Annotated in this window: 43 protein-coding genes (1 of these 43 running past the window's edge); 14 read left to right on the top strand and 29 right to left on the bottom strand. The window is 44.4% G+C overall.

Annotated features, from left to right (window positions below):
* On the bottom strand, positions 1–811 hold the 5' portion of the coding sequence (locus NK638_RS01895) for a transcription antitermination factor NusB (protein ID WP_274631712.1). It extends 764 nt beyond the left edge of the window; only the first 811 of its 1,575 coding nucleotides appear in the window; the start codon lies at positions 809–811; its stop codon lies beyond the left edge, outside the window.
* Positions 812–896: 85 nt separating this feature from the next.
* On the bottom strand, positions 897–1,982 hold the full coding sequence (gene fmt / locus NK638_RS01890) for a methionyl-tRNA formyltransferase (RefSeq protein ID WP_274631711.1): 1,086 nt from the start codon (positions 1,980–1,982) through the stop codon (positions 897–899).
* A gap of 252 nt (positions 1,983–2,234) precedes the next feature.
* On the opposite strand from fmt, the gene NK638_RS01885 reads away from it, so the two are divergent.
* Positions 2,235–5,111 (top strand): response regulator, encoded by a 2,877-nt coding sequence (locus NK638_RS01885; protein WP_274631710.1) that lies wholly within the window; start codon positions 2,235–2,237, stop codon positions 5,109–5,111.
* Between the two features lie 245 nt (positions 5,112–5,356).
* On the opposite strand, the gene NK638_RS01880 is transcribed toward NK638_RS01885, so the two are convergent.
* The 8 genes from NK638_RS01880 to rpmH form a co-directional block, all read right to left on the bottom strand.
* Positions 5,357–6,031, bottom strand: coding sequence for a riboflavin synthase (locus NK638_RS01880; RefSeq protein ID WP_105244450.1), 675 nt, complete (start codon positions 6,029–6,031; stop codon positions 5,357–5,359).
* Positions 6,032–6,545: 514 nt separating this feature from the next.
* Positions 6,546–7,601 carry a bifunctional diaminohydroxyphosphoribosylaminopyrimidine deaminase/5-amino-6-(5-phosphoribosylamino)uracil reductase RibD gene (gene ribD, locus NK638_RS01875; protein ID WP_274631709.1) on the bottom strand — a complete coding sequence of 352 codons (1,056 nt, stop codon included), beginning with the start codon at positions 7,599–7,601 and terminating at the stop codon, positions 6,546–6,548.
* A 67-nt stretch (positions 7,602–7,668) separates the two neighbouring features.
* The gene (gene nrdR / locus NK638_RS01870) at positions 7,669–8,127 is read right to left on the bottom strand and encodes a transcriptional regulator NrdR (RefSeq protein ID WP_058369796.1); all 459 of its coding nucleotides are present in this window, start codon (positions 8,125–8,127) and stop codon (positions 7,669–7,671) included.
* 113 nt (positions 8,128–8,240) lie between these two features.
* Positions 8,241–9,698: a tRNA uridine-5-carboxymethylaminomethyl(34) synthesis GTPase MnmE gene (mnmE, locus tag NK638_RS01865; protein WP_446739795.1), complete on the bottom strand. Its 1,458-nt coding sequence runs from the start codon at positions 9,696–9,698 to the stop codon at positions 8,241–8,243.
* Positions 9,699–9,873: 175 nt separating this feature from the next.
* Entirely contained in the window at positions 9,874–11,529 is a 1,656-nt protein-coding gene (gene yidC, locus NK638_RS01860) for a membrane protein insertase YidC (RefSeq protein WP_274631707.1), read from the bottom strand.
* Between the two features lie 215 nt (positions 11,530–11,744).
* A complete protein-coding gene (gene yidD, locus NK638_RS01855; protein WP_274631706.1) occupies positions 11,745–12,110 on the bottom strand; it encodes a membrane protein insertion efficiency factor YidD in 366 nt (121 codons plus the stop codon).
* Position 12,111: 1 nt separating this feature from the next.
* On the bottom strand, positions 12,112–12,483 hold the full coding sequence (gene rnpA / locus NK638_RS01850; RefSeq protein WP_274631705.1) for a ribonuclease P protein component: 372 nt from the start codon (positions 12,481–12,483) through the stop codon (positions 12,112–12,114).
* A gap of 199 nt (positions 12,484–12,682) precedes the next feature.
* Positions 12,683–12,817, bottom strand: a complete 135-nt coding sequence (rpmH, locus tag NK638_RS01845) for a 50S ribosomal protein L34 (protein ID WP_007394757.1) — start codon at positions 12,815–12,817, stop codon at positions 12,683–12,685.
* Positions 12,818–13,435: 618 nt separating this feature from the next.
* On the opposite strand from rpmH, the gene dnaA reads away from it, so the two are divergent.
* The 5 genes from dnaA to NK638_RS01820 all read left to right on the top strand — a co-directional run bounded on the left by dnaA (position 13,436) and on the right by NK638_RS01820 (position 21,845).
* Positions 13,436–14,881 (top strand): chromosomal replication initiator protein DnaA, encoded by a 1,446-nt coding sequence (dnaA, locus tag NK638_RS01840; RefSeq protein ID WP_274631704.1) that lies wholly within the window; start codon positions 13,436–13,438, stop codon positions 14,879–14,881.
* Positions 14,882–15,327: 446 nt separating this feature from the next.
* Positions 15,328–16,503, top strand: a complete 1,176-nt coding sequence (gene dnaN, locus NK638_RS01835; protein ID WP_075101301.1) for a DNA polymerase III subunit beta — start codon at positions 15,328–15,330, stop codon at positions 16,501–16,503.
* 194 nt (positions 16,504–16,697) lie between these two features.
* Complete coding sequence (gene recF / locus NK638_RS01830; protein WP_274631703.1) at positions 16,698–17,927, top strand: DNA replication/repair protein RecF; 1,230 nt, start codon at positions 16,698–16,700, stop codon at positions 17,925–17,927.
* Between the two features lie 574 nt (positions 17,928–18,501).
* Positions 18,502–21,108, top strand: coding sequence for a DNA topoisomerase (ATP-hydrolyzing) subunit B (gene gyrB / locus NK638_RS01825; protein ID WP_274631702.1), 2,607 nt, complete (start codon positions 18,502–18,504; stop codon positions 21,106–21,108).
* Between the two features lie 128 nt (positions 21,109–21,236).
* Positions 21,237–21,845 (top strand): manganese efflux pump MntP, encoded by a 609-nt coding sequence (locus NK638_RS01820; protein WP_274631701.1) that lies wholly within the window; start codon positions 21,237–21,239, stop codon positions 21,843–21,845.
* 114 nt (positions 21,846–21,959) lie between these two features.
* Here NK638_RS01820 and rlmF read toward each other — a convergent pair whose 3' ends face one another.
* The gene (gene rlmF, locus NK638_RS01815; RefSeq protein WP_274631700.1) at positions 21,960–22,994 is read right to left on the bottom strand and encodes a 23S rRNA (adenine(1618)-N(6))-methyltransferase RlmF; all 1,035 of its coding nucleotides are present in this window, start codon (positions 22,992–22,994) and stop codon (positions 21,960–21,962) included.
* A 65-nt stretch (positions 22,995–23,059) separates the two neighbouring features.
* Positions 23,060–23,722 (bottom strand): LysE family translocator, encoded by a 663-nt coding sequence (locus NK638_RS01810; RefSeq protein WP_274631699.1) that lies wholly within the window; start codon positions 23,720–23,722, stop codon positions 23,060–23,062.
* 166 nt (positions 23,723–23,888) lie between these two features.
* Between NK638_RS01810 and NK638_RS01805 the strand changes: the two genes are divergently transcribed.
* From NK638_RS01805 to NK638_RS01795, 3 genes are all read left to right on the top strand, one after another.
* Positions 23,889–24,686: a crotonase/enoyl-CoA hydratase family protein gene (locus tag NK638_RS01805; protein WP_274631698.1), complete on the top strand. Its 798-nt coding sequence runs from the start codon at positions 23,889–23,891 to the stop codon at positions 24,684–24,686.
* Positions 24,687–24,753: 67 nt separating this feature from the next.
* Complete coding sequence (locus NK638_RS01800; RefSeq protein WP_274631697.1) at positions 24,754–25,914, top strand: MalY/PatB family protein; 1,161 nt, start codon at positions 24,754–24,756, stop codon at positions 25,912–25,914.
* Between the two features lie 282 nt (positions 25,915–26,196).
* A complete protein-coding gene (locus NK638_RS01795; RefSeq protein WP_274631696.1) occupies positions 26,197–27,984 on the top strand; it encodes an NACHT domain-containing protein in 1,788 nt (595 codons plus the stop codon).
* A gap of 135 nt (positions 27,985–28,119) precedes the next feature.
* Here NK638_RS01795 and NK638_RS01790 read toward each other — a convergent pair whose 3' ends face one another.
* The 4 genes from NK638_RS01790 to NK638_RS01775 all read right to left on the bottom strand — a co-directional run bounded on the left by NK638_RS01790 (position 28,120) and on the right by NK638_RS01775 (position 34,076).
* Positions 28,120–29,685 (bottom strand): FGGY-family carbohydrate kinase, encoded by a 1,566-nt coding sequence (locus tag NK638_RS01790; protein ID WP_274631695.1) that lies wholly within the window; start codon positions 29,683–29,685, stop codon positions 28,120–28,122.
* A 158-nt stretch (positions 29,686–29,843) separates the two neighbouring features.
* Positions 29,844–31,397: a glycerol-3-phosphate dehydrogenase/oxidase gene (locus NK638_RS01785; protein WP_274631694.1), complete on the bottom strand. Its 1,554-nt coding sequence runs from the start codon at positions 31,395–31,397 to the stop codon at positions 29,844–29,846.
* 246 nt (positions 31,398–31,643) lie between these two features.
* Complete coding sequence (locus NK638_RS01780; RefSeq protein ID WP_274631693.1) at positions 31,644–33,395, bottom strand: FAD-binding oxidoreductase; 1,752 nt, start codon at positions 33,393–33,395, stop codon at positions 31,644–31,646.
* 186 nt (positions 33,396–33,581) lie between these two features.
* Positions 33,582–34,076, bottom strand: a complete 495-nt coding sequence (locus NK638_RS01775) for a cupin domain-containing protein (protein WP_105244465.1) — start codon at positions 34,074–34,076, stop codon at positions 33,582–33,584.
* Positions 34,077–34,443: 367 nt separating this feature from the next.
* Here NK638_RS01775 and guaA point away from each other — a divergent pair, with 367 nt between their 5' ends.
* The gene (gene guaA / locus NK638_RS01770) at positions 34,444–36,054 is read left to right on the top strand and encodes a glutamine-hydrolyzing GMP synthase (RefSeq protein WP_274631692.1); all 1,611 of its coding nucleotides are present in this window, start codon (positions 34,444–34,446) and stop codon (positions 36,052–36,054) included.
* Positions 36,055–36,683: 629 nt separating this feature from the next.
* Positions 36,684–38,723 (top strand): hypothetical protein, encoded by a 2,040-nt coding sequence (locus tag NK638_RS01765; RefSeq protein ID WP_274631691.1) that lies wholly within the window; start codon positions 36,684–36,686, stop codon positions 38,721–38,723.
* Positions 38,724–38,824: 101 nt separating this feature from the next.
* Here NK638_RS01765 and NK638_RS01760 read toward each other — a convergent pair whose 3' ends face one another.
* From NK638_RS01760 to NK638_RS01730, 7 genes are all read right to left on the bottom strand, one after another.
* Positions 38,825–39,901: an oxidoreductase gene (locus tag NK638_RS01760; protein WP_274631690.1), complete on the bottom strand. Its 1,077-nt coding sequence runs from the start codon at positions 39,899–39,901 to the stop codon at positions 38,825–38,827.
* A 42-nt stretch (positions 39,902–39,943) separates the two neighbouring features.
* Positions 39,944–40,924, bottom strand: coding sequence for a zinc-binding dehydrogenase (locus tag NK638_RS01755; protein WP_274631689.1), 981 nt, complete (start codon positions 40,922–40,924; stop codon positions 39,944–39,946).
* A gap of 340 nt (positions 40,925–41,264) precedes the next feature.
* Complete coding sequence (locus NK638_RS01750; RefSeq protein WP_274631688.1) at positions 41,265–42,242, bottom strand: zinc-binding dehydrogenase; 978 nt, start codon at positions 42,240–42,242, stop codon at positions 41,265–41,267.
* Positions 42,243–42,586: 344 nt separating this feature from the next.
* On the bottom strand, positions 42,587–43,216 hold the full coding sequence (locus NK638_RS01745) for a GDYXXLXY domain-containing protein (protein WP_274631687.1): 630 nt from the start codon (positions 43,214–43,216) through the stop codon (positions 42,587–42,589).
* Positions 43,213–44,361: a DUF4401 domain-containing protein gene (locus NK638_RS01740; protein ID WP_274631686.1), complete on the bottom strand. Its 1,149-nt coding sequence runs from the start codon at positions 44,359–44,361 to the stop codon at positions 43,213–43,215. The genes NK638_RS01745 and NK638_RS01740 overlap by 4 nt, the downstream gene beginning before the upstream one ends.
* Positions 44,354–45,517, bottom strand: coding sequence for a DUF2157 domain-containing protein (locus NK638_RS01735; protein ID WP_274631685.1), 1,164 nt, complete (start codon positions 45,515–45,517; stop codon positions 44,354–44,356). The genes NK638_RS01740 and NK638_RS01735 overlap by 8 nt, the downstream gene beginning before the upstream one ends.
* 123 nt (positions 45,518–45,640) lie before the next feature.
* Positions 45,641–45,865 carry a DUF2798 domain-containing protein gene (locus tag NK638_RS01730; protein WP_274631684.1) on the bottom strand — a complete coding sequence of 75 codons (225 nt, stop codon included), beginning with the start codon at positions 45,863–45,865 and terminating at the stop codon, positions 45,641–45,643.
* A gap of 175 nt (positions 45,866–46,040) precedes the next feature.
* Here NK638_RS01730 and NK638_RS01725 point away from each other — a divergent pair, with 175 nt between their 5' ends.
* A complete protein-coding gene (locus tag NK638_RS01725; RefSeq protein ID WP_274631683.1) occupies positions 46,041–46,769 on the top strand; it encodes an aspartate/glutamate racemase family protein in 729 nt (242 codons plus the stop codon).
* 57 nt (positions 46,770–46,826) lie between these two features.
* Here the strand turns inward: NK638_RS01725 and NK638_RS01720 are convergent, their stop codons facing one another.
* Positions 46,827–46,985, bottom strand: a complete 159-nt coding sequence (locus NK638_RS01720; RefSeq protein ID WP_274631682.1) for a hypothetical protein — start codon at positions 46,983–46,985, stop codon at positions 46,827–46,829.
* A gap of 306 nt (positions 46,986–47,291) precedes the next feature.
* Here NK638_RS01720 and NK638_RS01715 point away from each other — a divergent pair, with 306 nt between their 5' ends.
* Positions 47,292–48,242 carry an alpha/beta hydrolase gene (locus tag NK638_RS01715; protein ID WP_274631681.1) on the top strand — a complete coding sequence of 317 codons (951 nt, stop codon included), beginning with the start codon at positions 47,292–47,294 and terminating at the stop codon, positions 48,240–48,242.
* A gap of 1 nt (position 48,243) precedes the next feature.
* Here the strand turns inward: NK638_RS01715 and NK638_RS01710 are convergent, their stop codons facing one another.
* The 5 genes from NK638_RS01710 to NK638_RS01690 all read right to left on the bottom strand — a co-directional run bounded on the left by NK638_RS01710 (position 48,244) and on the right by NK638_RS01690 (position 56,521).
* On the bottom strand, positions 48,244–49,290 hold the full coding sequence (locus tag NK638_RS01710) for an NAD(P)H-dependent flavin oxidoreductase (protein ID WP_274631680.1): 1,047 nt from the start codon (positions 49,288–49,290) through the stop codon (positions 48,244–48,246).
* A gap of 150 nt (positions 49,291–49,440) precedes the next feature.
* The gene (locus NK638_RS01705) at positions 49,441–53,481 is read right to left on the bottom strand and encodes an NACHT domain-containing protein (RefSeq protein ID WP_274631679.1); all 4,041 of its coding nucleotides are present in this window, start codon (positions 53,479–53,481) and stop codon (positions 49,441–49,443) included.
* Between the two features lie 525 nt (positions 53,482–54,006).
* The gene (locus tag NK638_RS01700) at positions 54,007–54,549 is read right to left on the bottom strand and encodes an acyl-CoA thioesterase (RefSeq protein WP_192994485.1); all 543 of its coding nucleotides are present in this window, start codon (positions 54,547–54,549) and stop codon (positions 54,007–54,009) included.
* A 94-nt stretch (positions 54,550–54,643) separates the two neighbouring features.
* Entirely contained in the window at positions 54,644–55,672 is a 1,029-nt protein-coding gene (locus NK638_RS01695) for a YheT family hydrolase (protein ID WP_274631678.1), read from the bottom strand.
* A 249-nt stretch (positions 55,673–55,921) separates the two neighbouring features.
* A complete protein-coding gene (locus NK638_RS01690) occupies positions 55,922–56,521 on the bottom strand; it encodes a YigZ family protein (RefSeq protein ID WP_274631677.1) in 600 nt (199 codons plus the stop codon).
* A 91-nt stretch (positions 56,522–56,612) separates the two neighbouring features.
* Between NK638_RS01690 and NK638_RS01685 the strand changes: the two genes are divergently transcribed.
* Positions 56,613–57,317, top strand: a complete 705-nt coding sequence (locus NK638_RS01685) for a pseudouridine synthase (protein WP_274631676.1) — start codon at positions 56,613–56,615, stop codon at positions 57,315–57,317.
* Positions 57,318–57,671 lie beyond the last annotated feature (354 nt).

Below are 57,671 nucleotides of genomic sequence, written 5' to 3'. Positions count from 1 at the left end.
GATGGATAATCGGTGCCGCAAGCTGCGCGTGCATGTCCTGTACACTCACGATGCCGTCAGCGAAGTCAGGCAAGGCGCTGACAGCAGTGCTTTGGCGTAGCCGCAGACCTATAGTCGCTAGGGTAACGGGCGCAACGTTAGAGGCACTGGGTAGACAAAAACCTGTGGTCATCTCGGTCAGCTCTGTCTCAATCTCTGCCCCGTTTAGCACTTCTTGATACTCTGTAACTGAGCTGGCCGCCGCGTTTATTCGTAAAAACATCGGGGCCGACTGCCGCAGTCCTTGTGTCAGCGCATCATACTGATCGCTCCAGTCTTGCTTGAGCTGATAAGCAAGCCAGTTGGGCAGGCTGTGGTTTTTATTGCATTTTTTGCGAAACTTATTGGGGTTTTTGGCAACCTTACGCAGGATGGCATTGATAAGACCAGTCGCATGAGCAAAGCCGACCTCTTTTGCCGCCTCCACCGTTTCGTGTATCGCGGCGTGGTCAGCGACTTCTAAATACAGTAGCTGCACCAGACCGACCTGAATGGTGGTACGAACCTCGACTTCATCGATAGGGTTGTCCGCCAAACTATCCAGCAGCCGCGCCAGTGCATGCCACTGGCGTAAGGTCGTCAAAAGTAGCGCATGGGCAAACCCTTTATCACCATCGTGCAAGCTGTTAAGCAAAGGGTCAAGAACGCTTGCCAACGACTGCCCATTTTGAATGGCCAACAAGGTACGTATGACTCGTACGCGGACACTGCCATTCATAATCAGGTTGCTTGAGGGTTTATGGTTTTTAGACGCGGGGCTGGGATGTCTCATTGAGTTGCTGTTCCTTGACGTATGCGCGATAGCGTCTGATAAAGGTTAGATAACTTATAACTAAAGTACATTAAGCTTAATTGAATTAGTTTGACTCTTTGGTGAACTGGTCGCCATCATTTAATTGGTTGCCATGGCAGACTTGCTCTGCTGTCATCGGCTTGCCACCTGCAAACTGCAGATGAGTAATGGCCAATGTCCCATTCGCCTGCTCAGTATGACTGGCCGCCAAGCTATCGTCTTTGCCACAAGCGACCAATATTGCTTTGCGTCCAACACTGATGATGGTACCAGCGGGCAGTTCGGTTTGCTGCGAGGGGTTGACAGGAAGGCTGGCCAAAATCTTGACACGCTGACAATTGAAAAAAGTATAAGCGCCTGGCCACGGTGTCAGACCACGAATTTGACGCTCAATCATCGTCGCCGATTGTGCCCAGTCAATCTCGCCTTCGGTTTTGACAAGCTTTTCGGCGTAATTGGCTTGACTGTCATCTTGCGCGGCGGCTTGGGCTTGGTAATACGCCAAATCCTTTAACACAGTACCGATGGCGTCCGCACCCAATGTTGCCATTTTGTCGTGTAGGCTGGCTGCCGTGTCATCAGCAGTGATAGGCGCACTGACTTTGTAGAGCATATCACCGGTGTCTAGTCCCTGATCCATCTGCATAATGGTAATGCCAGTCTCACTATCGCCTGCCAAGAGCGCACGATGGATGGGCGCTGCACCACGCCAGCGCGGCAGTAGCGAAGCATGAATATTAAGACAGCCGTAAGTGGGTATCGTCAGTACGCCCGCAGGTAGTATCAGCCCATAAGCGGCGACAATCATCACATCGGGCTGATAGCTACGCAGCGTCTGGCGGGCTGCCATGCCTTCGGTGCTCGATTTTTTAAAGGTCGGTGGCTGCTCTACCACGATATCATGGGCGAGCGCCACTTGCTTGACCGCTGAGGCGGCCAGTTTTTGCCCGCGGCCCGCTTTGCGATCAGGCTGGGTATAAACCGCCACAATCTCTATATTGAGTGCTTGTTGCTGGGCAATGAGCGACTCGAGGCTGACCGCCGCAAACTCAGGCGTCCCAGCAAACACCACACGTAATGGCGTGCTAGAAGTCGTGTCGGCAAGGCTAGATGAGGAGGATAACTTAGAAGCAGGAGCAATTGTCGTCATAATCATGCATTATATAGGGTTCGGTGCTTCATTATAGGTGAGTTTGGCGTATTGTGCCATGATTGTAACCTCGCCTACTCAGCGTTACTTACGAGGTCTTTTCGCTTTATAATAGGCGCTATAGACAATAAAATAGCGATTGTTTTGCTATAGATAACCGTCATTGGTTATATTAAAGACATTGACTGCTTTATCATGGTAGTTGTCATGCCACATTTATCCTGCTAAGTGACGATATAGGACCTCGCTTTCATGCAACAGTTTCAGTCCTTACAGCGCTTATTGTTATTTTATGTCCTAACGTTGCTGGTGATGCTAGTACTGTATTATGTTATGTTGTTTGATGGTATGAGGCAGTATCAACAGCAGCACAGCGTCGATACTTTTTTTACCTTACAACACGAGCTCACTGAGCATGCTGTGCTACGAAACGATGAGCTAAAGGGAGTTTTGGCGCATCCGGCACTTAACGGCATCAGCTATCAGCTTATCTTTATGCTACCCTCCGGACAGACATACATTCATCGTGATACCCGTCCGAACGAGCCTGCGTTTTCGACAGTGACGTTCCCGACTGTCACAGCCTCTGCTCAGAATAATGGCGCTTATACGCTCAATGCGCGCAATCTGGCGGGCACCATTGAGCTAGATAGTGGCCAACGGATATATATGATATTGCGTCATAAGCCGCTTGATATCGACTGGACCTCTTATAAATACTGGTTGCCACTGATGGCAGCCATTGCGTTGTTTATCACTGCACTGCTATACATGCTCAAGCGCCGCACCAACTGGGAGCAGCTATTACGTTATACGGATAATTTGAGTGATAATGCAAAAGAAGCCTATACCCCACCGCCATTTTTAGAAAGCCAATCGACTGGGGAGTTTTTACGCTTAGGTCATGCGCTTGGCCGTATCAATTATCAGCTACACAACGACTATCGCCGCATCAAAACTCTCAAGCACCGTCTTGAGCGCCTGATTGAGCAAGCACCATTACCGATGGCAATGATCATGCGCCACGGTCAAATCAGTTTTTTTAACCAGCGTTTTGAACAAGTCTTTATCAGACCTGCGCACAGCAGTGGCAGCGAGCAGCTGACAGACTTTGTCGCTGGCAAAGACGACCCCTCCCAACAACTGCTACAAAGGCTGGTTAATCTGCGCGTCACGCGTACGCTAACGGTGCTAGGAATAAAAGACCAACAAACCTATCAGCTGCATGTGACGCCATGGTTTGGTGAGCACGGACAGGTGCATGGCTTTACCGTTTTGCTCAATAATATCAATGAGTTGGCTAGCCAAACAGAGCAGCTACGGCTAAAAAACCAACAATTACAACAAAAAATCGATGAGTTTAGCGAGCTGCGCTCCATCATGGGGCGTAAACTGCGCCTACCGCTGGAGTCTTTGATAGACACACTCGAGCCTATCGACCCTAACACCTTGACCGATAAGCAAAACCACACGCTTGAGACACTGATAAAAACCAGTCACTATATGCTCACCACGCTCGACAACATGCTAGATATCGGCGATATAGAGGTTCGAAAAACCCGCCTGAGCATAGCGCCTGTCGATATTTATAAGCTTGGACAAGAAGTGGGTGACGCGGCCGTAGATCATGCGCGCCAGCAGGGGCTAGAGCTTATTTATTTCTTTGATCCAGAGTGTCCTCGTGTGATCGATACAGATCATACACGCCTGCGCCAGATACTCTTAAATCTACTTCATAATGCGATCAAGTTTACTCCCTCAGGCTACGTCGCCTTGGCGATCGATGCTATCAGTCCTGAGCAAGTATCTCAAATCAATAAAGGCAGCCTACTACCGATCAATGAACAGGTAAAAGCGCAGCAGCCGCATTACTGGGTACGTTTTAGTATCAAAGACTCAGGCACAGGTATCGATATCGCCAAACAGCATCAGTTATTGAGTTATTTTAATAAACAAAGCCCGTCCCTTCAGCAACACAACAACCTCGCTTATCACCATGGTATAGAAGCGGGTTTGGGCTTAAATAACGTCAATAGTTTTGCCCGTTTGCTTGGCGGTTTTATTGAGCTAAAAAGCGCGGTCAATAAAGGCAGCACCTTTAACCTCTATCTGCCTTGTCGGCAGCCAAGTTATCAGCCAATTTATCACCCACACCAGCACTTACAGCATATTCATCTTATCGCCGTGGTCAACCAGACCTTGCTGGCCGATTACTTGCGCCGCTTGTGCCACTGTTTATCGATTCCAGCGACGATCTATACCGATGTTGATAGTGCCACCATCGAGCACTTGGCCGAGCGGCTTGGCAAAGACGCCCAGAGCCTAGCGCCCATCTTGTTATTGGATTATGAATACTACACTGACCACACCGCCATAAACCTCTCTGACCCAGTGGTAGAGCAAAGCGACAAACTGTCCGCCGAGACCTCTATCAACGAATCAAAGACCGCACCAAAGAGCCCTGCATCAAAGACACAGGCAACCAAAGAGCGCCTGATACTGGCCAGCAACGATAGACGCCAAGCACTACATGACTTATTGTCTAAAAAATCACTGCCTAAGATTTTGTGTAGCATGAAGCCTGAGCGCCGTATTCCCTCTGCCCTGCTGGATCAATGCGATGGTTTTTTATTAAAACCCCTAGATAGTGCCCTCCTGCTCTCTGAGCTGACACGACTGACACTACCTGTTCGGCAAACCTTGACCACCCAAACGCCAAAAAACGACATGACGATGGCCGCGCCCCTACACAAGGATGACGTAGAGCCGCTGATACTGGTGGTAGAAGACAGCCCAACCAATCAAAAAATCGCCTGTAAAATCTTAAGTAAACTGGGTTATCGCAGTATCGTAGCAGAAGACGGCCAACAAGCGCTTGAGCAGCTAAAGGCGCAGCGGGAGGATATCTCGCTTATTTTGATGGATTGTCGTATGCCAGTCATGGACGGGCTACAAGCCACGCAAGCGATTCGCGCGCAAGGGGATGATATTGCAATCGTCGCCCTAACCGCGAACAGCTCAGACGAGGATCGCGACGCTTGTATACAAGTGGGTATGGACGAGTTTTTATCCAAACCTATCAACAAGAAAAAGCTCGAGGCTGTGCTAAAACATCTGATAAAACACTAAAATCCCGCTTACTACATCTATATATGTATCTATATCCAAAAAAATAGCGGGTTAATATCAAAGTATTAACCCGCTACCTGACTGGCCTTTGTGCGCATCGTATAGTAAAAGCAAGGCTAATAAAAGTTTTTGCAGCCTCTGTCAGCAACGGAACAGCATGCCAGAAAACGTTTATCAGCCTTGCTGGTTAGTCAATGCCTGACTCTTTTATTTAGAATCGACGATACCTACGCTTTAGCTTATCACTACTTCATAAAACCATTATCGGCTAAGAATGCCTCGGTGATTTGGCTTTGCGGACTTGGTGCGTTTATGTCACCAGCTTGCGACTTATTTAACAAACGTTCCAAATAGCGGGCGACGATATCTACCTCGATATTTACCTTACTGCCGACCAGCCAGTGTTTGGCGATATTGGTCACTTGCGCCGTATGCGGGATGATATTGAGACAAACCACATTGTCACGTACCAGGTTGGTGGTTAGACTGATGCCATCAACAGTGATAGAGCCTTTGGTCGCGGTATAATGCGCCAGCTCTTTTGGGATCTCAATCTCGATATAGATAGAGCGCGCGTCTTGTTGCAGTTTACTAACGCGGCCGACCCCATCGACATGACCTGCGACGATATGACCACCAAAGCGCGTGGTGGGTAGCATCGCTTTTTCCAAATTGACGATATCCCCAGGCTTTAGGGTTTCCAATGCAGTACGAGCAATCGTTTCACGTGAAACATCGACAGAGTAAGATTTATCGCCAATCTCTACCACAGTGAGGCAGATACCATTTGAGGCAATAGAGTCGCCCAATTTGACATCACTAAAGTCTAGCTCGCTTGACTCTATCGTCAAGCGTATGTCACCGCCGGTAGGCTGCATGGACGTGACTTTTCCAACACTTTCTATAATTCCAGTAAACATAGAGACCTCGTATCCTAATTTTTTGCTGTTATAAGCGTTTAGTAATAGTGACGATTATTACAATGGTATCCAATAGATGATAAATGCTAAATGATGACTACTTATCAATAGACAATAAATGAGCATTGCTTTTATCTAAATATTCCCTAAAAGTACTGTCTTTTAAGCGTGTAAGGGGATAAGTTGTGGATAAGTAACAGTAAATCAAGCCCGTCTGCGATAAATCCTTATTTTATACAGAGTTATCCACAAACCTTTGCATTTTTACTATTACACTATTAACAGCATAACATCAACGTAAGTATATGATTTTTATGAATTACTTATAAAACAAACAGTAAATCAGGGCCTTTTTAGTTTCACATGAAACAGAGTTATACACAGTTTCATGTGAAACAGGTGCGCCCTTCAGGCAATGCCACTATCTAGATAACTATTTGACCCTTTATCTATAGGGCAGGTATCTTGACCCTAGTGTTCAAGGCTTGTGGATAAGGTGTTTATAACTTATGGTCTATAAAGGATACAACGTCAGCTTAAGATCAGGGCCGAGTTGCTCATGGCCGCTCATTTTAAAACGTAATTGTTCAGATAAAGACAGCGGATGAAAATTCACCATCGGCCGCGCCGCTGCACCCAACAGACAAGGGGCTTGATAGACAATCAGCTCGTCTACCAGCTGTTGGCATAAAAAACTACCTGCGACGCTAGCACCTGCCTCTACCAATACATCGTAGCATTGATGCTCACTGACCAGACGCCTTAATAGCTCGGCTAAATCGTCCTTATGCCAATACAGCGTATCCGCGCGGCGGCATAGTTGGTATTCTGATTGCGCGCTGTGCGCTAAGCGCTGACGTCTATCGAGTACGACTACCTTAGGCGTAGGAACTTGCTCAGCCGGCACACCCAACTGAGTAGAGCGCACGTTGAGCTGTGGATCATCAGTAACGATGGTCTCACTGCCAGTGATAATGGCGCCACTTAGGGCGCGAAGCTTTTGTACGTCCTCACGGGCCGCTACCGAGGTAATCCATTTTGACTCGCCTGTCGCCATCGCAGTACGGCCATCGAGACTGGTGGCAATCTTAAGCCGAACGTAGGGCATCTGGGTGCGCATCGCCTTTAAAAACCCATGGTTTAATGCTTCTGCTTGCTCTGTCAGGACGCCCACTGTCACATCGATGCCGGCCTGCTCTAACAGCTGTACGCCGCGCCCCGCTACTTGCGGATTGGGGTCGAGACCAGCTATCACCACCCTCTGTACGCCTGCCTCTATCAAACCTAAAGCACAAGGCGGCGTACGTCCTGTATGGCTACAAGGCTCTAAAGTCACATAGGCGGTGGCACCAACCGCTTGCGCACCAGCATCTTTGAGGGCAAACACCTCTGCATGAGGCTGGCCTGCCTTAGGATGAAACCCTTGCCCGACCACCATTCCTGCCTGAACAACCACGCAGCCTACCGCTGGATTGGGTCTTGTGGTATATAATCCTTGCTTGGCTTGCTCAATCGCCAGCATCATAAAATAGCGGTCTTGTGTAGCTTGCGCATGGTTAGAATTCGACATAAGAGTTGGCTTCATTTATAAAGAATATGTAGGTGTGTTGAACATTCAACCATGGCACTGACAGAGACTATTTTTCATTGGGGCGAATATTGGCAATCTCTTGATGAAACGCATCGATATCCTGAAAATCGCGATAGACACTGGCAAAGCGTACATAAGCGACATCGTCCAGTGTCTTTAGCTCACTCATGATGATCTCGCCCAGCACCTTACTACTAATCTCGCGCTCCCCCATTTGCCTGACGCGCTTTTCGATTCGGCTAATCATTGCCTCTTGCTCATCAATGGTGATGGGGCGCTTTTGTAGCGGCAATAAAATAGAGCGGCGCAGCTTTTCGTTGTCATATGGCTCAATCTTGCCGCTAGATTTGATGATACGCGGCATCACAACCTCCACCATCTCAAAGGTGGTAAAGCGCTCTTGGCAGCTATTGCACGAGCGGCGGCGACGCACCTGCGCACCCTCTGCCGCCAGACGCGAGTCAATCACTTTGGTATCTGACGCGTTACAGTAAGGGCAATGCATAGCGTTTCCTTATTTTGATATTAAGAATACATAGCGTCATTTATGAGGCTGAGTTTGATGGCTGACGTAATTTTAAAAGTTGATACGCGAACTTAAATAGCCCATCAGTAGCATTATTTGCCAATACAAAAACTACCAAATATCTTACCTAGTAAGTCATCAGCACTAAACTCTCCGGTGATCTCACCGAGGCTTAGTTGTGCTTGACGCAGGCTCTCAGCCACCAGCTCCCCGGCTTGAAAGACCGTCAGCTGCTCATGCGCTTCTGTTAAGTGCCCAGCTGTCCGTCTAAGCGCATCTATATGACGTGTACGGGCGATGAGGCTATTCTCTGGTGGATGAAAACCAACCTTAGCACACAATGTCTCGATCAATGTCTCGATACCAGCGCCTGTTTCACATGAAACATTGACTTGCTCATAACCACGCTGAGTAATTTCGTTTTGTGAGCTCGCCATTTGCGCTTTATCGTGGGCATCAGTGAGTAAGTCGCGTTTATTGGCGATAATCAGTAGTTTTTTGGCTTCTGGGAGCTTACCAAATAGCTGCTCTGCCAGCTGTAGCGGTGTGCTGTCTTCTGCAAGGTCGCGGCTGACATCGTAGACCATCAGTAGCATATCGGCTTGTGTGATGGCGGTACGCGCGCGCTCAATTCCGATGCGCTCGACAGTGTCGTCGGTATCGCGCAGACCTGCAGTGTCGGTGAGGTGAAGGGTCAGGCCGTTAAGGACGACGGTCTCTTGTAGCGTATCTCGCGTGGTGCCTGCCACATTGGTCACGATGGCTCGCTCTTGCCCTGCCAGACGATTAAGCAAGCTTGATTTGCCCGCATTAGGCCGCCCTGCCAACACCACATGAATCCCATCGCGTAACAGCTGGCCTTGTTTTGCCGTTTCCAGCACTTGCCGGATTTTATCTTGCGTTTGCTCAAGCTTGTCTTGAATCACGCCATCCGATAAAAAATCAACGTCCTCTTCATCAGGGAAGTCGATAGCAGCCTCGACGTGCAAACGCAAATGAATAAGTTGCTCTAATAGCTGATTGATCGTTTGCGAAAACTCGCCGCTGAGCGAGCGGATGGCACTACTGGCAGCAGCGGCACTGGTTGCATCAATGGCATCAGCGATTGCTTCTGCTTGCACCAGATCCAATTTATCATTATCAAAAGCACGATAAGAGAACTCCCCTGCACCCGCTTGCTTGGCACCCAACTCAAATACGCGGGCGAGCAGCTGATTTTGCAAAATCATGCCACCATGTCCTTGCAGCTCGATCACATCTTCACCTGTAAACGAGTGCGGGCCTTTGAAGTACAACACCAAGCCTTCATCAACGATGGTACCATCCGCTTGATAAAATCGGCAAAAACTGGCCATGCGCGGTGTAAATGCTGTCTTGCCCGTCAGCTGACACGCAATATCATAGGCACGCGCACCTGATAACCTTATCACGCCGACACCGCCGCGCCCAAGCGGCGTCGCAATAGCAGCAATCGTAGCCAATCCTGATGGATGAGGCGTATTAGATGTAGCAGGTACGGCTTGCGCCAGCTCAAAAGAATCCACAATCATTCTCATTAGTTAAAAGTCCCATTATAGACGGCTAAAGAGCGACTGACAAAGCCAAACTTAATATAGCAAATCTTGCGTTTACCGGTGTATGACAAAGCGATTGTAAAATACTAACAAATAAAAAAACCACCGCCGCTGCGATGGTTTTTAATGATAACTAAAAATGTGAAGTGATTTAATCAAGTACCTTAGCGGTACGACGTTTTTGTTCTTCTTCAACTTTTCTGTTGACGATATATTGCTGCGTCATACTAAACAAGTTGTTCACCGTCCAATAAAGCACCAAACCTGCTGGGAAGAACAGCATAAATGCGGTAAAGATAATTGGTAAAAACTTCATTACCTTCGCTTGCATCGGATCAGCTGGCTGCGGGTTTAGCTGTTGCTGTACAAACATCGATGCACCCATCAGCAATGGTAAAATAAACCAAGGATCCATCGCCGAGAGATCTTGAATCCACAAAATCCAAGGCGCGTGACGCAGCTCCACACTCTCAACCAATACCCAGTACAAGGCTAAGAAAATCGGCATTTGCAGCAAGATAGGCAAACAACCCGCCATCGGATTGACTTTTTCTTCTTTATATATTGCCATCATCTCTTGCGACATTTTCATGCGATCGTCGCCGTACTCTTCTTTTAGTGCCTGCAGTCTTGGGGCGATAGCACGCATCTTCGCCATCGAATAGTAACTTTTATTCGAAAACCACATAAGAGCGATCTTCACCAAAATCGTCAGAACAATAATGGACCAACCCCAGTTGCCAATGACTTTATGAATGCCATCAAGAATCGCAAATAAAATCTTAGATATTGGCCACAATAACCCATAATCAACGGTCTGATTGAGCCCTACGGCGACTTCTTTAAGCTCAGACTGTACCTTTGGTCCTGCGTACAAGGTTGCATTGAGCGTCACTTGCTTGTTTGGCGCGACATTGACAGGCTGGCTATTAAAGCCGATAAAGTAGTCGTTACCTGTCTCGCGGCTAAAGAACTTACCCGTGAAGTTGCCAGGCGTCCAAGCAGAAACAAAGTAATGCTGCACGATACCCACCCAGCCTTTGTCACTGGTAGTATTCAGCTCACCGTCGTTGAACTTACCAAACTTTAGCTTATTATAAGGGTCGTCAGGCGTACCCCAAGCACCGCCTAGATAAGTCGCCATGCTGAGCGCGCCTTTATCAGACATACCAGGATCTTTGCTGTCATCACGCTTGAGCTGCGCAAACATTTGCCCTTGCCACGCATTGTTAGAAGCGTTTTGGATTTGATAACTGATATCGATCGGATATTTATCTTGGGTAAAGGTAAAGGTCTTAGTGATCGTTACGCCATCTTTTTTGTAAGTGAGCGGTACCGATAGCGTCTGCTGGCCTGCTTCCATCATATAGTTATTGGCAGTGTGGCTATAAACCGCGCGACCCTCTGCGGTGTCGATACCATCTTGGCCAATCAGACCCGACTGCGCCACATATACCCGATTGTTATTATTCTCTAATAACACAAAAGGCTTATCACTATCGAGCGTCGCATCATACTGTTTGAGCGCAGCATAGACGATATCGCCGCCTTCTGGATTGATTTTTATATCATAGCGATCTGTGGTGACTGTGATTAGAACGCCGCTCGCATCTACAGGCATCGTCTGTACTGGAATGTCACCTGCTGCACCAGTGGTAGACGGGATGTCAGCACCCACTGAGGTGATAGTTTCTGGCACCGTATCTACATCTGGCGCATCGGCATAATCATCTCGCCATGCCAAAATCAGCAGATAAGCGGTGATTAGCATCGCAATGATGATCATCACCCGAAATATCTTTTGCATAAATCTTTCCTAGATTGAAAAATTAGGGAATGAAAAATCAGGCATGTATCATGACCACCGCACAGTATTCACCCGTGTTTGGAGCGGCAATATCAGTAGTCAATCACATAAAATGTTCATTATTTTACTAAAAAACCGCTCTAAATGATACAAGAGTGTGGATAACTTGTGGGTAACTAAAGCGTTATCCTCAGCCAGTCCAAGCACAGATTTGCTCAGAGCACGCTCATTAGATGATTTAAACGTGAAACATAGCTTGTGGTGTCTCTAAATACATACAAACCTTGAGCAGTATGCCGAACAGGGGATAAGTATTGATAATGATAACTAGACAACGGTAACGGCACAAAATCAATGCCATGTCCGCCCAAAGGATGACAGCGACTCAAGCGCTTTAATAGCAGCCAGCTACCCGACCCCCCCCCATGCCATGCCAACGCCTGCTTGCCATAGTTAGAGCACGTTGGATAATAACGACAACGCGCCGGTATGATAGGGCTTATTACCTTTTGATAAAAAATAATAAAATAATAAATAAAATTATAAAAAACACTATTTACTATTTTTATTAAAAAATACATTTTATTTTTTTTCTATTTTTATTAAAATATTGTTTATTTGATTTTTTAAATCTTTACTACTTATACCTTTTAAAGGCTTTTTTATTATAAAAACAATATCTTTTTTTTCTAGATTAGAATACTTAATACGAAACTGCTCACGTATTTGGCGTTTGATTAGATTGCGCATCACGGCCGTGGGTACTTTACGCTTGGTGATCGCCATACCTACGCGTGCACCTCCATGCGTGTTAGTACGTACAAACGCCATCAAATGGCTTTGATGAAGTTTACGCTCTGGCGCATCAAACACCTCTTTGAACGCTGTAGGCGTGAGCAGGCGCTGCGCTTTGGTAAAGCGAGCATTGGGGGTCACTAAAGCAGTATGGGGCATAATCAACCTAGTTTTAGAGCTTACGATGGTAGCAAGAATAATAGCGTAAATATCAAAGCAAAGTATAGAGACAAAAAAAGCGCCAATATAGGCGCTTTTAATATATGACGATGTGTTAGTTGTGAAGACTGACTATCGCAATCTATAATTAATAGAAACACAACAAGCACATATGGCCATGCTTATCGCTATCTACTGATTATACAGTAAGGCGATGACGTCCTTTAGCGCGGCGACGGGCTAAGACCTGACGGCCTTTTTTAGTTGCCATACGTGCACGGAAACCGTGAGTACGTTTACGCTTGATCACGCTTGGTTGGAATGTACGTTTCATAACTCACCTATCAAAATAATGGGACTAAATTCGTAATAGCGGAGGATTATACCATTCCCTATTATTTTGGTCAATAAACTAATTTTCTTTATGACATTATCATTGAATCCGATAAAGACCTCTGTGCGTCTCAAATAATTTAGATACTTAAACATAATTTATCTAATAGTAACTGTCATCCAACCAGGTATTCAATGATCTCAAAATCGTTTAGTTATCCACAGTTTTCTGCCAACTCCATAATAATTAATTATTAATATATATAGATATTGTTGTTATTGGGGACGGTTTTTTCTGTGGTTAACTTGTGATTTATCTTTTATATCAGTTATTTGTGCTATGGGTAATGTTGTGGATAACTTGTGTATTGATTATGGATAACTGAGTGTTTTTACTTATCCCCAAAAGTATCCACAGTCTTATCCCCAAAATAGAGGATGTTATCCACAGGTGATTTGTGGTAGATTATCACCTTGTTTGGCGGACAAGAGACAGCATGTGGCTGTCTTTTTATTTGATTATCAAAAGCGAGCAAAAATATCGATGCTGGTAGTAGCGAAAGGCTTGCCTCTGGTGTCAGTTTGCTAGGAATTTGATATTAACGAGGTGATGGGTTTCATGATAGATACAGCCACTATTTGGGATAAGTGCCTAAATGACTTGCGTTACAGCGTCAAGGACAACGTATTTACCATGTGGTTACGGCCACTGTCAGCGCATCAAGAAGCCAGTAGTTTAATTATTCTTGCGCCCAATGATTATTTTGTAACTTACATCAAAAAAAATCATTTACAAGATATTCAGCAGCTGGTAGCTAAGCACAGCCAAGGCAGTATCGAAGAAGTGGTGGTGCGTGTAGACAATGCTGGTCGTCAGGTAGAAGATAATCCACAAGCGCAGTCAGGCTCTCTGTTTGTAGAGGATATCCCCTCCCCTACCCTTACTGACCAAAATTTTCAGACCGCGCATCATCATATGGCAAAGGCTGACATCGATACCAATACGCGTCAGGCAGAATTAATTGGCTCTGCTGATGCAAAATCGCTTAGCTATCTCAACCCTGACTTCACCTTTGAGACCTTTGTCACTGGTAAGTCTAACAATTTGGCTTACAAAGCCTGTTATGAGCTTGGTAAGCGCCAATCAAAAAACCGGCACAATCCTTTATTTATATACGGGCCTTCTGGGTTGGGAAAAACGCATTTGATGCATTCCGTTGCACATCGCTATTTAAAAAATAATCAAAGTTTTTATTATTTCACTTCCGAAAAATTTATTAATCAATTAGTTTATTCATTAAGAAATAATAAAATAGAAGATTTTAAGAAAAAAATAAAAAAAGTAGATTTGTTGATTGTAGATGATATTCATGTATTGGCTGGAAAGACAAAAAGTAGTAATGAGTTTTTGACGTTATTTGCTGACTTCACAAGTGGAGATAAACAGCTGATTTTGGCATCTGATAGACACCCCTCACAGATGACAGAGTTTGATGAGCGCTTTAGGTCGCGCTTTTCTTGGGGGCTGACGGTGGCTGTTGATCCACCTGAGATTGATACACGTGTACAGATTTTGCAGAAAAAAGCGGCTTCTTATGGGATGACGTTGCCTAAAGAATGTGCGCTGTTTATCGCGCAAAACGTCGTCTCTAATGTTAGGCGTTTAGAGGGCGCCCTAAACCAAGTATTTGCCAATGCCAACTTAACTGGCGCGCAAATCACACTAGAGATGGTGCAATATGCCCTAAAAGATATCGTTGCCATGCGTGTACAAGCAGTCAATATGGACAACATCCGCAAAATCGTCGCTGAATATTATGATGTGACAGTAAAAGACATCATGGGGCGCAAGCGTACCCGCAGTATCGCAAGACCGAGGCAGGTGGCCATGGCTTTGTCACGTGAGCTGACGGGTGATAGTTTTCCAGAGATTGGTCAGTCGTTTGGCGGCCGTGACCATACGACAGTGATGCATGCTTGTGATAAGGTCAATGAGCTGCGTGCAGCAGACCCAGCGTTTGATAAGGATTACAAGACGCTAGCCCTTATGTTACAAGCAGGTTAGCAGCTCTCAGTCTTACTATGTTTTAGCGCCATGATATGGTTTATACTATAGTCAAACCGACATAACATTGGCATATTTTATGTCATAGGCTACTGGTATTTATTTTGTGCAGCCTCTGTCTGCTTCGGTACAGAACGCAAGAAAAATGGATACCAGTAGGACAGTCCCTAAAATAGTTTAATTCTATCAATGTCTAGGCAGGCGTATACTTTATAGATTATCGTCAGTAGACAGGGTATGATTAAGCCACTATTTGTATAGTCGATTCACTGTAAAAGCGATACAGTGCAGCTGGTATAATTTTGCCCAGCATCTGTCAGCGTAGACACAGCAAGCAAGGAAAGTTTGTACCAGTTGACGTTCATATGAGCGTATCGATTTTATTTCGAACTGACTGTAGTTTATTTTTGTAAAAAAAAGAATCCTTTAAATAAGAGTAACTAAGCATGCAATTATCGATTAATCGAGAGTCGTTACTAAAAGCTATTAATTTGATCGCCAAAGCTGCTGATAAGCGCCACAATATGGTCATTTTAGGCAATATTAAGTTGCAGCTATCTGAGTCGCAGCTGATCTTGACGGCGTCTGACCTAGAGGTCGAGCTGACATCGACGTTGAAATTGCCTGCCGGTGCTTGTGTTGCTGCAGGGACGACCACGTTACCTGCCACTAAGTTAAAAGATATTTGTAAATCGCTGCCAGCTCAAGCTCAGATCAATTTGACCACGCAAGAAAACGAGCGCTGTTTGCTGACCAGCGGCAAGAGCCGTTTTACTTTGGGCACCTTGCCAAGTGAAGACTATCCAAGTCTAGGCAATCCAGAGAACATCACGCCGCTTATCATCAGTCGTAGCCGTCTGACGGATCTGATTCACAAGACTCAGTTTGCGATGGCTATCCAAGATGTGCGTTACTATCTGACTGGTATGTTGTTCGATGTCTCTCAGCAGCAGCTGACCACGGTGGCCACCGATGGGCACAGATTGGCATTGGCGCGTAGTGTGATCGATGTTAGCAGCGACCTAAATATGCAAGCTATTTTGCCTCGTAAAGCGGTCATTGAGCTTGAGCGCTTGGCCTCTGAGCTGGGTAAAATGCTGGGTGATAAAGACAATCCTGTCACCCTAAGCTTTGGCCGTGAGTTTTTGCAAGTCAGCTTGCCATTTGGTGAGGTGGATAGTGCAGGGCAGGTCAGTGATGATCTGGTAGTGACTTTTACTGCGCGCCTGATCGATGGTAAGTTTCCTGATTACCGCCGAGTCATGCCGAGCAATACGGATAAGTTGGCGCTGTTTAATCAAGAAAAAATGACAGAAGTACTGCGCCGTGTGGCAATTTTGAGTAATGAAAAATCTCGCGGTGTGGTTTTTAATTTTGCTACCGACGGTATGGTCGAAGTACGCGCTAACAACGCTGAGCAAGACGAAGCGGTCGAGGTGATTCAGGCGAAATATCAAGGTGAGCCGATGGAGCTGTCGTTTAATGCCGCGTATTTACAAGACGTATTGGGCGTCATCCAAGGCGATGTACAAATGCATATGAGTCAATCCAATGCCTCGGTGTTGGTCAATCAGCTAGGTGATGAGTTTCATCAGTATGTGATTATGCCAATGCGTATTTAGTGTTCGCGGTTTATCTACACTAAAAAAAAGTGTACGTGATTTTAACAGTATTACTAAGGCTGTTTTTTGCCAATTTAGATCAAAAACAGGCCTTAGTAAACTCTAAACTTTCGACTCAAATCAATTCTCAAACCCTTCTTTACCAAACGTTTATCTGCTAAATTAAGCGTTTTTAATAGGCGGCTGTCGCTATCATGATTGAACGTCTACAAATCTCAAATTTGCGTAATCTTACGCAGGTCAATTTGCATACTGCCGCCTGTAATGTGATGATTGGTGCCAATGGCAGCGGCAAAACCTCGTTGCTTGAAGCCATATTTTTGTTGTCCAGAGGCAAAAGCTTTCGCCATCATCAGCCTAAACGTTACATTCAGCATCATCAACACACTGCCACTGTTCATGCGCGCTTGAGCGATGGCAATACATTGGCGATCCAAAAGCAAGCCGATGCCACAACACTGCTGCGGCTCAATCAAAGCACCGTCTATAATCAAAGCATCTTGACTGAGCAACTACCGACACTATTAATCGATCCTTCTAGTATGGATATGCTAGAGCAGGGCAGCGCCAGTCGTCGCCAGTTGTTAGACTGGCTAGTGTTTCACATGAAACAAGGATTCCACCCGCAGTGGCTGGCCTATCAGCGCCTGCTAAAACAGCGCAATAGTTTATTAAAAAAAAGTAAGCATTTAACGCACGTACAGCTTGCTGAGTTGAGGTCTTGGGATAAAGGGCTTGGCAATCATGCCGCGCTTATTCACCATTATCGTCAGCACGTGTTTACAAAGTGGCAACCTTACTTTGCCGATAGCATCGCTCAGCTGTTGCCGAGTTACGCCGAGCAGCTGAGTCTAAGCTACCATGCAGGTTACGATACTGATGTGGCGCTAGAGGTGCAACTTGGTGAGCGCTTAGAGCAAGACTTGCAGTTGGGCTATACCCGTATAGGCAATCATCGCGCTGATATTCATGTCCATTGGCGCTCTAATGACACCGTAGCAACCAATGATACCATGCCACCTGACCAGCTACCTGCTGGCTCGGGCAGCAAGCAGGTAGTTGCTGACACCTTACCGATACTAAAAGAGCAAGCGGCAAATGTCTTGTCTCGCGGCGAAAAAAAGCTGCTCATCACCGCGCTACGTTTATCACAGTTGCCTTTATTGTTGCAGACAGATGCCACGACACAAGCAAGTACCAATGAAAACGAAAGAGTGCTCACCGCCACACCAGTGGTACTACTTGATGATATCACCGCCGAGCTAGATGAGAGAGCGATAGAGATATTATTATCCACGTTAGCCAAACTACCTTGTCAGGTGTTTATGAGCAGCCTGACCGCTGATATCACGCCTATGGTCAACGGTTTATGGTCAAACCCTATGGTGTTTCATGTGAAACAAGGGCAGGTTTTGCCTTTCTAAGAGCGCTCAATCTTGTCAAGCAGCCGTAATGAGCTTAACTATATCATCTGCGTTATTTTCTGATTTGATTCTCATACTTACCGGCACTTTATCTCACTTTTATGATCATTTTGAAATGAGGATACACCATAGGTTTTATTAAAATACCGTCCATCCTAGTATGACTGTCCAAAGCAATAAAACGACCAGTAAACAGTGACTTAGAAGCAAAAAAATGCTAAAATATGGCTTTATTTTTGTCCTGTTCTCAGCAAGTTGTTTTGTAGCGTCACGCAGTGGTTTTTAAGTTTTTAACTGTCTTTAAGTTTATGATAATAAACATGTTTTATTTACTTCTTTAGCTTTGATAAGACATAAAAGAGCAGAAGTTAATAGCAAGAAAATAAAATATGGTTTTTAAGCTTGGCTTAAATTAAGAAAGCTTTTATAAGGTACTGGCGACTCGTACTTTGGCTCACGACATAGCGCTACTGGTGTTAACTCTCCAGATTGGATTTGACATGATGTCATGCGGCTTCATCGTAGTGATGGGTCAATGGCAAACGGCTGATGATGGCTAGATTAAGGAATGCACATGAGTGATTCATTACCTAACGACCACGAGCAACTGACAGTCGGCAGCGTTGCCTCAACGACTGCTACAGCGGAAGGAGTGACTTCAGACTATAGCTCCAAAGATATTCGTGTACTTCGCGGCCTAGAGGCGGTGCGCGTGCGTCCAGGCATGTATATTGGCGATACCGATGATGGCACAGGCTTGCACCATATGGTCTTTGAGGTGGTGGATAACTCTATCGATGAGGCGCTCGCCGGTCACTGTGATCAGATTGATATTATCATTCATGAAGATGAGTCGGTTAGTATCATGGACAACGGGCGCGGCGTGCCTGTCGACATCCACCCAGAAGAAGGCGTGTCGGCGGCGCAGGTGATCATGACGGTACTACACGCTGGTGGTAAGTTCGATGACAACAGCTATAAAGTCTCGGGCGGCTTGCATGGTGTCGGCGTTTCAGTCGTCAACGCTTTATCAAAAAAGCTTGAGATGAATATCTGGCGTGAAGGCTATCATTACAGCCAAACTTATACTGATGGTGTGCCGGACAGTGAAATCCAGCAGATGGAAGCTACGGATAAGACAGGGACTCAAATCCGCTTTTATCCCAGTAGTGATGTGTTTACTGGTACTGTTTTTGATTATGATATCTTAGCCAAACGCTTACGCGAGCTGTCTTTTCTTAACTCAGGCGTGCGTATCGTCTTGACTGATGAGCGTATCGACAAGCGTCATGAGTTTGAGCACAAAGGCGGCCTGTCTGAGTTTGTCAGCTATATCAACGCAGGCAAAGAAGGCATCAATGAGGTCTTTCATTTTACCAGTGAGCAAGATGACGGTATCGCGGTAGAAGTGGCGCTGCAATGGACGGATACCTATAACGAAAAGGTGTTTTGTTTCACCAATAACATCCCGCAGCGCGATGGCGGTACGCACTTATCAGGGTTTCGCTCAGCGCTCACGCGTGGTCTAAACAGTTATATGGACCGCGAAAATCTGTTTAAGAAAGAAAAAGTCGCCGTCAGCGGTGATGATGCACGAGAAGGGTTAAGTGCGATTGTCTCAGTGAAGGTGCCTGATCCGAAATTCTCTAGCCAGACCAAAGACAAGCTGGTATCGAGCGAAGTCAAGTCAGCAGTCGAATCGGCGATGCACGATAAGTTTAATGATTATTTGCTTGAAAACCCAAGTGCGGCTAAAGCGATTGCCAATAAGATTATCGATGCCGCTAGAGCTCGTGATGCTGCCCGCAAGGCACGTGAGATGACGCGCCGCAAGACTACGTTAGATATCGCAGGTCTACCTGGTAAATTGGCAGACTGCCAAGAAAAAGATCCATCACTATCAGAGCTTTACATCGTGGAGGGTGACTCTGCGGGCGGATCGGCAAAGCAAGGTCGTAGCCGTAAAACTCAGGCTATCTTGCCGCTTAAAGGTAAAATATTGAACGTCGAGCGCGCGCGTTTTGACAAGATGCTATCGTCAGCTGAGGTCGGTAACTTAATCACCGCGCTTGGCTGTGGTATCGGACCTGATGAATATGATCCGGATAAAGTTCGCTATCACAAAATCATCATTATGACTGATGCTGACGTCGATGGCTCACATATTCGTACGCTACTGCTGACCTTTTTCTTCCGTCAAACGCCGGAGCTGATTGAGCGTGGTTATATTTATATCGCACAGCCGCCATTGTATAAAGTCAAAAAAGGTCGTCAAGAGCTGTATCTAAAAGACGATGAAGCACTAAAAGCTTATCTATTGTCCTCAACGATTGATAATACCAAGCTGCACGTCTCTGAAGATGCGCCAGCGATTACTGGTCAAGCGCTTGAGGCACTACTTAACGACTATAACCAAACGCAGCTGATAAAAGCTCGTTTGCAGATACGTTTCCCTGCCGTGATTTTGGATGCTTTGACGCACACGCCCAAGCTAAATACGGATATGACGTATGATAAGTCAGCGATGCAGGAGTGGCAGGCGCAGTTACAAACTCAGCTGAATCAATTCGGTGATGAGCTAAGCCCTGAGATTGAACTGGTCAATATCCATGAGCCGCAATCAGAAAATATGGACGCTGCTGCCGCTGATCTGCTGGGTATGACCCCCGCATTGACTGCTGATGAGAGTGAGGCGGCTGATAGCGATTCCTTATCGACCAAGGCCCAGTGGCTACCGCGTATCACGGTGTATGTGCATCAGCTGGCGCATCATTACTTGCTCGATGCTAGCTTTATCAACTCGGGTGAGTATAGTAAGCTGCTGCGTTTATCAGCGGAGTGGAATACTCTGTTAGAAGATAGCGCCTTTATTCGCCGTGAAGTGGGTAGTGGCACCACCAAGGATATTCCTATCCGCGATTTTGATTACCTATGGCAGCAAATGATGCTCGATGCGCGCCGCGGCCTAGCTATCCAGCGCTACAAAGGTCTAGGTGAGATGAATGCTGATCAGCTTTGGGACACGACGATGGACCCAGAGAATCGCCGTATGCTACGCGTTACCATCGAAGATGCTATCGCTGCCGATCATATGTTCACTTGTTTAATGGGTGATCATGTCGAGCCGCGCCGCGTGTTTATCGAAGAAAACGCATTAACGGTCTCTAACCTTGATATCTAAGGTTTAGCGTTTATACAAAATACCGCTTTGGTTTCCAAGGCGGTATTTTTTTAATAATAAGTTTGTTTCACGTGAAACTTTCGTAAGTAAATTATCATAAGCTGGCAATTATAATTGATGGACATCAGATGATCGAAGTACTGTTACTCGCTATTGCGCTAGCGATGGATGCGTTTGCGGTGTCGATAGGACTGGGCGCTAAATCGCAACAACAAAGCCCGCGCTATACCTTGCTTTTGGCTATTTATGCAGCGTTATATTTTGGTATTGCGCAGGGTGTGATGCCACTTATCGGCTATTTGCTAGGTGCGGCACTCTTAGGTTGGTTGGCTGCTGCTGCGCCTTGGATCGGTGGATTTATTCTTATCGGCCTTGGTGGTAAGATGCTTTATGAGGTGTTTATTGCCGATGAAGAAGAGACCGTAGATAAGGGGCTGAGAGTAAATAATGAAGCGGCTGCTATAAACGATAGCCGAAAGAAAAACATCAGTCATCGCACCATGTTTACCCTCGCCATTGCCACCAGTATCGATGCGATGGCCGCTGGTTTTACACTTAACCTGTTGGCGCTCAATGCGTGGCTAGCGTGTGTAATCATTGCGATTGTCACAGCTGTTTTTAGCGCTATCGGCATCTACTTGGGCAAAAAATCAGGTACGTATCTTGAAGATAAAGCAGAAGCGCTCGGCGGCTTTGTACTTATCCTCATTGGTTTAAAGGTCATGTTTGTTGGCTAGGGTATGCCCTCAATTCAATCTATATAGTCATCTAAATGGATTAAAAAACCCGCTTTGATATCCAAAGTGGGTTTTTGTTTCACGTGAAACGCTAGCACTACGCTTTGGCAATAATTACGCTTCGTCAGTATCAAAACGCCAAGCTAAGACCCGCGTGTTCTTTTGACCTTGACTCATCTCGATAATACGCATCTGTGCCACCCCTAGTTGTTTTAGCAGCAGTTGTAGCGGTTTTACGTTTTCAGACTTAGACACTAAGCTGGTAAACCAGCCTACATGTGCAGCAAACTGCTGGCTTTCTCTTATCATATTACTTAAAAAAGCAATCTCGCCACCCTCACTCCATAATTCTTTATGTTGACCGCCAAAGTTAAGGTTTTGCGCGGCATTGCCTGACTTGGTGGAGTGGCGACTGATTTGCGCGCTTTCGTTTTTGCCGCGATGGCGCTGCAAATTATGCTGTTTACGGCTATTGGCCTGCATTGCTTCTTCTAATGAGGCGTGAAAAGGTGGGTTACACACGACAACGTCAAAATAGTCTTGACGACCGATAATATTTTTAAAGATATAGTTTGGTTCAGGTTGCAATTTAATCTTAATCGCGCCTTTGAGCTTGGGATTGGCCTGACAAATCACGCTGGCGGTATTGACAGAAACCGGATCGATGTCGCTTGCAGTAAAGCGCCAGCCATAGCTTTGGCTGCCAACAATAGGGTAGATAGCACTGGCACCAGTGCCGATATCAAGTGCATGAATATCTTTACCTGTAGGCGGCGTATTGTCTTCGCTCACATGAGTAGTCTGCGCCAACAAGTCGGCAATATAATGAATGTAATCGGCGCGTCCAGGAATCGGCGGGCACAAATAACCTTCAGGGATATCCCAAAACTTGACACCATAATAGTGTGCGAGTAGTGCTTGATTAAGCACGCGTACGGCCTTGGCGTCGGAGAAATTAATCGTTGGCTCGCCTTTCGGGTTGGTAATTGTGTAGTCGGCAAGTTCAGGTAGCGCGCGGGTCAATAGCTCAAAATCATAGCGACCTTGATGTGGGTTGCGCGGATGCAGCTTGCCAAGTTTTTTCGCGGTCGCAGGCGAACGGTTTCTATGCGCTGTATGGGGCTTATTAGGGTTTGGTCTGCTAGTCATAGTAGTAGGCTATAAAATCTGAAGATAACCGTCTAGTTTAGCAGATTTCATCAACGCTAAATGGTTTATCGGCTACGGAAGATCAGGTTTAAGCCCAATACAATCATTGCTGTACCAAGTACGCGATCTATCCAATGCTCAAAACGCTGAAAACGTTTGAAGATGACAGGAATCGATAGTAGCATCACCACCGTGCTAAACCAGGCCATCTGTAATACCATCATCCATACACCGTAGATAGAGAGTTGCCAAAGCGGAATATCGGGTGATAATACTAAAGTAAATATCGCGACAAAGTAGACTGGCGCTTTGGGATTAAAGACGTTGCAAAAAAAACCACGGCGCAGAGTAGCAAAGCTAGATTCAGTTTTATCTGTAACATTGCTATTACTGTTGCTATTAACATTATTAGTAAAAGTGGTCGTTTCTACTGGTTGTTTAGGTTTAGCACCAATTCCTTGCCAACCGAGATAAATAAGATAAGCGCCGCCCAACCATTTAATAGCGGTCAATAACGGCTGCGAGTGCGCTATCACTGCCGCCAGTCCTAATACCGAGTAAATAATATGCACGGCTAGACCTAAGGTAATCCCCAAACTACAAATCAAGCCGGTACGTCGACCTTTGGTTAAAGTCTCACGTGAAACTAAGACGAAATCAGGGCCAGGGGAAGCCGCTGCAAGTAGATGCACGCTCGTGATAAGCAAAAAACCGTGCCAAAATTCCATAAAATGCTCTAGTGGTTACTAAGGAGTATCGTAAGATTAATAATAGTGGCAGCTAGCTTTTCATCTTGTGTTATAGGGTAAGGCTGTCTATATTAAAAGTCAGTAGCATTATTTAAAAAATGAGATCACACCCTACGATAACGACAAACCAAAAAAGGACTGAACCATGACCACCCAAAACGATACAAGCAATCGCATCACTTATGAAACTGACGGCTACATTTGTCTCATCGGGCTTAATCGCGCCGACAAACGCAATGCTTTTGACAGCCATATGATCAAACAACTCTCCGAAGCATTAACAGATTATGAGAACGACGATAATCTACGCTGTGCGCTCATCTTCGCACATGGCGAGCACTTTACCGCTGGTCTTGATCTGATGGAGCTACAAGACAAATGGGACAAAGGCGTGTTTGAATTTAATGACGATGAAATCGATCCGTGGGGTATCGGCGGTAAGCTGCGCACCAAACCTGTGGTGGTGGCGTTACAAGGCACGTGCTTTACCGCAGGAATTGAGCTAATGCTTAACAGTGACGTGGTTATCGCAAGCGATAATTGTAACTTTGCGCAGATGGAGGTGCAGCGCGGTATCATGCCGTTTGGCGGGGCGACGGTACGCTTTGTCGCTGCAGCTGGCTGGCAAAAAGCCATGCCGTACTTGCTGACAGGTAAAAACTTTGACGCGCAAACCGCCGATAAACTAAACCTAGTCAGTGAAGTCGTACCCAATGGTGAAGAGTACGAGCGCGCGCTAACGATTGCCAAAGAGATTTGCAGCGCCGCGCCACTTGGGGTAAAAGGGCTGCTATCCTCGGCGCAAGATGCCAGCCGTAATAGCGCAAATTCAGCGCTGGCTAATATTCATGGTTATCTGCCGCATTTATTTCATTCAGAAGATGCAAAGGAGGGCGCAATGGCGATGGTTGAGCGCCGCGAGCCTGAGTTTAAGGGTAGGTAGAGACTCGTAACGCTACCGAACGCATGATGTAAAGCTTTCTTTAACCGTATGACCAAGGACAATACCAGTGCAATATAACTTCGACGAAATCATCGATAGACGCGGTACGGGATCACTTAAGTGGCACTATAGTGATGATACCATTCCGCTATGGGTCGCCGATATGGACTTTAAAGCCGCGCCGCCTGTTTTAGATAGTGTGCAGCGTGTCGTAGATCACGGTATTTTGGGTTATACCAAACCGACTGATGCTTTGTATAAGGCGATTATTAATTGGCACGGTAGTCGTTATGGTTTGCAGTTAACTAAGGACAAAATCCTATTCTCGCCAGGGGTCGTGCCAAGTCTAGCGCTGATGATGCATGTCTTTACCGAGGTAGGCGATGCGGTACTGGTCAATGATCCCATTTATACACCGTTTATGACTAAGGTGCAGCAAAATAAGCGCACGCTTGTGATGTCTGCATTAAAGGAAGTCGATGAAAAATATCAGTTAGATCTAAAAGATATTGAAGCTAAAATTATCGAGCATAAGGTTAAGCTATATCTATTATGCAACCCGCACAATCCGGGCGGGCGCGTCTGGACTGCTGATGAGCTTAAAGCGCTGCTTACACTGTGTAAAAAGCACGATGTCGCCATCGTCAGCGATGAGATTCATCAAGATTTAACCTTGACTGGTCATAAGTTTGTGCCCTTTTTAAAGCTAGCAGACGCAGCAGGGTACGCACATCGTGTCGTCAGCCTGACCTCCATGACTAAAACCTTTAATGTCGCCGGTATCAAAGGCTCGATGATCTTTGCCAAAGATGACGCTTTAATCAAAAAAATCAGCCAACAGCAACATTTAAATGATGAATATGAGCTAAACCTATTTGCCTATACCGTGATGCAAAGCGCTTATGAAGAGGGCGGCGAATGGCTGGAACAAGTGCTGGCTTATATAGAAAGAAACATCGAGATTACGATAGACTTTTTAGCAAGGCATCTACCTGATATTAAGGTCATGCGTCCTGAGGCGTCGTATTTAATTTGGCTCGATTGTTCGGCGTACTTTGATGACGATCAAGTGCTGTATGACAAACTGCGTGCGGCGAAAGTTGAGCTAAATTCTGGTATCAAATACGGCCATGAGGGACATCTGAAAATGCGGATTAACGTAGCGTGTCCGAAAACGCTGCTGCGTGAGGGATTAAATCGGGTATATGCGGCTTTTAGGTGTATTTAGTCTTAGTACTTTTTACGTAAAGGGTCGGCATAAATGAAAGGGTTGAAATGTTCATTAGTGTTGTTTGGAAGAAAAAGGGCTGCTGTATTCAGTAGAATACGCTAATCTTAATGATGTAAAAGTGGTACTAGCTAATATTTATGGTTATTTTCCGTATTTGTCCCATTCAGAAAATGCAAAAGAAGGTGCGATGGTTGAGAGTCATCTAGCTGGGTTTAAGGCTAAATGATAAAATTGAATCTAGTTTTGGCAACAAAGTTAAAATTGAATAGGTCGATTGCTATGGGTATAGAGACTACAGGAAGCGTAAAGGAAATTAGAGATGTGGTCGTAGAAGTTAGTCAGTTTGTCACTAACTTTATTGGTAAGGACTATCAAAAATTTGCTACAAAGTATAACTTTGCTTTAAATGACTACTTAGAAGCTAAGCGAACCAGTCTCTCTAAAGTTAAAATGGCTTTCTTTTCTTCACAAGTAGTTGAACTTGACGAAATTTATGTGCCACAGTTTATACATTTAGGAAGAAAGCTATACTCGCAGGAAAGCTTTTTTGAATCGCTTTTACAACATAAGAAAATAGTAGTTAGTGCTACAGCAGGTTCAGGAAAATCTTGTCTTTTGAAAAGTATGTTCATAAGAATTATAAGAAGTAATAGTAATTTGCTACCTTTATTCTTAGAACTGAGAAAAGTAAACGAGACGAAAGGTTCTATTTTTGAAACTCTTAGAGCTGACATAGCTTTCTACAATGAAAAGTTTAGTGAAGAGAATTTAAATTATTTGTTGAATAGAGAAGGAACTATAGTTTTTTTAGATGGTTTTGACGAAGTTAATCATGAGCTAAAGAATAAGTTTACTAAAGAAGTTAACGATTTAGCTGATAGATATCCAAACCTTATTATTGTAGTTTCATCAAGACCGGAATATAACTTGTTCTCTGATTGGTCACTATATAACGTAGCCAGTATTCAACCTCTGATTCTTTCTCAAGCAAAAGAAGTGATTAGAAGAATAAATTATGACAATGATGTAAAAGAAAGGTTTGTATTAGCATTAGAAAAAAATCTTTTTAGCAACCATGAAGGGTTCTCCAGTAACCCTTTATTGCTTACAATTATGCTAGTAACCTATGAGCAGTTTGGAAATATTCCTGATAGAGTGTATATATTTTATGACCTTGCCTACCAAGCATTGTTTAATAAACACGATATTTCTAAGCAAGGTTTTCACAGAGAACGTCTAACAAGTTTAAATATTCATGAATTTAAAAAGGTGTTTTCACTTTTTTGCCTTACTACTTATTGCAAACAGTCTTTTGAAGTACTACCTATTGAATTGACTAATATTTTGGAAAGGTGCATAAAGTACTTCAAAGTTGACGTGAAATGTGAAAATATGAAGATAGAGTTATTGAGTAATGTACCTCTCTTAATGAGAGATGGAATTAATTACTGTTTTACTCATCGTTCATTTCAAGAATATTTTACTGCATATCATTTAACCCATCATGCATTAAATGAACAGGTAGTTGAGCGTGTATGTGGGAGATATCATTCGGATAACGTTGTTGATATGGCGTTTTCCATGAACAAAGAGGTGTTAGAAGATAAATGGATACTTCCAAGAATTAACAAAATTTTAGATTTACAGCCAGTAGATATTACAACTGTAAATTGTAAAATACAATTATTGTCAGTTTTCTTTAATGAAGTCCAAGAAATTAGTAACAAAGGTAAAAAAGAGTTAGGATTCACACATAATGAAAACTCTTACTTTCTTGAGTACTTAGTCAAAAAATATGATTGTAAACAGCATCTTAATAGTTTGAACAATAAATATCACTCTCTTGATTTTAGCTACGAAGAAACCGATTTTTTTGAATTAGTGTTGAATGATAGAAAGGCCATACTATTTGAAGAGTTGAGTGATTTTGAGAAGAAATTAATGTGTCGCATGGGCAGTGAACGACATGGACAGTTAAGCTTTGAGCTTATTAAGTTCATAAAAAATTTGATTGTTTCTAATAGAAATGAAGCTCTAGATGATGTTGAAAACTTAATTTTTGATTAGTTTATTAAACATGGTTTTAGTTTCAATAGCGTATAAACTCGCTATGAAGGCGCGATCAGCTCCCATAACCTCTTTTCCAAAATCATCCCACCTTTTGACCACTCCCAATACGCCGACACCTTAAACCTGCGCAGATTACTTGGCGGGGTATCCTGTGATGTCTTGAATGCTTTGGTATAAGGGTTTTAGGCGCTCGTACATCTTCAGATAGACCTCGTTGTACAGGCGCTTATAGAGTTGTACGTTGGCTTCAATCGGGACGAATTCGGCGCCTAAATGGGTCATGGCGTCGCAGGCAGCAGCGTGGTCGGGGTAGACGCCGAGACCCACCGCGCAGTTGATGGCCGCGCCGAGGCCAGTGGCTTCAAAAGTGTGCGGGCGGTAGGCGGGCATGGCAAAGATGTCGGCGGTGAGCTGCATGGCGGCGTCACTTTGCGAGCCGCCGCCTGAGACGCGCAAGTGTTTGATGGGTTTGCCGGTGCGTTTTTCAATCGTATCAAAACCAAGCTTAAGCTCGTAAGCCAGCCCTTCTAAGATAGCGCGGTAGACGTGTGCGCGGGTATGCACATCGCCAAAGCCAATAAGCGCGCCTTTGCCCTCAAGCCCCGGATGACGGACGCCGGGTGACCAATAGGGCTGCATAGTGAGTCCCATGCTGCCGGCTGGAATGTCTTTGACGGCGGCGTCGAGGAGCTTTTCGGTATCTATGCCTTGCGTCTTTGCTAGCTGCTCTTCATAGTGGGCGAATTGTTCTTTAAACCAGCTGACCATCCAAAAGCCGCGATAAATCATGTACTCGTGGTTGTAGTAGTGCGGGGCGGCGGCGGTGTAGGCGGGCATGTGTTTGAGTATCTCGACATAGTCGGGGGAGATGGTGTTGATGGTGGCGGTGGTGCCAAAGCTAAGACACGCAGTATCGGCGGACAGTCCCGCTGCGCCTAGGGCTTCGCAGGCTTTGTCACTGGCGGCGGCAATCATCGGCGTTCCCTTTGGGATACCTGTGACTTTGGCAGCTTTGGCGCTTATCTCACCAAGAGTTTGGCCTGGTGGGATGATTTTGGGCATTTGCTCGGGGGTACAGCTAAACAGCCGCCATTTCAGGGTGTTGGGTTTGAGCCATGTTTGCGCTTTGTAGTCATACGGCAGATAGCCGACCGAATGACCATTTGAGTCGATAAGTTCACCTACTAGTTGATAAGTGAGGTAGGCGGAGAGATTGACGTAGTGCGCGGTCTGCGCCCAAATCTCAGGCTCGTTTTGTGCCAGCCAATTACAGCGCGCTTTTTGCTGGGCGTCTTTGACTAATTCGCCCATGCCGATGATTTTAGTCAACGGGTGTAAAAAACCAATGTCGTGTGTCTCAGCGCGACGTAAATCCATCCAAACGATAGCGGGGCGTAGCGGCTGTTTGTCTTTATCAAGGCAGATCATGGTATAGCGCTGGGTGGCAAGGCTGACGCCTGTGATTTGTTCAGGTTTAATGTCGCAGCTTTGCCAAAGTTGCTGACAAGCCTCACATAGCTTTTGCCAATAGTAGTCGGCGTGCTGCTCAGCATAATTGGGCTGCTCGGAGAAATACGGCTCGATAGGCACGCGAGCTTTGGCAATCTCGCTGCCGAATTGATCAAATATCAGCGCGCGGACGCTTTGAGTGCCGTTATCGATAGCTAAGAAATAAATTGGGTCGTTAGGGGTGGTCATAGTTGTCCTTAACTATGGGGGATATTTATCAAAAGCAGAACGTGCTATTGGTACAAGTTTTCCTTGCTTGCGACAGTCAGAGTTCTCGAGGCTACGCAGCTTTTGTTTTAAAAAAAGTGCCCTAGCAGCTCTAATCCTTATAATAACTCGATAAGAAGCTAAGTTGCAGGCAGATGATAATAACGTTGCCATAACTCAGTATAGCGAGCGACTTCTTGTTGCCATTTTTGCTCATCCCAGCCCAGCTCTTGCTGGCAAATCTGCTTCAGTCTAGCACTAATCAGTGGTGTCATCGCACCGTGCGGTAGGATTAAGCCTAAGCGCGTCCGCCGCAGTAGTAAATCATCTAAATGTATGACTTGTTCAAAGCGCGCGGCAAAGCGAATTTCCGCCCAAATGGTGTTGCTATCGGTGACATAAGCTAAGTCTTCTTCATGCGCCAGCTCAAGTAAACTATCGAGCTTACGACCATAAAATCCTTGCAAGCGCTGTTGTAGATTAGAGGGTAGCGTCGCAAACTTAGGATGGATGGGTGCTACTTTACTAAAGACCTGATCGCCATTTATCGCTTGGTTTTGAGTAGCAGAGTCATCAAGCGCGAGCACCTTTTGACACTTTTTAAGCACATCAAGGGCAATCAGGCGAAAGGTGGTCAGTTTGCCGCCGCTGACGGTTACGAGATTATTATCGAGCCAGACGCTATGATCGCGCTTCTCTTTACTGGGGCTGACGCGCTTACCATCACCGCTATCAGAGATCAGCGGTCGTACGCCTGCCCACGTGCTGATGACATCTTCTCGATTGAGATCGGTATCATCAAACAATGAGTTAGTCGCTGCTAGTAGATAATCGACCTCTGCGCTAGTGATACCGACTTCTTCGTCATTAAGTGGCGGATGATCTAAGTCAGTGGTGCCAAGTACTGTACGGTTCTCCCACGGAAAGACAAACACCGCTCTTTTATCAGCAGGATGCAAAAAGGTATAGGCTTGCGAGGTAGGTAAGCGCTCTTGACTGACGACTAAGTGACTACCGCGTGAGGGACGTATTTGCTTGTTGAAACTTTGCTCAGTTTGCTCGCGGGCTTGCATACGTAAGGTATCGGCCCAAGCGCCTGTCGCACTGACGACGACTTTGGCATGGACGTCGAAAGTCTGATTGCTATTGTTAGAAGCCGTGTCTTTAAGCGTAGCACCCACCACCAAGCCCTGCTCATTGGTGATAAGCGACTCAGCTTTGAGATAATTAATAGCGTGCGCGCCGTCATGAATGGCTTCGTCAAGTACGCGCATCACTAAGCGCGAATCATCGGTGATCGCATCGCTAAACTGGCTGGCACCCAAAAATTTATCTTGCTTGATATTAGGGTTTAGCCGTAAAAAAGCGTCCTTCTTAAAGTATTTAAAATAGCGCTTACCCGCTATTCTGTCATAGACTCTTAGCAAGGTATTGAAGATCCACGGCGGCGGAAATTTGCCTTTGTAGTGCGGCATGACGTAGTGCATCTCGTTAACTAGACCGCCTGCTTCAGTGAGCATACGTTCACGCTCACGCACGCTAAGTAAAGTAGTCTTATAATCGCCTGAAGCTATGTAACGCAGACCGCCATGCACCATTTTGCTTGAGCGGCTAGAGGTGCCCCAAGCAAAGTCTTTTTGCTCGATAAGTAATACGGCAAGGCCATCCCGCCGCCGATAATGAGCATATCCCAAGGTTCAGATCGTGCTAGGGGTACGAGTGCTTGCTGGCGTTGTGTGCTTTGGTTCATAAATTACTCTTCTTAAATGACGTCATTCATTTAACGAACATAAATAGTTAAGCCATTTTGAAATCAGTTCGATATAGTGCTGCTGATATTGATTTTGTGCAGCCTCTGGAGTGACGAAGTCGCACAGCAAGCAAGGAAAATTTATATCAGTAGCACGGGATAGACAATCTATCTCTCATATTTTCAATTTCTATTCCTCAAGCAACACACCTGGATTCATACGCTGCTCAGGATCTAGACTTTTGAGCATATCATGAGTCACTTGTAGTCCCAGCTCGCCTTTTTCGGCAGCAAGGTATGGGGCATGGTCACGGCCAACGCCATGCTGATGTGAAATGGTGGCTTTACCATGGGCAAGGCTCATACTGGCCGCGTGTTTGATTTTTTGCCAGCGCTTTAGTGTTGCTGCATGGTCTTTGGCGGCGCGGAAAAAGTAAGTGGTGTATAGACTTGCGCCTTGCTTATAGACATGCGAGATATGAGTAAAGGCCATCACTTCCTCGCCTTCATCAGCGAGCGAGGTTTTTACCGCCTCTTGCATCTGCGTCATTTGCTCGTCAATACGGCTCCAGTTGGTCGCAGTCTCAAAGGTATCAACCATAATGCCTTTATCCCAAAGCGTACCGCGCAGATATGGGAACTTAAAGCGCCCGTGTGCCCAAACACTACCCATGATATTGGTGATCTTACCGGTGACACTACCATTTTGCTTTAACAATTTATTAAACTGCATCACTGCTAGTTTATTCTGTGCTTTATCGCCTGAGACGCCGTAGGTGAGCATGACTTTATCTGAATTAAGCCCGCGGGCTTTTAGATAAGTGCTAATCGCTAAAAACTGGCTTGGCGTCGTACCTAGATGCAGATGCGCGTCAGTCTCGGCGGCATTGCTTAGACGCAGCATAGAGAGGCGAATATTGTTTTGCACCGCTTGTTTGAGTACCGCTTTGCCCGCTTCCCAATTCGGCAAAAACGCCACTTTAAATAGCTCTTGCTCAGGTTGCGGTTGTACGCGCATCTTGACTTCGGTAAAGATACCTGCGCGGCCCTCAGTACCCATCATCATCTCACGCAAATCAGGCCCTGCTGAGGATGCAGGAATGTCAGCAATCTCTAGCACGCCTTGCGGGGTGACTAAAGTACCGCCGGCAAACATCTGCTCGATGCGCCCGTAGCCCAAGGACTGCTGACCACTAGAGCGCGCGGCAATCCAGCCACCAAGCGTCGATAGCTCCCACGACTGCGGATAATGACCTAGACGATAACCGTGCTCGCCTAATTGCGCCTCGACCGCTGGCCCTTGGGTGCCCGCACCAAAAGTAGCAATCTGGCTCTCGGTATCTAAGTCAATCAGTTGATCCATTTTACTCATGGCGACGGTCAAAACAGGCCGCGCGCCCTGTTGCGGATTGATATGTCCGACTACGGAAGTACCACCGCCAAAAGGAATAACAATCAGATCGTGCTCTTGGGCAAGTTTTAATAACTGCTCGACATCATTGGTCGATTTTGGGTGCGCCACGCCATCAGGGAAGGTCTCAAAGTCGCCGCTGTGCATCGCGATCCAATCGGGGAAGCTTTGCCCACGGGCGTGTCTCAGCCGCACCTCTTGGTCGATTGATACCATATCGAGAGCACTGATAGCTTTAGGCAAGCGTGATTGTGGCACCGTTTTTAGTACTTGTTGCAGGCTAACTGATTTGAGTTTTTTGGTTTTGCCAATGTGGGATTTGATCAGTTTTGCGCCATGCGGCGAGACTTTTTTATTGATATTGACATTGCCCCAGCCATTCCAGCGCGTTTGCTCTATAGGGGTGTTAAGAGAGGTATTGGTTTTTGCAGTCATGTCTAGATTGGCGTTATCGTTGTTGTCGCTATCAGAGATTTGCAGAGTAGAGGAGGGTTTAGCGTGCTTACGGGTAGGGGTTTTGAGTTTGCGCATAGAGACATACCTGTCGATTGTAATCACTGTACTTGTGGTTAGAGTGTAGCGGCTAGTTGGGTTAAATAGCTCAGCATAAATAGCGTTTATTAATCACCATACTGATGTTTTTGAATGATAGCAACAAAAAAAACTATTGTTTATAAGTTATAACTAGACATGCCCTTTTTGTGTTTGGATAACCCTTTAAACTTTACCCAAATCTTCTAAATCGACAAATTCCTTCTCTCCATGGATCTTGTACATTCTACGTTTGATGTCTGGATAGTTGGTGATATCAATCGGCGGTCTGCTTCCGCCCATAAGGTAGGTGGCGTCGCTATCGCTATCATTACGCATCGAATGCGCTGCACCGTACGCTGGGAAACCAACAAAATCGCCAGCACTTAAAGGATAAGTCTTATCGCCATAGCGCAGTGATAGCTCGCCTGATAATACGTAGATAAACTCATCTGACTCTTCATGATAGTGGTGCTGGGTGGTTTCATCGCCCGGCTCAACGCGTACTAGGTGTAAGCCAAAGGCGTTTAGTCCAACAATATCGCTTAGAGATACCGTATGACGAATGGCGTTGTCGTTAAACTGATGCACGTGCTTGGTTTCAGGAATCGCGGCGATATCGGACTTAGTTAGGATATAGTCTTTTGGGTCGTCGAATTTGGGCTTGGGTAGGCTAGTCATGGTTTATCTCCGTTATTTTTTCAGACTTAAGCTTATATAGTCAATATGAAATAAAATCGATACGTTAATAATACCGTGCTACTGGTACAAATTTTCCTTGCTTGCTGTGCGCTTCGCACTTTTCGATGCTACGCAACTGTTATTCAAAACAAGTATTCCAGTAGCACGGTATCGGTTTTAAGGTGAATTAACTATAGTAGCGAATATTTTTTGACTTTATGTAGTGAATTAGGTAGGTACGCTTATGATTTATTTGCAGATGAAACGCTTTTGTTTATTTACCTAATCCATGTTATCTAGTCGCCCATGATTGGCTTAAACTTGTTAAAATAGGCTGATAATTTTACTTATTGATGGACATCGATTTATGACCACTGCCGCTGCTATCCCTACTATCAAAGAAGATCGTATTCTTATTCTTGATTTTGGCTCGCAATATAGCCAGCTCATCGCTCGCCGTGTGCGCGATTCTGGCGTTTTTTGTGAGATGTTTCCTTATGATATCGACACTCAGCGCATCCATGACTTTGGTGCCAAAGGTGTCATTCTATCGGGCGGTCCTGAGAGTGTGCACGCGGAAAACAGCCCACGTATCAATGACGCTGTGTTTGAGCTTGGTGTACCAGTACTTGGCATTTGCTACGGTATGCAGGCGATGGCAGATCGCTTCGGCGGTAAGGTACATGCCAGCGATATCCATGAATTTGGCGCGGCGACCATCAATGTCAATGGCCATTCAAAGCTTACTGATGGCATCGAAGACAGCGTCAATGAAGACAAATCGACCACGCTAAACGTCTGGATGAGCCATGGCGACAAGGTCATCGAAGCGCCGCAAGGCTTTGATATCATCGCCAGCACACCAAGCTGCCCGATTGCCATTATGGCCAATGATGATAAGCAATACTATGGTCTCCAGTTTCATCCCGAAGTCACTCATACCCTACAAGGTCAGGCGCTGCTAGGCCGCTTTGTCCATCAAATCTGCGACTGTGCTGGTGAGTGGACGCCGGACAATATCGTCGATATGCGCGTGGCACAATTAAAAGAGCAAATCGGTGACAAGCAAGTATTGCTTGGGCTATCAGGCGGAGTCGATAGTTCAGTGGTTGCGGCGCTACTGCATAAAGCTATTGGCGATCAGCTCACCTGTGTGTTTGTCGATAATGGTCTGCTGCGTCTGCACGAAGGTGATCAAGTGATGCAAGTGTTTGCCGAAAACATGGGCGTCAAAGTCATCCGTGTCGATGCTGAAGACTTGTTCCTAGACGCTCTAGCAGGCGAGTCTGACCCGGAAGCTAAACGTAAAATCATCGGCAAAACCTTTATCGATGTGTTTGCCAATAGCGCTCGTGAAATCAGCGCACAAAGCGATGGCAAAACCATTGAGTTCCTAGCACAAGGGACGATTTACCCTGACGTGATTGAGTCCGCCAAATCGCACCAAGGTAAGGCGCACGTGATTAAGAGCCACCATAACGTCGGTGGTCTACCAGATGACTTGGCGTTTGAATTGGTTGAGCCGTTACGCGATCTATTTAAAGATGAAGTGCGTAAACTGGGTATTACCCTTGGTCTACCAGAGAAGATGATTTACCGTCATCCGTTCCCAGGCCCAGGTCTAGGCGTGCGAATCCTTGGCGAAGTGAAAAAAGAATATGCTGATATCCTGCGTCTTGCCGATGCTATCTTTATGCAGGAGCTGGAGCGCTCTGGCTGGTATGACAAAACCGCGCAAGCGTTTGCGGTATTCCAACCGATCAAGTCTGTTGGCGTGGTCGGTGACGGTCGCCGTTATGCGTGGGTGATTGCGCTACGTGCCGTTGAGACGGTGGACTTTATGACAGCACGCTTTGCCCATCTGCCGTATGAGCTGATCGAAACGGTAAGTAACCGCATCATGAATGAAATCGCTGATGTCTCACGCGTGACGTATGATGTGTCGAGTAAGCCGCCTGCGACGATTGAGTGGGAATAAACCTCTACTTAGTCTTTAGCCGAAATAAAAAAACACTCAACTTGGTTGGGTGTTTTTTTTGCTTTAGAGTTTCTGGAGCTACTCTCGCTTTCCGCTATTATCTTGTCTGCCCACTAGAGCCGCGACTAAAGCCCGCTGTGTTTCTGCTAACGCGAGACCACAGCGAGCTAAGTTGCTGCAATCTAGTGGTCAAACAAGGATAACCTCTGCAATCGAGGCTAAAACGCACCCCGAGTTGCAGATTGAGTTGTTGTCGAAGACTAGCTAATTTTAAAAGTTAAGTCACTACATATATAGTATTATAGGTTTGAAGTATTGAGCAACAAAGTGTCTAAAATACTAAGACTAGTAATTGCTTGCTTAACACAGCACAATTATAATATACTGTTTAGATATAATATTATATATTTATTGGTGGTGTTATGAATATTAAGGAACTGTTAGAAGCGGCTAAAAATACGCCCGTTACGACTGAACAGGTAGATAAACTTCGTATTCGCTTACAGCAACAAGCTAATGATAACGATAAGTCCTCTACGTCTAAAGATTTTCTTGCACGAACATATAGCCTTTAACATAAAAACTTTTCGAAATAGCAGCCATTGGCTGCTATTTTTTTGGAGTATGAAATGATCTCATACCTTGTCTCAAAACTAGCTAAAGGTGAACTTAGTAATCTTGTTAAAGAATGCTTTGGAACAGACTTTCCAGACATTTTTAAAAAACCACAGATTGATTATATATATCGTTATTTAACTGATTTAGATGCGAAATCAGTTTTACTAGAAACAAAGTATGTTGATAAAGATTACTTAGAAGATTTTAATCATTATTATGTGAAGAGCTTTGGTAACAGTGGTTCAACGTCTGCTAGGTTACACTTCTTCTCCCAAGAATTAGATCATCAAAAAGTAACAGAAATTTTAGCAAGTGCGAACAAAGATAAAGTAAGAGGCTTACAAGATTCGTATTTAGGTTTTATAGTTATAAAACCTCTAGCTAAAACATTTATTGGTAAAACATGTTTAAAGTTATACCCGTCTATAAATGAGCCTAATAGCAACAAGAAATGTTTGTTAAGGGAATACTCTGTTAACTTATTTGGTATTCCCCTGAAAGTTTGTTCAGTCGCATTTCAAGAGCAGGATAAGGTGGTGTCAGCTTGTGCTACTACTGCAATTTGGTCATCTTTACATGCAATGTATTGGAAAAATGTACGAGATATAAGAGCATGTAGTGAAATAACTACAAATGCAATAAACCATATTTCTGGCTCGAGTAATAGTTTTCCTAATCATGATTTGTCAAATAAACAAATTCTAAGAGCACTAGATTTTGAAAAATTAAAACATCATACAGCGGATATTGTAGGTTACTCTTCTGAGGATTTCTTTGACACTGTAAGAATATACATTGATAGTAAAATACCACTTATTTTGGGTGTTGATGTTTACGAAAAGAAAGATTCGGGATTAAATCTATTAGATGGTCACGCTGTTACGATTGTAGGATATAAGGAGCATAGCAAAGAAGAGCAAAGAGCCATATATATTCATGATGATCGGCTAGGTCCTTTTGCAAGAGCCGCATTTGTTAAATTAAATAAATCTCAACTCAAACCTAGTATAAAATGGGGACTTGAGCTGCAAGAGAAAAATGATAACGGTGAATGGGAAACACCTCATGAACTACTTATTTTGAATAGTTTAATTATACCAGCGCCTCATAAGGTTCGTTTACCATCAACTTATGCTCAAAAGACCTGCGTAGAGATAGTATCTGGTTATCATGAAATGCGGGCAGATCTGATCAATAAATTTGGTGAAAATGAGACTAGTAGTTTACCCACTAATTTAGTATACGATGTTATATTAACAGAAATATCAGATATCAAGCAGGAATTATTAGAGCAAAAATTTATTAATAATGATGATTTTTTGAATAAAGAAAAAGTAAAATTTCTCACTGAAAGTTATGCTCGTTTTCAATGGGTTGCTAGCTTCAAATTTGATAATAAACCTATTTTTAAAGTAATGTTTGACGCTACAAATATTCCACAAGGAAATGCTGTTTCATCTCTGTTTGTTCAGAATAAAGAATTGACGGATCTAGTCTTGGAAAGGCATAAACAAATTGTTAAAAACGATAAAGATTTACCAGATTTTGATACTAACAGCTTTTATGGTCAATTTCTTAAATACCTCAAACCGAAACCAGATAGTCTGGAAGCTTACCTTGATAAGACATTTGGAGAGTTAAGAGCACCAAAATATATAAAAGAATCCGAAATGGGTCAAGGTGATATTCTTAGCTCAAATGTTGACCGGTATTACTCTTCAGTTGAAGAAAAGCTTGAAGAGCAGTATCCTGATATAATTTGTGATGATGCTAATTCTTTCTTAATATGGACAATATCAAGTGAAGGCGTTCTATTAATTGGACGAGAAGAAGATGGAAAAGGCCATCCTACCTTAACTGGCTTTAAGCCATCACGAATTGCAGGCGAGTTAAAAAGATCTCAGAATGGATGGTTCATTAATTCAAAATCTGGTCGATATAGTACAGACTATGCTAATACCGATGAATTATTAGAAAATGCTGTAGAAAAATTTAAGGATATATTTCGTAATTCGAGAAAATCTATAAGTGCTGCTTTTTTTAATTCATAGCTAACGTTGTTTGTTTTTCGATAAATTATAAGTATATTTCTCCCAAAAAAAACAGCACCCCAAAAGAGCGCTGCCATCATCTAAAAACTAACGTCTAAACATTAACCCCGCACATTCACCACATAACGTCCCACAGCCTTACCATCAATAAAGCGCTCTAGGTATTCAGGGGTTTGTTCAAGGGTGATTTCTTCCGCGTATTGCTCCAGATTGGGCAGTTTCATGTCCGTTGCCACGCGCTGCCAAATCGCTTTTTTGTCCTCAAGTGGGATAAATACCGAGTCGATACCCAGTAGCGATACCGCACGCGTGATAAACGGCAATACGGTCATCGAAAATGACGCTGATGCTGCAAGGCCACAGGTCGTCACTGCGCCACCTGGTTTGGTTTGCTTGAGTAGGTTGGCAAGATAGTCACCGCCGACGGTATCGATGGCATTGGCCCATAGCGGACGGCCAACAGGGCGATTGCCGACTTCATTGATGGTGTCACGATGGCGCACTTCGGTGGCGCCCAACTCTTTCAAGTGTTCACTTTGCTCAGGCTTACCAGAGAAGGCGATAGACTCGTAGCCCAGCTGCGAGAGGATGGCGATACTGATAGTGCCCACACCGCCTGTCGCGCCTGATACGGCAACGGGGCCATCGCTTGGTTTTGCGCCCATTTTTTCCAGCTTTTGGATGCTTACGGCAACGGGGCCATCGCTTGGTTTTGCGCCCATTTTTTCCAGCTTTTGGATGCTTAGCGCCGCCGTTAGGCCGCCTGTACCATAGATCATCGCTTCTTTTAGGCTCAGCGCTTCAGGGCAAGGCAATGCCCAGTCGGCAGGGATGGCAATCATTTGCCCGAGTCCGCCTGCGGTGTCCATGCCGAGATCATAGCCGAATACCACGACTTCTTGACCTTCGCTAAAAGTGCCTGACTTGTCGCTGACTACCACGCCTGCCGCGTCAATACCAGGGGTGTGCGGATAGTTTTTGGTGATGCTCTTATTGCCTGAGGCCGACATGGCATCTTTATAGTTGAGCGAGGAGTAATGTACTTCGATCAATAGATCATTGTCAGGCAGGTCGCTGACGTGGCGTTCTTGAATGCTTTTTGCGAACGTGCCTTCGCTGGTTTCTTCGACCACTAAGGCTTTAAAGGTTTTATTATCAGAGTTTGTTTGATTGGACATAATATTATTCCTCTTTTGGTAAATAAACTTTACGGGGATACATTAAGGCTTAATGAGTATCTTACCTTTTTTGTCTGATTGCACCTCATCAGAGACCGCTTTTTGGATGTCGTTTAAATCGTAAACACCGCCAGTCGGTAGTTTTAGGGTGCCACTAGCGGCACTTTCGATTAGCTCACCAGTTAAGCGCTGCATATCGTCTTTACTGATGGTTTGCATCATATCACTCGCCCAAAAGCCTTTTACCTGAGCCAAATTAAAAATCAGATTGCTAGGATTAAGCATCAGCGGTTTACCTGACATTGCGCCGAGTGACGCCATGACGCCATGTTTACCCAGCATTGATACTAGCTCGCCGCCAGACTTGCCGCCGACCGCATCGATTGCGCCGCTGATTTGAGCATCGCCAACGATATTTTTTACCTGCTCTTTCCAGTCATCATTATCGGTCACGATATTGTTATCAACGATACCCAAATCGATCAGCTCTTGTTCCGATTCTGTACTGCGCACCAAATTAATCGTATTGATATTACGCTCGGGAGCGAGCATTGCCATAGATTCACCAACCGCGCCATTGGCAGCGTTTTGGATGATCCATTGACCCGGCTTGATGTTTAAAAACTCAATGAGCAGCAGCGCGCTCATCGGCATGGCGATTAACTGCGCTGCCATTTCATCATCGATAGCGTCTGGTATAGGGATGATGCTTTGAGCTGGCGCGATAAAGTACTCCGCCCACGTGCCTTGTACGCCTGAGGCTACGACGCGCTGACCTTTTTCAAAGCCTGTGACCTCACTGCCTAAAGCATCAATAGTCCCTACCGCCTCACTACCGCCTGTCGCAGGCAACTCTGGTTTATTACCGTACTCGCCTTTGATGGTAACAAGGTCGTGATTATGAATGGAGGATAAGATGGTTTTGATACGGACTTCGTTGTCTTTGGGCTCTGGAGTCGGGCTGTCACTCACGCCAAGCACGTCAGATGGTTTGCCAAATTTGTTATAAGTTGCAGTGCGCATAGAAATATCCTTTTTCTTATTTATCAGTTTGAGCACTTAAAGAGATTAAGTTTAATAATTTGCTTTTTATAAACGATAACAACTCAGACTAAGCGTTCTCAACTTGATTTTAGTTACTTAACGTTGTGGCTGACTTAGAATTGTAAGGGAGTCGAGATTAAGCATAAGGCTTTCTTAACGAGTGCTACTTTTGCACCAGAATTAACATTCTGCATAAAAAAAACAGCGCTTCTATCATAAGAAGCACTGTTTTGAGTGAGCTGTTAAAGGACTTTAGATCAGGTAATTTGCGCGTAGCAAATTCTTATGGCTTTAATAGCCCTTATGGCTTTAATAGCCCTTATGGCTTTAACAGCACCTTACCGTTTTTGCCTGACTGCAATTTGCCATCGACTGCTTTTTTGATATCTGCCAAATCAAACACAGCCTCCACAGGCAGATGGAGCTTGCCACTGGTCGCGCGTTCGATTAGCTCATCGATTAAGCGCTGTTTATTATCCACGCTCATCTCTTGGCTGATTTTACTGCCCCAAAATCCTTTTACGATGGCTTGTTTAAAGATAAGATGCGTCGGATTGAGCGTCATGGGCTGGCCTGACATGATGCCAAAGGACGCCAAAGTGCCACCATGACCGAGCAGTGATAATAAGTCGCCACTGGCGTCGCCGCCGACTGAATCGACCGCTGCGCTGATTTTATTCTCGCCAAGGATGGCTTTGACTTGCTCTTTCCAGTCCTCATTATCAGTGCTGACGTTATTTTCTGCGCCGATTGCTTCTAGCTCTTTTATGGCATCGCTGCTACGTACCACATTGATAGTGTTGACGCCGCGCGCCGCTGCTAGCATAGCGAGCGATTTACCGACTGCGCCATTGGCGGCATTGTGAATAAGCCATTGACCGCTTTTTACTTCCAAAAACTCCAGCAGCATCAAGGCACTAAGCGGCATGGCGATTAATTGCGCGGCCATCTCATCATCCAGGCTCTCAGGGATGGCAAACACCATGTCCTTGTCAGCGACAAAATACTCCGCCCATGTCGCTTGCACGCTGGCCGCCGCCACGCGTTGCCCGACTTTTAACCCTTTAACGTCACTACCAACGGCGTCAATAATGCCCAGCGCTTCACTACCGCCGATCGCCGGCAGCTCGGGTTTAAAGCCATACTGACCGCGCACGGTGAGCAAGTCATGGTTGTGGATAGAGGCGAGCACGGTTTTGACACGCACCTCGGTGGGCTTAGGTTCTGGGATAGGGCTATCGCCGAGGCTGAGGACTTCGGTTGGTTTGCCAAATTCGTTATAAGTTGCGCTGCGCATAGTAAATCCTTTTTGTCATTTATAAGGGTTTATAAGTATTGTTAGAGTGGGGCGTGTCTTCAATTCACTCGATAGTCGTCTAAATGGGCTAAAAATGGCTAAATCTTGCCAAACATCGTCAAATAGCTGGTTAATATCCCAATATTGTCTACGCTATTTTTCTTGTTTGACGACAATTTATCTCATTTTTATCAACATTTTTGAAATGAAGACACGGCCTAGTATTTATTAAGAAAACAATTTAGAACTACCTTAACAAGGGGTTTGGTTCACTGACAAGACAACTTTGGTTACCTGATGTTGTGAGTGGTTTTAGCTATGAATTTTTTGAAAAATTACAAGGATTAATTATCAATACTCGCTTCATTGTCAAGGTTATTAGTTTCAGGGTTACTCATCTTAGGATCGATTACCTTAAACTTCTCATCGACCATATTAGTCAGTAAAGGCTCACCGTCATCATTAACCCGGAATAAGCCATATTTAGCCGCCTCAAAAGCCTCGGCATGACCTTCTTGAAAGAAAAAAGCGTTGGTCGCCAGTTTGAGTACGCCATTACGGAGACGATAATAAATCGCCCTCTCATTTGTGCTTAAGTTGTCAGGCTGACTCTCTGCCAAGTGCTCAAACTGTCCGACATTATTATTATCCAAAGCGACGATGACATAGCCTTCCTCATGAGTAGGATAGCTGCCCGGATCTGTATTTAAGGCGGCAAATACCTCATTCTCTAGCGCATAACGTAGCGTCATATAGTCGCCCTGCATAAAGCCGCGTGGATCAACGGGCGCAAGCTCAAGCAGTACGGTATCACCAGTGGCTAAATGGGTCTCGTATTTGGCGACATTGAGAGTCATTACTACTAAGATAACGATTAAGCCAAACAGCGCAATAGTAATTCTAACCGCTCGTTTTTCAAGCCAGCCAATCGAGCTAAGCAGGGATGAGTTTTGAGCCATAGTCTTATTATTCATGACAAGCGCTCCTTATCAGTACTCGTTGCTAATGCCGCATTACTGGCAAAGTAACGTTTGATCAGTAGCCAGCGCATCAGCAATAAGCCAACTCCGATAATAAGCATAGAAGCGGCTTTGAGTAATAATGACGTATCGAGTTGATAGTAATACCAAAATATATAGCTGACTAAGGCGATAATACCAAGCGCTAATAGCACTCGCTGACTATTGGCAAACGCTATGACAATAATAAGGCTAGTGGCGAGCAACCCTGAAACGTAAATCGATACCACTCCAAGCACGGCGGTAGCGCCGACTATAATCAGTCCCGTTGCTGAGAGCAGTTGGATACGGTAGCGCTTCAAGATCAAGTAAGCGGCACATAAGCTAGCAAGGGCCAATAATCCTTGCGCTAAATAGTAGTTATAACGAAAAGGGTTACCGTCATTATCGAAGCTGACATCATATTCAGCAACGATAAAATAGACCGAAACGCCAAGCAACACAAGGGCGCCTGCATAGCCAAACGCGCTAATAATAGATTGTGCATAGACTTGATGTGGACGAGGAACGCGCCGTAATAGCGGATAGCGTTGCAATTGCGTCACGATAGTCAAGAGCGCTAATACGCCTAAACTTAGCTCAGGGAACTGATAATAATTGAACAAATAAACCATAAGCCCAAGCATGAGGCTAGCACCTAGCAGTCGATACACCACATTGGGCATGATAAAAGTCAAATAGCTTTGAATAATCAAAAATAGCCAGACCGATAAGGGGCGCTCTACGGCATAAAAGAACAATCCAGCGGCGACATACAACTGTCCTGTGATACTGACAGCAAAGGCTGAATATTCAACGAATAGATTGCGATGTTTGCTTGCGGTATTAAAGAGCCAAAAGGCAAGAGCGCTTAAAGCTAGACCTACTATAATAAGGCCTATAGCGCTTTTTAACACATTACTTTCAGCCAAAAATAAAGTCAAAAAACCTGTAAAAAACAAACTGGCTAACAAGCCACCGAAACCAATAAAAAGTTGCAGATACCAAGGGGTATGTTTCTGTGAGTCGTCATCTAAATGGTCGTTATATACGCTAAAATCCTTAGCGATTAGGCCGATATTTTGTAGCGATGCCAGCGCTTGTTGGTCGTTGTTATTCATGATCGGCTCCTTTTTTATTCAAAGGAGTATTTACCGCTTGTAAGATTTTAAGGTCTTCAGAAGGAGAGTTATCTGATTTTATAACTTCAAATAACCACTTGATAGCATAAGTAACCATGCCAATCAGTAGAAGGGTTAAGACGAGTAGGCTGCCTGTATCAAAGTCACTAGGTAGTATGTTAACTGCCCAAGACATCACTACAATAATGAGAGAAAAGCAAAGGTAGGTCAGCATCAGTAGATCACTGCGCTGTCGATAAAAACGCCAATACATAAAGGCGCACCACCCCGCCCAAAGCGATAAAGACAGGAGCGTCGCCAACACACTATCCACATCAAAAACAGTAATAATAGCGAGGAAAGTGATAGCGATAGTGCTGATTAAACCGACAAGATAAGTACTCCAGTGCAAACCTGCTTGAGCTTGCAATAGTATATCGTCGTAAGTCGTTTTGGAGCTTGAAAAGTTAGAACTAGCAATAGAAGTATCTGAACCAACAATTTCTCTATTAACTTGGCTAGCCATCGCACGTTTTTGACCTAAAAACATAAGCCAAAGATTTAGGGCAACCAGATTGATCAGTGCCAATATCGCCACTCTTATAACATCTTGATAGCTACTATCAACGAACGATAGATCTACCACCTCCAAATAAAGCAATAGAAAAGTATTAAGCAGCCCAAGCCACAATAGCCACAGTGCCGGAAAGCGGGCAATAATGATCCAAGGGGTAATCAATACTGCCCAAGCAAAAAACAGCTGCCAAGTATCCGCGCCGGTCTGATATACCTGCCCAAATAGCGCCAGCAAACTACCCGTAATGATACTAGCGACCAGCAATAATAGCTGGCGAATAAAATGAAACCTGCGCCGAAAAGAGAGAGCCACGTAGAGCGCAATAGTGATAACCAAAGCGCCCTCGACCAAAGCGAATTTGCCTAGCTTACCCAAATTTTGCCAGTTATAAGCAATAAAAAACACCAGTGATAATACCAATGCCAGCGCACCGATAATCAGCAAGGCTTTATTAAAGAAGCTAAGCCATGTGCTTTTGCTGGGATAGACTTCTAGGTGTTTGGCAGCAGCCTCTGCATGCTTGAGAGGAAGTTTGTGTTGTTCAATGAGTTGTTCGATAGCACGCCGCGTTTGACTCATAGCGCCCTCTGTTTAACAGAATATTTAACTTATCTTAGCGGTTTTTTTTAGGCGGCATTTATAGAGTTGAGTAAACAGAGGTAGGTGGGTGCAGCTAGAGGGTTTGAGGGTTTTAAGAATAAACTAATAAAACTCAATACGGCTCAGCACGTGCTCTTGGATAAAATATGCGCAGAGATACGCACTTGGCCATGCAAAAACAAAGGCCAACCCCCAAGAGTGTAGCAGCTCGCCAAAAAAGCCATCGACCAAGCCGACTTTTACCAGTAATAGGGCAGTTGAGATAATAAGCGACATCAGTAATGCCATTAGTCCAGTAAATACTAGGCGATAAAGCTTACGACTCATACGTATTCTTAGTTTCGGTAGTGCCATAACGCATTTTTGTCCTAAAGGTTTTATAGAGAGCTATCATATAACCTATATATAACTAGGTAAATTGGTTATTATCAAACACCAAGTTCTTTAAATGTTAACGATATCGATAGCATAAATAAACCAGACCAATCAATAAGAATAGACTATGAAAAGTAACGATAAGGCTAGACCACAACGTACATTAGGCATCATCGGGGGCATGAGTTGGGAGAGTACCGAGAGCTATTATCGACTGATCAATGAAGGGGTCAAGGCTGAGTTAGGTGGCCTGCATTCAGCGGATTTACTCATTCATAGCTTAGACTTTGCGCCGATTGGTGAGCTGCAAGCAAAAGGCGAGTGGGCACAGATGGGCGCGATATTAGCGAGTAGCGGCAAACGTCTGCAAGCGGCTGGCGCGCAAGGCTTGCTTATTGCGACTAATACCATGCACAAAGTCGCCGATAGCGTACAAGAGGCCACAGGCTTACCGATTATTCATATCGCCGATACAACCGCTAGTGCGATTCAAGCGCAGGACCTGACTAAGATAGGTTTGCTCGGTACGCAGTTTACCATGACGCAGGGTTTTTATAAGCAGCGCCTGACAGATAGAGGTTTGCAAGTGGTGATACCTGAAGAAGACGCAAGGGTAGAGGTGCACCGAATTATCTATGAGGAGCTGTGCCAAGGGCAGTTATTGGATAGCTCAAGAGAATATTATCAAAGGGTCATTGAGCAGTTAGCTGATGCAGGTTGCGAGGGGGTGATACTAGGCTGTACTGAGATTGGCATGCTAATTAAGCAAGCCGACAGCCCCATCCCTGTGTTTGATACCACAGCGATTCATGCGCGAGCTGCGGTAAGGTTTTTAGTGGACAAGGCAGTCGGCTAAATACTGCAAAGATAGCATAAAGCCTGCTGCGACCGTTTAGCCTCTATCGTAAGTTGGTTAATAGCTACCATGAACCTTTTTGTGCCCTCTGATAATACGGCGCAGCGGTAACCGTCTCCATGGTGTCGTTGGCGAGGCAAACAGCAGCATGGTTTTGGCGATAGACCCTTTGGTAAGGTCACGCGATTTACTGGAGGGCGTACTCGTGCCGCTCAAGGTGCATCCTTCTATGCCACTTTGATTGGGCCTTGATGAGTGTCAGTTGGGTTTAATTGAGAATAGATAGTGAGCTTAAGGCTGTAGTTATAACCACTACTGCTATAAAACGCTCCTATTATAAATGACAACGCTTAAGCTATCTGGGCTAGAAAGGTAAACAAAAGCTAACGATAGTCTTGTATATGAACATAGAAGATAAGGCTTTGACTAGAAAGTTATAAATTAAAAAATCTAGGCACAAGTTTAGCGCTAAAATCAAAGTCAGATTTTATTTCCACCTTAATTCTAAACAAGGATGCCTCCATGCTATTTAAACGCTTAGGCCTTGCCGCACTATTTAGTCTCTCTATCGTAGGCTGTACCACAGCGCCCAATACGCTTGCCGTTAACACCACCCAAAAAATTATCCAATATGAGCGCAATAAGTCTAATCTGGATGTCAAATCGTTTACGCTAACTTCTGGCGACAAGTTAGTTTATGCCGAAAATAACAATCTCACCGCCGAGCCACTACTTCTCATTCACGGTTTTGGTGGTAATAAGGACAACTTCACCCGTATCGCTGACGAGTTAGAGGACTATCATCTGATCATTCCTGATCTGCTGGGTTTTGGTGAGTCGAGCAAACCTATGAGCGCAGACTATCGCTCACAGGCACAGGCCACGCGCTTACATGAGCTGCTGCAAGCTAAGGGATTGGCAAGCAATATTCACATCGGCGGTAATTCGATGGGCGGCGCGATCAGTGTCGCTTATGCCGCAAAGTACCCAAAAGACGTCAAGAGTCTGTGGCTTGTCGATAGCGCAGGGTTTTGGTCAGCAGGCGTGCCAAAATCGCTTGAGGGCGCAACCCTTGAGAACAACCCATTGCTGATCAATAGCAAAGAAGACTTCTATAAGATGTACGATTTTGTCATGTATAAGCCGCCTTATTTGCCCAAGTCAGTCAAAGCGGTATTCGCGCAAGAGCGTATCAATAATAAGGAGTTGGACGCCAAAATCCTTGAGCAAATCGTCACTGATAGTGTCGAGGAGCGCGCTCAAATCATCGCGAACTATCATATTCCAACGCTCGTGGTTTGGGGTGATAAAGATCAAGTCATCAAACCTGAAACGGTCAATGTGATCAAAGACATCATCCCGCAAGTGCAAGTCATCATGATGGAAGATATCGGTCACGTACCGATGATAGAGGCAGTAGAGCAAACGGCTGATGACTATAAAGGGTTTCGTGCAACGCTGAAGGGTCAGTAATTCACACGTCTTTTGTTAATCGTGTCAGTAAGGCGTCTGTACTTTCGTTTTTGACTAACGTGACGCCTTGCCCTGCCCATAACGACAGATGCTCGGCGTCCAAACGCTTGGCCGCATCCGCTCGCATAAACTTGGTCATGGCGTTTAATTGTGGATAAGGCGGTAGCGCATCTGTACACTCAAACTGAGCAAAATCACGCAAATAGTTGTTTAATAATCCACGTGCAAGCTTGCCTGAGAACAATCTGGTTAAGCGCGTCTCAGTACTGCGTAACCCTTGACTGGCATCAATGAGCGCTTGTTTATACGTATCATTAATACCGCATTGATCTGTGGTCAAAAACGCCGTTCCCATTTGCGCAAGTTCGGCTCCTGCCGCTTGTACTGCCTTGATATCCTGCCCCGTCATAATGCCACCTGCGGCAATCAACGGAATATCTGTGCACGCGCGCGTTTGGCTAATCAGCGTCAATAATCCTAGAGGATCGGTTTCACTTTGTGGCAACCAACCACCGCGATGACCGCCAGCTTCTGCTCCTTGTACACAAACTGCGTCTGCCCCAATCTCGCTCCATGCTTTGGCTTCTAATGGATGGTTTGCCGTACCGATGACGCGCGTACCGACACGTTGCAGACGCTGAACTTGCTCGGCGCTGATAATACCGAAGGTAAAACTGGCGACAGGCACAGGGTTGTCATAGAGGACTTGCAACTGTTCAGCAAAGCTCTGTGCTGGACGCGTGGGTAGCGTAAATTCTATATTCTGCTCTTGGTAATAATTACTCAGCCAATTCGGCATGGCGGTGTCAAAGCTGCTCGACTCCTGCTCAGATAGCACCATCAGATTGACCATAAAAGGACGGTCGGTCAGGGTCTTAATCGTATCGATTTGGCTATTCAAAACGTCTGGCGCGGTCATGCCAGCGCCTAATGAACCCAGTCCACCAAAGTTACTGACACTTGCAATCAGGTCAGGGGTGGTGGCACCGCCTGCCATTGGCGCTTGGATAATCGGATAGGTGAGGTTAAGCGTATCAAGTAAGCTCATGAAGGGCTCCTTTTTATTAGGATATTTGCATGGCTTACTTTAGCAAAGGTAGGCGGTGCGCGTGTTGGATAGTGTTTATTTAGTTGCTGAATAGGGTGGTGGGTTTTGACTATGAAGTTGTAGTTAAAATATTTGACTACGGTTTTGTAGCTAAGTATCTTCAAGTGATAAATCCATCACAAATACGTCAATTCCTTCTTTATATTTCTCTTTAATACAGGCGGTTAAGGTTCTTTGAAGTTCTAGAGCATTTCTTGGTTTGTACTCACCATTTTTCTTAGGTTTTTTAGTCGAACTTTCACCAAAGTAAAATATTAAATATATACCTTGTCCTTGAGACTGATATTCTTTGAGATACAAGTCGCCTAATTGGTCATTCATAGCTGTCCATAAATCATCGTGCCATTGTCCTTTAACTTCTATAGGTAACTGCATCTCACTACTATTACAAACCAAATCAGCACGTTTGTCATCTGGCATATCTTTTTCAGTATCTAACCTGAACTGATAAGGTTCAATATAGGGTTTTAATAAATCAGCTAATCTATCCCTACAATAGTTCTCGCCATGAGGCTTTTTCGGATTTTTACTTTTGCCATCTTCGTAAAACATCTTATAGCTATCGAGTTCACTGGACTTAACCTTCTTTTGAGTCTCATCAAGCAGTTCTAAAATTAAGGATTTTAAATCTTTGCAATTCTCAGGTGCTCTATTTTGAAAAATATTTAGTAAGTCAGTAAGCATTGGTGCTTGATAATTAGCGTCTCTAATATTGTTGGCTTGTTCTGCGAGCAAGTTAGTGATGAACACTGTATAACTTGGATGAACGCAGTTTTTAAGCTTTCTAAGCTCTGTTTGAGCCTCAAAGGTAGTAATATTACTAACCTCTGTTAAGCAAAAAGTAATAAAATTACTTGCGTCGTGTGGATGGCGATTGCCTGAGAAGACACCAGTGGGCATATCAGTCTTAGGAAATGGATAACTAAAACGATAAGCAATCCAAGACATTAGTCTTATGCTCATTTTAGGGTTTTTAGTTAATCTTGTTTCGTGATATGTCTCTTTTAGCTGCCAAAATACTGACTTTGGATAACAGTAGCATCTTAAGTAGTTTAAAAAGCTATTCTCGTTAATAATGCTTAATAATGATAACCACCTATCGGATTCTTCGATATCTTCATCATCATTATTAACTATATTTTTTGCATTAGCATTAATTAAGCCACTTATTCTTGCTAACTCATCGTTATTAATAAGCGTATCAATAAACTTATCTTTAGTCTGGTTGTGCATCTTAGGGTAGGTATTCAATAAATGGACAATGGTGTTGATTGAAAGCTCATCTACATCTTCACCGTAAACCCAATGTATACCTTGTACTAATGCACCATTGATTTGAAACTGTGGAACAAAAAAATCATCAATAACTGTCTTTTTTAACCCTCTTGATACTATTTCATCCCTGATAGCTTCGCAAACATTAGGACGCTTATCCTCATGAAATCTAAAACCCAAACGGTCGTCATAGTCTAAAGCAACGGCGCAAGCTAAAATAATGTCATCAGACAAATCATTGAGAGACTCATTTCTTAATAATCGACAATAAATACCAGCTATCAAAACAGGCTCAATTGGGTATGTATTCTGCATGAGTTCAGGGATGGTAGGCACTGAGTCGTGCAGACTAGCTTCAAACCCTTTGATAGCGGATTCGGTTAAGCTGTTTTTGAATATGTACTTAAGTTTATCGATATCTTCTAGATCATCGGGAATATCAGTATATTTATATAATAAGGTTCTAGCAGGGAAGTTACAAAATTTGACATCGCCTGCTTCTAGTGCTGCTTGATGGAGGTGTAAATCGTTTCTAAACTTTTGAAAACGTAGTCTTTCATCTAGCTTCCTACGCAAACTACGGCGCTTATCTTTTATTTCCCAGTCAAAAATAATAGGATTTTTCTTACTATTTAAATATTCTAAAAGCTGATTATTTTGAGCATAAGGCAATGCGAGTAGATAAAGCTCGTCAGAGATAGCGTCTCTACCACAGTATAAATCTATAAGGTGTTTCCATTTATCAATAGTATGTTCTGTCACATCCTGCGATTGAACATATAATAATAACTTTTCTATATCTTCATTAGATGGAATAAGCGGAGATAAACTAGTTTGATTAAATAAATAAAAATTAAAATGCTCACTTGATTGCTCTAAATAATACTTCTGAATCTGTAGTTTTTCTCTTGGGTTTTTTTGAAAGTAATCCATAAAGAATTCAGAAAACCCTCTACCTATCGAAGAAGTATAGAACCTATTAAATATTGAGATACTTTGATAAAAAATGAGTGAATCTAAGGTCTGTTGACTCTCAGAAACATATCTTTGTATAAGGGTTATTATTAGGTCATTAATGTCTTGGACTGATTCATGATTATAGTCATATTTGCCAATATTTAGTGCGAGAATATTTTTTCTAATATTCTTTAAAAGTGTAGGAATTCTAACTATTGGATATTGTGAAAAGTAATAATAACTGCCATTCTGAGGTGCAAAATTATCTTCTCGCTTTGAATCAGAAAGCTTGAAACTATATGATTTCATAATCAATGAAATAACTTGCTCATCTGTTATGAGACCAAAACCATACCTCTTAGCATACTCGAAAACTAATCTCAAAGATGAATGAGTACCTCGTTCTATCAAGTGAGTGAAGTTAGCAGAGGTATTAATCAAACTGTTATCATGGAGTAACATCAAAGAATTAAATCGAGCAGAATAATACCAATCGTCATCGTAAGTTATTGAGAACAATTCGTTGGCTAACTCTTCAATAAAATCAGCATCTTGTAGTGCTTCAAGTACAGTTGTTAAGAAATGAAAGTTACCTTCTTTATTACTTAGTATGTCTTTATATTTTTTAAGCAGTGAATGGCTAACCAGCCCTTCGGCTTTCGTTTTTTTCCAATAGCTGTTTTTACGAAACCAAGGGTTTTCTATAGTTAGCTTTTCTAAAGCACCGAATAATAAAATGCTGTCGGTATCTGAAAAATAGTTAGTATCGCCATATTCTATCAGCCCGTAAGGGTCAGTTTTGATTACAATTTCAGATAAATTAGGGTTAAAGGTTGGCAACCAAGCAAAAATACCTCTAAACGAAGCAATCACACCATTATCTACCACTAAGTGAGAAAGAATATGACGTTTAACGATAGGGCTAGACATTGCTTTTGCTAGCCACTTAGCACCCAGATATTCTGCAATGCTTCTATGCCATGGCTTAAATAAGTCATCTTCTACTGACTGAAACAACCTTGACTGTATGGTTGCTTTTAATGTTTCACTATTTGTAAGGTCAGTTAAAGAGTAGATGTTTATTGAATGATCAGGTGTAGTGGAGGTCATGCCTTTATAAATAAATTGTTTCCCTGCTAATAGATAAGTAGCAAAGAATAAACCTGCACACTCAATAACTTGTTCTTGATACATTCGTCCAAGTGCATTCTGTGCTTTTGGGTTTATCTCTTGCCATAGTTTTTCAGTTGCTAAATTAAATAATTTAGCTTTCGTTTTAGGTATAGGATGAACTGAAAAGTCAATTTCTGCTAGTAATGCGAGATTTCTTGGGTTTTCATAAAAAGAGGATAGGCTGTTTTTGTCTAATTGACTGATAAGCTGAGAGATTTGTTGTGTAGATAAACCTCGAGATAATAAGAACTGTTGAGCATCTTCTCTAGATAGATTTGTTAAGTTGGTAGTCAATATACCTTTGTAGTCATTCTGAATTTCGTTATTGTTACTACTATTCCATTCAATACTCCGACAAGTTAATACAAATTTTGGATAGCCTAGCTTGGCAAGTTTGTTCAAAACACTATCAATACCACTGTTATCACTAGTAGAAGGTATCTCATCAAAAGCATCAATTAACAAAATTTCATCAGACTGAATGTTGAGCCTTTCGATTGATTTTTGAACTAACGCTGAAGCACTTAAAAGTCTTGTTCTTATAGTACCTGACTCAGCTAGTTTTTCCATTAATAGAGTTTTACCCATACCTGCATCAGCAAGAATGACAACAGGTTTAGATTGGGCTATATCTAATAGTTGTGAGTCCTCTACAGTTATAGTTTCGAATGTCCCTTCATCATTCTTAGTCTCGTACTCGAGCTTTCTATCAATGTAGCTTTGCATTTTTTATTGTCTATAGGTATTAGATTATCCTTAATCTATCATCAATATTTGTGCATTAGCAACTTAAGTCTAATTCTACTTTTTCGGTTATTCACTTAAATTAATGTTTGAAATAACCCAAAACCGAGTCTTCAAAACAAAAAAAGAGCCAATCATCCAAGCCATCAAAAAGATGATTGAGAAAATTGACTCATTCTTATAATTTTGCTTTTTAACTTTTGTGATTAATTCAACTGCAACGATCCTTAGTGAAGGCTAGGGTAATTTTGCTTGGGTTTGATTCACTATTATCAAATAACGTACCAACAAAATCCGTCGTGTTAGCCATATTATTCTCCTTATCAGACTATATTTAGTTGAGTCGAATGTCATACTCAATCATATCCTAATATTTATTATATTTATTTATATAATGAGTTGTTATGAAATAGTAGCTATAAGGTTACGTGGCTGTGATGTGCTTTGAATCAACGCTCAGTAAGAGTCGTTTTAAGCCAAGTAGTTTCAAGTTAAGCGGTTTGGTTGTCATTCTGTTGGCGGCCATGGACGATCGGCATCACTGATGATCCACTCTGCCACGTAGCCTGTCGGCGGTAGCTGCCAGTCTGATTGCCCCATCACCTCTAGGATGCGCGCGGTTTTTATTACTTTGCCGCCTTCGGTGACGCCAGTACGCAGTAGGGCGGAGGAGCAAGGTTTGCCCTTGACCCACATTGACTGCTCGATATAGATCCAGCGCTCATCAAACCCCACCACTCTGGTCTTGAGCGTGACTTTATCAAAGGCGCGAATACGCTTGCGGTATTGGATGGTACTGCCAGCGACCACCAAGCCCCAACGCTGCTTGAGCAGCTGACGACCCAGCCCGCTTCGTACTGCAAAGTCCGTACGACCCAAGTCATACAGAGTGAGGACGCGGCCATTATTCATCTCAAGGAAGTTGTCGATATCTGACAGACGACAGCGAAAATGGATTTCGCTGGTATCTTTAAACGTTAAGGTATGGCCTCTTTTTGCTTGTAGCGCAGCATGCGCGATGGTGCTGGCATAACGAATAAATGGATACATAGGACAGTCTCAAAGGGTCAGTAGTCTCAAAAGACAGGGAGTCAGGTAAAAGGTAACGCTGGCGGGATACGATAAAACGCCGCCCGCTCGATTATCACGCCGCAGAGGGCACGCCAATGTGTTTAAAGTACGCACAGACGGTTTCGGGTAACCAATTGATATCAAATCGGGACTGTGTATACAGAGGCGTCGATTTGTCTTTGCTCGTGCGATAACGAATAAAGCCCACGTGCCCGCCGTGCTCGGTGTCCAAGATAGTGACAGTGTCTGATACGTCATTTTCTGTAGCGGTAAAGCCCAAGAAAGGATCGTCTTTGGCGCTGATGAGCAATAGTGGGCGGGTGACATTGATAAGGTGAGGCAGAGCAGAGGCACTATAGTAATAGTGATTGTTTGAGCGGTAGCCGTGGCGCGGTGCGGTGAAGATATCATCAAAATCGCTGATACGATTGACCGCTTTGATCGACGCCATCTCCTCTGGGCTGATGTCGTTGGCGAGGGCTTTTTTGATAATGGGGTTGAGTAGATATGGCGTATAAATGCGATGGCTCAAAAAACTGTGCATACTAAGCGCCGCTGACGACATATCGACTGGTGCTGAGATCACAGCAGCGCCTTTACATAGCGCTTGATCGCCATATTCGCCTAGGTATTTTGCCAAGGCATTACCGCCAAGTGAGACGCCGACGGCATAGATATTGGCATACTGCTCGCGCAGCGTTTGTAGCATATGATGCACCTCGTCTGTATCACCAGCGTTATAAAACACGCGGCCTTTTGCTGGAATGCCGCCGCAGCTACGAAAATGGGCGACGACGAAATGCCAGCCCTGCGCGTGTACCTGATACGCCAGCGCACGCGCATAGTGACTGTCACTACTGCCCTCCATGCCATGAAACAGGACAATCAATGGAGTCTGATGAGGCGTCTGATCCGCTGACTCTATGAGCGGATGCGCATCATAGAAGTCATAAGCGATGTCTGTCTCGCCTAGAGAGTCTGGTTTGATGACGCGGCGATAAGTAGGGGGCTTGGGCGCAAAAAACTTCGGCAAAATGCTTTGTAAGTGTGGATTGCTTAGCCAAAATGGCGGCTTAAACGGGGTATAAGTAAAGGTTGTCATAGCGAGCTTCTATAGTTGTAAAGTGAGCAAGAAATATAAATAAGGAGTAGAAATAGAAGTATGATTTAAATAGCCAGTTTCACGTGAAACAAAAAAGTTTTATAAGACTAAGTCTATGAATCGTTAATTTAACGAATTTGTCATCATACTAAGCTCGCAGCAAGCTTCCAACAGCTTTCGGTGAACGGCTCAGTGAACAGATGATTACTGTATTGTTTAATTAAGCTCAGCTTGCTTCTTCAGAACATACTAATCTGTGGGTTCTATCACTCTACCTGCCATCGCTAGTTCAGTTTTTAAGGTTTCAATATCGGCCTCTGCGATAGTTACAGTCAAAGTAACTTGCTTACTATAAGCGACATCATCAATATGACCGCCCAAGCTCTCGACCACATAGCGACACTGAGCTTCAGTCGCGAAGTCCGCTAGTATTTGCACTTGCGTCATCGGCACGTAAGGTTGCAATATCATCTGATCGACTGCTGCTTGTGCAGAGCCTGCATAGGCACGAGTGAGACCGCCTGCGCCAAGCTTAATACCGCCAAAGTAGCGCACCACGATAATGATAATATTGCCGATAGATTTATGCTGCAGCACGCCTAGTATAGGTCGCCCTGCGGTACCACTCGGCTCGCCATCATCATCGAAACCTGCGCTCGTAGTATTATCAGGGTCGCCAATGATATAGGCCCAGCACCAATGCCGGGCATCAGGGTACTTTTCTCGTAGTTGTTCCACATGAAACATCGCTTGCTCACGTGAATTTACAGGATAGGCATAAGCAATAAACTCGGATTTTTTAATCTCAAGCCGTGCGGTCACGGGGGTTTTTAAGGTTTGATAGCTCATATTGCATCGATGGTACACTTAGGGTTAGATGGGATATGTTAAACTGACACCACTATAACAAAACCCTATATGACTAAAGGTAGTAAAAAGTATGCGTCTCGATAAATTTATCAGTAAAGCCACTGAGCTGTCACGCAAAGAGTCCAAAAAAATCCTCCACGCCTCTGAGATCACCGTCAATGATGAGGTGGTCAAAGACCCTGGCGTACATGTCGACATTATCAATGATGAAGTGCTGTGGGCAGGCGAGCCGCTCTCGGTGGCGACGGGTAATCGTTATATCTTGCTGCATAAGCCTGAAGGCTTTGAGTGTACGCTAAAAGCCAAAGAGCATCCGATTGTCACCGAGCTGATCGCTGTGCCTGAGCTTGCCAGCTTGCGTATTGCAGGCCGCCTCGATGTCGATACCACAGGCGCACTCCTACTGAGTGATGATGGCAGCTGGCTACACCGCGTGACCAGCCCCAAGCATGAGCACGCCAAGGTCTACGAGCTGACACTGGCTGATCCTATGAATGAGGAGGAGCAAGCCCACGCAATCAAAAAGGTGGGCGAAGGTATCTTGCTCGACGGCGATTACGAGCCGACCAAACCTGCTACGCTAGCGTTCATTGATGAAACTCATGCGCGTCTGACGCTTGAGCAAGGCAAATATCATCAGGTCAAACGTATGATGGGGTATTTTGGCAATAAAGTCGTTGAGCTGCACCGTGCCAGTATCGGCCACATCACGCTTGATGGATTAGAAAAAGGCGACAGCCGCTTTTTGAGCGCAGACGAAGTGGCCAAATTCTAACATTGAGTTTGAGTGCCGACTGGTCAAAGCGATAACACGTCACTAAAGACACCTCATCAGCAGCCACGTTATGTGTGCTGCTTTTTTTATGAAAAAATCATCTATGGCAGCTTGTGGGTTGCCTATCTCTTAAAGCTGGGTATCAATTTTGCAAAATTGCGCCCTGAGCGCTTTGCAAATACCCTGCTTGTGCTAAAGTCTTGTTATTCTTTTTACTTTGTTTTTTTACATAATATCGTTGTCTTTATTGATAGCCATTTTTGATAAAACTGTTTTGATAGCGCCTGTGGCAGCACACATATAGTCAGTTGAAAATAAAACTGTTATATAAATTTAAACGCGCTACTGGTATAA

It is taken from the genome of Psychrobacter sp. A3, assembly GCF_028823565.1.
Lineage (GTDB): Bacteria > Pseudomonadota > Gammaproteobacteria > Pseudomonadales > Moraxellaceae > Psychrobacter > Psychrobacter celer.
Note: the sequence above shows the minus strand (reverse complement) of the source record. Positions and strands in the feature narration are given on the sequence as shown.

Excerpts from the sequence above, each read along its gene's own strand:
- NK638_RS01715 (WP_274631681.1), top strand. The coding sequence starts at position 47,292 with ATGCTATTTAAACGCTTAGGCCTTGCCGCACTATTTAGTCTCTCTATC.
- mnmE (WP_446739795.1), bottom strand. The coding sequence starts at position 9,698 with ATGATTGTGGATTCTTTTGAGCTGGCGCAAGCCGTACCTGCTACATCT.
- gyrB (WP_274631702.1), top strand. The coding sequence starts at position 18,502 with ATGAGTGATTCATTACCTAACGACCACGAGCAACTGACAGTCGGCAGC.
- NK638_RS01805 (WP_274631698.1), top strand. The coding sequence starts at position 23,889 with ATGACCACCCAAAACGATACAAGCAATCGCATCACTTATGAAACTGAC.
- NK638_RS01755 (WP_274631689.1), bottom strand. The coding sequence starts at position 40,924 with ATGCGCACTGCAACTTATAACAAATTTGGCAAACCATCTGACGTGCTT.
- NK638_RS01690 (WP_274631677.1), bottom strand. The coding sequence starts at position 56,521 with ATGAGCTATCAAACCTTAAAAACCCCCGTGACCGCACGGCTTGAGATT.
- guaA (WP_274631692.1), top strand. The coding sequence starts at position 34,444 with ATGACCACTGCCGCTGCTATCCCTACTATCAAAGAAGATCGTATTCTT.
- NK638_RS01700 (WP_192994485.1), bottom strand. The coding sequence starts at position 54,549 with ATGTATCCATTTATTCGTTATGCCAGCACCATCGCGCATGCTGCGCTA.
- ribD (WP_274631709.1), bottom strand. The coding sequence starts at position 7,601 with ATGTCGAATTCTAACCATGCGCAAGCTACACAAGACCGCTATTTTATG.
- nrdR (WP_058369796.1), bottom strand. The coding sequence starts at position 8,127 with ATGCATTGCCCTTACTGTAACGCGTCAGATACCAAAGTGATTGACTCG.
- NK638_RS01735 (WP_274631685.1), bottom strand. The coding sequence starts at position 45,517 with ATGAGTCAAACGCGGCGTGCTATCGAACAACTCATTGAACAACACAAA.
- NK638_RS01810 (WP_274631699.1), bottom strand. The coding sequence starts at position 23,722 with ATGGAATTTTGGCACGGTTTTTTGCTTATCACGAGCGTGCATCTACTT.
- NK638_RS01880 (WP_105244450.1), bottom strand. The coding sequence starts at position 6,031 with ATGTTTACTGGAATTATAGAAAGTGTTGGAAAAGTCACGTCCATGCAG.
- dnaN (WP_075101301.1), top strand. The coding sequence starts at position 15,328 with ATGCAATTATCGATTAATCGAGAGTCGTTACTAAAAGCTATTAATTTG.
- NK638_RS01795 (WP_274631696.1), top strand. The coding sequence starts at position 26,197 with ATGGGTATAGAGACTACAGGAAGCGTAAAGGAAATTAGAGATGTGGTC.
- yidD (WP_274631706.1), bottom strand. The coding sequence starts at position 12,110 with ATGTATTTTTTAATAAAAATAGTAAATAGTGTTTTTTATAATTTTATT.
- rpmH (WP_007394757.1), bottom strand. The coding sequence starts at position 12,817 with ATGAAACGTACATTCCAACCAAGCGTGATCAAGCGTAAACGTACTCAC.
- dnaA (WP_274631704.1), top strand. The coding sequence starts at position 13,436 with ATGATAGATACAGCCACTATTTGGGATAAGTGCCTAAATGACTTGCGT.
- fmt (WP_274631711.1), bottom strand. The coding sequence starts at position 1,982 with ATGACGACAATTGCTCCTGCTTCTAAGTTATCCTCCTCATCTAGCCTT.
- NK638_RS01685 (WP_274631676.1), top strand. The coding sequence starts at position 56,613 with ATGCGTCTCGATAAATTTATCAGTAAAGCCACTGAGCTGTCACGCAAA.
- NK638_RS01730 (WP_274631684.1), bottom strand. The coding sequence starts at position 45,865 with ATGAGTCGTAAGCTTTATCGCCTAGTATTTACTGGACTAATGGCATTA.
- NK638_RS01775 (WP_105244465.1), bottom strand. The coding sequence starts at position 34,076 with ATGACTAGCCTACCCAAGCCCAAATTCGACGACCCAAAAGACTATATC.
- NK638_RS01745 (WP_274631687.1), bottom strand. The coding sequence starts at position 43,216 with ATGAATAATAAGACTATGGCTCAAAACTCATCCCTGCTTAGCTCGATT.
- recF (WP_274631703.1), top strand. The coding sequence starts at position 16,698 with ATGATTGAACGTCTACAAATCTCAAATTTGCGTAATCTTACGCAGGTC.
- NK638_RS01695 (WP_274631678.1), bottom strand. The coding sequence starts at position 55,672 with ATGACAACCTTTACTTATACCCCGTTTAAGCCGCCATTTTGGCTAAGC.
- rnpA (WP_274631705.1), bottom strand. The coding sequence starts at position 12,483 with ATGCCCCATACTGCTTTAGTGACCCCCAATGCTCGCTTTACCAAAGCG.
- NK638_RS01725 (WP_274631683.1), top strand. The coding sequence starts at position 46,041 with ATGAAAAGTAACGATAAGGCTAGACCACAACGTACATTAGGCATCATC.
- NK638_RS01760 (WP_274631690.1), bottom strand. The coding sequence starts at position 39,901 with ATGTCCAATCAAACAAACTCTGATAATAAAACCTTTAAAGCCTTAGTG.
- NK638_RS01885 (WP_274631710.1), top strand. The coding sequence starts at position 2,235 with ATGCAACAGTTTCAGTCCTTACAGCGCTTATTGTTATTTTATGTCCTA.
- NK638_RS01780 (WP_274631693.1), bottom strand. The coding sequence starts at position 33,395 with ATGCGCAAACTCAAAACCCCTACCCGTAAGCACGCTAAACCCTCCTCT.
- NK638_RS01740 (WP_274631686.1), bottom strand. The coding sequence starts at position 44,361 with ATGAATAACAACGACCAACAAGCGCTGGCATCGCTACAAAATATCGGC.
- NK638_RS01710 (WP_274631680.1), bottom strand. The coding sequence starts at position 49,290 with ATGAGCTTACTTGATACGCTTAACCTCACCTATCCGATTATCCAAGCG.
- rlmF (WP_274631700.1), bottom strand. The coding sequence starts at position 22,994 with ATGACTAGCAGACCAAACCCTAATAAGCCCCATACAGCGCATAGAAAC.
- NK638_RS01790 (WP_274631695.1), bottom strand. The coding sequence starts at position 29,685 with ATGACCACCCCTAACGACCCAATTTATTTCTTAGCTATCGATAACGGC.
- NK638_RS01705 (WP_274631679.1), bottom strand. The coding sequence starts at position 53,481 with ATGCAAAGCTACATTGATAGAAAGCTCGAGTACGAGACTAAGAATGAT.
- NK638_RS01820 (WP_274631701.1), top strand. The coding sequence starts at position 21,237 with ATGATCGAAGTACTGTTACTCGCTATTGCGCTAGCGATGGATGCGTTT.
- NK638_RS01765 (WP_274631691.1), top strand. The coding sequence starts at position 36,684 with ATGATCTCATACCTTGTCTCAAAACTAGCTAAAGGTGAACTTAGTAAT.
- yidC (WP_274631707.1), bottom strand. The coding sequence starts at position 11,529 with ATGCAAAAGATATTTCGGGTGATGATCATCATTGCGATGCTAATCACC.
- NK638_RS01750 (WP_274631688.1), bottom strand. The coding sequence starts at position 42,242 with ATGCGCAGCGCAACTTATAACGAATTTGGCAAACCAACCGAAGTCCTC.